53 protein-coding genes and 3 pseudogenes (1 of these 56 cut by a window edge) are annotated in these 57,671 nt (G+C 61.1%); 31 read left to right on the forward strand and 25 right to left on the reverse strand.

All coding sequences use genetic code 11. The annotated features are described in order from the left end of the window. Together MTX19_RS26300 and MTX19_RS26305 are read right to left on the reverse strand one after the other, a co-directional pair. A protein-coding gene (locus tag MTX19_RS26300; RefSeq protein WP_280979988.1) for a WecB/TagA/CpsF family glycosyltransferase crosses the window boundary here: on the reverse strand, window positions 1-329 show its 5' end (the start). Its footprint begins 490 nt before the window's first position; 329 of the gene's 819 nt are visible here — the first part of the coding sequence; its start codon is at window positions 327-329; the stop codon falls past the left edge of the window. Beyond that, on the reverse strand, window positions 326-1,306 hold the full coding sequence (locus MTX19_RS26305) for a UDP-glucuronic acid decarboxylase family protein (protein WP_280979989.1): 981 nt from the start codon (window positions 1,304-1,306) through the stop codon (window positions 326-328). The genes MTX19_RS26300 and MTX19_RS26305 overlap by 4 nt, the downstream gene beginning before the upstream one ends. Before the next feature lie 273 nt (window positions 1,307-1,579). On the opposite strand from MTX19_RS26305, the gene MTX19_RS26310 reads away from it, so the two are divergent. The 5 genes from MTX19_RS26310 (at window position 1,580) to MTX19_RS26330 (ending at window position 7,420) form a co-directional block, all read left to right on the forward strand. Continuing rightward, window positions 1,580-2,929: a polysaccharide biosynthesis/export family protein gene (locus tag MTX19_RS26310; RefSeq protein ID WP_280979990.1), complete on the forward strand. Its 1,350-nt coding sequence runs from the start codon at window positions 1,580-1,582 to the stop codon at window positions 2,927-2,929. A gap of 181 nt (window positions 2,930-3,110) precedes the next feature. Beyond that, window positions 3,111-3,281, forward strand: coding sequence for a hypothetical protein (locus MTX19_RS26315; protein WP_280985538.1), 171 nt, complete (start codon window positions 3,111-3,113; stop codon window positions 3,279-3,281). Continuing rightward, window positions 3,233-4,714, forward strand: coding sequence for a right-handed parallel beta-helix repeat-containing protein (locus MTX19_RS26320; RefSeq protein WP_280985539.1), 1,482 nt, complete (start codon window positions 3,233-3,235; stop codon window positions 4,712-4,714). The genes MTX19_RS26315 and MTX19_RS26320 overlap by 49 nt, the downstream gene beginning before the upstream one ends. 165 nt (window positions 4,715-4,879) lie before the next feature. Beyond that, complete coding sequence (locus MTX19_RS26325) at window positions 4,880-5,872, forward strand: NAD-dependent epimerase/dehydratase family protein (protein WP_280979992.1); 993 nt, start codon at window positions 4,880-4,882, stop codon at window positions 5,870-5,872. 69 nt (window positions 5,873-5,941) lie between these two features. Next, window positions 5,942-7,420 (forward strand): exopolysaccharide biosynthesis polyprenyl glycosylphosphotransferase, encoded by a 1,479-nt coding sequence (locus MTX19_RS26330; RefSeq protein WP_280979993.1) that lies wholly within the window; start codon window positions 5,942-5,944, stop codon window positions 7,418-7,420. Between the two features lie 357 nt (window positions 7,421-7,777). Here MTX19_RS26330 and MTX19_RS26335 read toward each other — a convergent pair whose 3' ends face one another. From MTX19_RS26335 to MTX19_RS26365, 7 genes and pseudogenes are all read right to left on the reverse strand, one after another. Then, the gene (locus MTX19_RS26335; RefSeq protein WP_280985540.1) at window positions 7,778-8,869 is read right to left on the reverse strand and encodes a HupE/UreJ family protein; all 1,092 of its coding nucleotides are present in this window, start codon (window positions 8,867-8,869) and stop codon (window positions 7,778-7,780) included. Beyond that, window positions 8,866-9,930, reverse strand: a complete 1,065-nt coding sequence (locus MTX19_RS26340) for a DUF4340 domain-containing protein (protein WP_280979995.1) — start codon at window positions 9,928-9,930, stop codon at window positions 8,866-8,868. The genes MTX19_RS26335 and MTX19_RS26340 overlap by 4 nt, the downstream gene beginning before the upstream one ends. Further along, entirely contained in the window at window positions 9,927-11,540 is a 1,614-nt protein-coding gene (locus MTX19_RS26345; RefSeq protein WP_280979996.1) for a Gldg family protein, read from the reverse strand. Before MTX19_RS26345 ends, MTX19_RS26340 begins: the two co-directional genes overlap by 4 nt. A gap of 9 nt (window positions 11,541-11,549) precedes the next feature. Beyond that, window positions 11,550-12,251, reverse strand: coding sequence for an ABC transporter permease (locus MTX19_RS26350; RefSeq protein WP_280979997.1), 702 nt, complete (start codon window positions 12,249-12,251; stop codon window positions 11,550-11,552). Then, window positions 12,248-13,192, reverse strand: coding sequence for an ABC transporter ATP-binding protein (locus MTX19_RS26355; protein WP_280979998.1), 945 nt, complete (start codon window positions 13,190-13,192; stop codon window positions 12,248-12,250). The genes MTX19_RS26350 and MTX19_RS26355 overlap by 4 nt, the downstream gene beginning before the upstream one ends. Before the next feature lie 113 nt (window positions 13,193-13,305). After that, entirely contained in the window at window positions 13,306-14,316 is a 1,011-nt protein-coding gene (locus MTX19_RS26360) for an N-acyl homoserine lactonase family protein (protein WP_280985541.1), read from the reverse strand. 387 nt (window positions 14,317-14,703) lie between these two features. Next, a pseudogene (locus MTX19_RS26365) lies at window positions 14,704-15,050 on the reverse strand (hypothetical protein); the annotation flags it as partial. A gap of 503 nt (window positions 15,051-15,553) precedes the next feature. Between MTX19_RS26365 and MTX19_RS26370 the strand changes: the two are divergent. From MTX19_RS26370 to MTX19_RS26395, 6 genes are all read left to right on the forward strand, one after another. Next, entirely contained in the window at window positions 15,554-17,446 is a 1,893-nt protein-coding gene (locus MTX19_RS26370; RefSeq protein WP_280980000.1) for an AMP-binding protein, read from the forward strand. Beyond that, complete coding sequence (locus MTX19_RS26375) at window positions 17,443-18,243, forward strand: ABC transporter ATP-binding protein (RefSeq protein WP_280980001.1); 801 nt, start codon at window positions 17,443-17,445, stop codon at window positions 18,241-18,243. The genes MTX19_RS26370 and MTX19_RS26375 overlap by 4 nt, the downstream gene beginning before the upstream one ends. A gap of 10 nt (window positions 18,244-18,253) precedes the next feature. Next, window positions 18,254-19,210 carry a branched-chain amino acid ABC transporter permease gene (locus tag MTX19_RS26380; protein ID WP_280980002.1) on the forward strand — a complete coding sequence of 319 codons (957 nt, stop codon included), beginning with the start codon at window positions 18,254-18,256 and terminating at the stop codon, window positions 19,208-19,210. Window positions 19,211-19,228: 18 nt separating this feature from the next. Beyond that, the gene (locus MTX19_RS26385; RefSeq protein ID WP_280980003.1) at window positions 19,229-20,302 is read left to right on the forward strand and encodes a branched-chain amino acid ABC transporter permease; all 1,074 of its coding nucleotides are present in this window, start codon (window positions 19,229-19,231) and stop codon (window positions 20,300-20,302) included. A gap of 124 nt (window positions 20,303-20,426) precedes the next feature. After that, on the forward strand, window positions 20,427-21,758 hold the full coding sequence (locus MTX19_RS26390) for an ABC transporter substrate-binding protein (protein WP_280980004.1): 1,332 nt from the start codon (window positions 20,427-20,429) through the stop codon (window positions 21,756-21,758). Between the two features lie 136 nt (window positions 21,759-21,894). Continuing rightward, on the forward strand, window positions 21,895-22,743 hold the full coding sequence (locus tag MTX19_RS26395) for an ABC transporter ATP-binding protein (RefSeq protein ID WP_280976768.1): 849 nt from the start codon (window positions 21,895-21,897) through the stop codon (window positions 22,741-22,743). 199 nt (window positions 22,744-22,942) lie between these two features. Here MTX19_RS26395 and MTX19_RS26400 read toward each other — a convergent pair whose 3' ends face one another. Then, window positions 22,943-26,035 (reverse strand): efflux RND transporter permease subunit, encoded by a 3,093-nt coding sequence (locus MTX19_RS26400; protein ID WP_280980005.1) that lies wholly within the window; start codon window positions 26,033-26,035, stop codon window positions 22,943-22,945. 10 nt (window positions 26,036-26,045) lie between these two features. Beyond that, window positions 26,046-27,164, reverse strand: coding sequence for an efflux RND transporter periplasmic adaptor subunit (locus MTX19_RS26405; protein ID WP_280980006.1), 1,119 nt, complete (start codon window positions 27,162-27,164; stop codon window positions 26,046-26,048). A 597-nt stretch (window positions 27,165-27,761) separates the two neighbouring features. On the opposite strand from MTX19_RS26405, the gene MTX19_RS26410 reads away from it, so the two are divergent. Together MTX19_RS26410 and MTX19_RS26415 are read left to right on the forward strand one after the other, a co-directional pair. After that, window positions 27,762-28,676 (forward strand): SDR family oxidoreductase, encoded by a 915-nt coding sequence (locus tag MTX19_RS26410; protein WP_280985542.1) that lies wholly within the window; start codon window positions 27,762-27,764, stop codon window positions 28,674-28,676. A gap of 279 nt (window positions 28,677-28,955) precedes the next feature. Beyond that, on the forward strand, window positions 28,956-30,152 hold the full coding sequence (locus tag MTX19_RS26415) for a hypothetical protein (RefSeq protein WP_280980008.1): 1,197 nt from the start codon (window positions 28,956-28,958) through the stop codon (window positions 30,150-30,152). A gap of 245 nt (window positions 30,153-30,397) precedes the next feature. Here the strand turns inward: MTX19_RS26415 and MTX19_RS26420 are convergent, their stop codons facing one another. Next, on the reverse strand, window positions 30,398-31,051 hold the full coding sequence (locus MTX19_RS26420) for a glycerophosphodiester phosphodiesterase (protein WP_280985543.1): 654 nt from the start codon (window positions 31,049-31,051) through the stop codon (window positions 30,398-30,400). A 747-nt stretch (window positions 31,052-31,798) separates the two neighbouring features. On the opposite strand from MTX19_RS26420, the gene MTX19_RS26425 reads away from it, so the two are divergent. From MTX19_RS26425 to MTX19_RS26450, 6 genes are all read left to right on the forward strand, one after another. Then, complete coding sequence (locus MTX19_RS26425; RefSeq protein ID WP_280980010.1) at window positions 31,799-32,020, forward strand: hypothetical protein; 222 nt, start codon at window positions 31,799-31,801, stop codon at window positions 32,018-32,020. Between the two features lie 54 nt (window positions 32,021-32,074). Beyond that, a complete protein-coding gene (locus MTX19_RS26430) occupies window positions 32,075-32,455 on the forward strand; it encodes a hypothetical protein (protein ID WP_280984885.1) in 381 nt (126 codons plus the stop codon). A 111-nt stretch (window positions 32,456-32,566) separates the two neighbouring features. Further along, complete coding sequence (locus tag MTX19_RS26435; RefSeq protein WP_280980011.1) at window positions 32,567-33,061, forward strand: molybdopterin-dependent oxidoreductase; 495 nt, start codon at window positions 32,567-32,569, stop codon at window positions 33,059-33,061. Window positions 33,062-34,020: 959 nt separating this feature from the next. Next, window positions 34,021-34,167: a hypothetical protein gene (locus tag MTX19_RS26440; protein ID WP_280980012.1), complete on the forward strand. Its 147-nt coding sequence runs from the start codon at window positions 34,021-34,023 to the stop codon at window positions 34,165-34,167. A gap of 152 nt (window positions 34,168-34,319) precedes the next feature. Continuing rightward, window positions 34,320-34,517, forward strand: coding sequence for a hypothetical protein (locus MTX19_RS26445; protein ID WP_280980013.1), 198 nt, complete (start codon window positions 34,320-34,322; stop codon window positions 34,515-34,517). Window positions 34,518-34,572: 55 nt separating this feature from the next. After that, window positions 34,573-34,827, forward strand: a complete 255-nt coding sequence (locus tag MTX19_RS26450; protein ID WP_280980014.1) for a hypothetical protein — start codon at window positions 34,573-34,575, stop codon at window positions 34,825-34,827. Between the two features lie 180 nt (window positions 34,828-35,007). Here MTX19_RS26450 and MTX19_RS26455 read toward each other — a convergent pair whose 3' ends face one another. Beyond that, window positions 35,008-35,205: a hypothetical protein gene (locus tag MTX19_RS26455; protein WP_280980015.1), complete on the reverse strand. Its 198-nt coding sequence runs from the start codon at window positions 35,203-35,205 to the stop codon at window positions 35,008-35,010. 364 nt (window positions 35,206-35,569) lie between these two features. Between MTX19_RS26455 and MTX19_RS26460 the strand changes: the two genes are divergently transcribed. The 4 genes and pseudogenes from MTX19_RS26460 (at window position 35,570) to MTX19_RS26475 (ending at window position 37,637) form a co-directional block, all read left to right on the forward strand. Further along, on the forward strand, window positions 35,570-35,731 hold the full coding sequence (locus MTX19_RS26460; protein ID WP_280980016.1) for a hypothetical protein: 162 nt from the start codon (window positions 35,570-35,572) through the stop codon (window positions 35,729-35,731). Between the two features lie 21 nt (window positions 35,732-35,752). Further along, window positions 35,753-36,034: pseudogene (locus MTX19_RS26465) on the forward strand (TIM barrel protein); the annotation flags it as partial. 64 nt (window positions 36,035-36,098) lie between these two features. Then, a complete protein-coding gene (locus MTX19_RS26470; protein ID WP_280980017.1) occupies window positions 36,099-36,788 on the forward strand; it encodes a TetR/AcrR family transcriptional regulator in 690 nt (229 codons plus the stop codon). Between the two features lie 36 nt (window positions 36,789-36,824). After that, window positions 36,825-37,637 carry an aldolase gene (locus MTX19_RS26475; protein WP_280980018.1) on the forward strand — a complete coding sequence of 271 codons (813 nt, stop codon included), beginning with the start codon at window positions 36,825-36,827 and terminating at the stop codon, window positions 37,635-37,637. A 722-nt stretch (window positions 37,638-38,359) separates the two neighbouring features. Here MTX19_RS26475 and MTX19_RS26480 read toward each other — a convergent pair. From MTX19_RS26480 to MTX19_RS26515, 8 genes are all read right to left on the reverse strand, one after another. Next, window positions 38,360-40,123: an adenylate/guanylate cyclase domain-containing protein gene (locus MTX19_RS26480; protein ID WP_280985544.1), complete on the reverse strand. Its 1,764-nt coding sequence runs from the start codon at window positions 40,121-40,123 to the stop codon at window positions 38,360-38,362. Between the two features lie 108 nt (window positions 40,124-40,231). Further along, window positions 40,232-40,732, reverse strand: a complete 501-nt coding sequence (locus MTX19_RS26485; RefSeq protein WP_280980021.1) for a helix-turn-helix domain-containing protein — start codon at window positions 40,730-40,732, stop codon at window positions 40,232-40,234. After that, complete coding sequence (locus MTX19_RS26490) at window positions 40,732-41,082, reverse strand: hypothetical protein (RefSeq protein WP_280980022.1); 351 nt, start codon at window positions 41,080-41,082, stop codon at window positions 40,732-40,734. The genes MTX19_RS26485 and MTX19_RS26490 overlap by 1 nt, the downstream gene beginning before the upstream one ends. Before the next feature lie 45 nt (window positions 41,083-41,127). Continuing rightward, window positions 41,128-41,475 (reverse strand): Ig-like domain-containing protein, encoded by a 348-nt coding sequence (locus tag MTX19_RS26495; RefSeq protein ID WP_280984887.1) that lies wholly within the window; start codon window positions 41,473-41,475, stop codon window positions 41,128-41,130. A gap of 214 nt (window positions 41,476-41,689) precedes the next feature. Further along, window positions 41,690-42,874 (reverse strand): aminotransferase, encoded by a 1,185-nt coding sequence (locus MTX19_RS26500; protein WP_280980023.1) that lies wholly within the window; start codon window positions 42,872-42,874, stop codon window positions 41,690-41,692. After that, window positions 42,871-43,938, reverse strand: coding sequence for a tryptophan 2,3-dioxygenase family protein (locus MTX19_RS26505; protein WP_280985545.1), 1,068 nt, complete (start codon window positions 43,936-43,938; stop codon window positions 42,871-42,873). Before MTX19_RS26505 ends, MTX19_RS26500 begins: the two co-directional genes overlap by 4 nt. Before the next feature lie 168 nt (window positions 43,939-44,106). Next, window positions 44,107-45,246 carry a CapA family protein gene (locus MTX19_RS26510; RefSeq protein ID WP_280980025.1) on the reverse strand — a complete coding sequence of 380 codons (1,140 nt, stop codon included), beginning with the start codon at window positions 45,244-45,246 and terminating at the stop codon, window positions 44,107-44,109. A gap of 3 nt (window positions 45,247-45,249) precedes the next feature. Next, a complete protein-coding gene (locus MTX19_RS26515) occupies window positions 45,250-46,257 on the reverse strand; it encodes an MBL fold metallo-hydrolase (protein ID WP_280980026.1) in 1,008 nt (335 codons plus the stop codon). A 205-nt stretch (window positions 46,258-46,462) separates the two neighbouring features. Here MTX19_RS26515 and MTX19_RS26520 point away from each other — a divergent pair, with 205 nt between their 5' ends. Together MTX19_RS26520 and MTX19_RS26525 are read left to right on the forward strand one after the other, a co-directional pair. Then, window positions 46,463-46,912, forward strand: coding sequence for a YbhB/YbcL family Raf kinase inhibitor-like protein (locus MTX19_RS26520; RefSeq protein ID WP_280980027.1), 450 nt, complete (start codon window positions 46,463-46,465; stop codon window positions 46,910-46,912). Window positions 46,913-47,091: 179 nt separating this feature from the next. Then, window positions 47,092-48,429 (forward strand): IS1182 family transposase, encoded by a 1,338-nt coding sequence (locus MTX19_RS26525; protein ID WP_280979491.1) that lies wholly within the window; start codon window positions 47,092-47,094, stop codon window positions 48,427-48,429. Between the two features lie 51 nt (window positions 48,430-48,480). On the opposite strand, the gene MTX19_RS26530 is transcribed toward MTX19_RS26525, so the two are convergent. Together MTX19_RS26530 and MTX19_RS26535 are read right to left on the reverse strand one after the other, a co-directional pair. After that, window positions 48,481-48,636: a hypothetical protein gene (locus MTX19_RS26530; protein WP_280978692.1), complete on the reverse strand. Its 156-nt coding sequence runs from the start codon at window positions 48,634-48,636 to the stop codon at window positions 48,481-48,483. After that, window positions 48,633-49,856 carry an IS701 family transposase gene (locus tag MTX19_RS26535; RefSeq protein WP_280985451.1) on the reverse strand — a complete coding sequence of 408 codons (1,224 nt, stop codon included), beginning with the start codon at window positions 49,854-49,856 and terminating at the stop codon, window positions 48,633-48,635. The genes MTX19_RS26530 and MTX19_RS26535 overlap by 4 nt, the downstream gene beginning before the upstream one ends. A gap of 166 nt (window positions 49,857-50,022) precedes the next feature. On the opposite strand from MTX19_RS26535, the pseudogene MTX19_RS26540 reads away from it, so the two are divergent. Both MTX19_RS26540 and MTX19_RS26545 read left to right on the forward strand, forming a co-directional pair. Then, window positions 50,023-50,662, forward strand: a pseudogene (locus tag MTX19_RS26540) (transposase); the annotation flags it as partial. 670 nt (window positions 50,663-51,332) lie between these two features. Continuing rightward, complete coding sequence (locus MTX19_RS26545; protein ID WP_280985004.1) at window positions 51,333-51,725, forward strand: hypothetical protein; 393 nt, start codon at window positions 51,333-51,335, stop codon at window positions 51,723-51,725. 1,028 nt (window positions 51,726-52,753) lie between these two features. Here the strand turns inward: MTX19_RS26545 and MTX19_RS26550 are convergent. After that, a complete protein-coding gene (locus tag MTX19_RS26550) occupies window positions 52,754-53,635 on the reverse strand; it encodes a hypothetical protein (RefSeq protein WP_280980028.1) in 882 nt (293 codons plus the stop codon). Continuing rightward, the gene (locus MTX19_RS26555; RefSeq protein WP_280980029.1) at window positions 53,632-54,081 is read right to left on the reverse strand and encodes a hypothetical protein; all 450 of its coding nucleotides are present in this window, start codon (window positions 54,079-54,081) and stop codon (window positions 53,632-53,634) included. Before MTX19_RS26555 ends, MTX19_RS26550 begins: the two co-directional genes overlap by 4 nt. Window positions 54,082-54,614: 533 nt before the next feature. Here MTX19_RS26555 and MTX19_RS26560 point away from each other — a divergent pair. The 4 genes from MTX19_RS26560 to MTX19_RS26575 all read left to right on the forward strand — a co-directional run bounded on the left by MTX19_RS26560 (window position 54,615) and on the right by MTX19_RS26575 (window position 57,652). Then, window positions 54,615-54,866, forward strand: a complete 252-nt coding sequence (locus MTX19_RS26560) for a hypothetical protein (RefSeq protein ID WP_280985546.1) — start codon at window positions 54,615-54,617, stop codon at window positions 54,864-54,866. A gap of 303 nt (window positions 54,867-55,169) precedes the next feature. Further along, window positions 55,170-55,373 (forward strand): hypothetical protein, encoded by a 204-nt coding sequence (locus MTX19_RS26565; protein ID WP_280980031.1) that lies wholly within the window; start codon window positions 55,170-55,172, stop codon window positions 55,371-55,373. Between the two features lie 142 nt (window positions 55,374-55,515). Further along, window positions 55,516-57,204, forward strand: coding sequence for a PQQ-dependent dehydrogenase, methanol/ethanol family (locus tag MTX19_RS26570; protein ID WP_280980032.1), 1,689 nt, complete (start codon window positions 55,516-55,518; stop codon window positions 57,202-57,204). A gap of 94 nt (window positions 57,205-57,298) precedes the next feature. After that, the gene (locus MTX19_RS26575; RefSeq protein WP_280980033.1) at window positions 57,299-57,652 is read left to right on the forward strand and encodes a c-type cytochrome; all 354 of its coding nucleotides are present in this window, start codon (window positions 57,299-57,301) and stop codon (window positions 57,650-57,652) included. Window positions 57,653-57,671: the final 19 nt, after the last annotated feature.

The raw sequence follows: 57,671 nt of genomic DNA on the forward strand, positions 1-57,671 counted from the left end.
TAACCTCGCCTTGCGGAAACTGCCGTCATCTCCCGCATCAGGTCCGGCCCATAGACCCGTTGCGTGCGCTCCTTGCCGATGAGGCGCAGGAAATAGACAAGTGGAACGCCATCCGGCGTTACCATGCCGGCGTCATTGTGGATCCTGCGCAGCGACGGATCGCGCCGGCATTCCATCACGCCATGCACCCCGGTGACGCAGACATACTCGCGGCGCCCCTCCTCGATCCAGCCCTCCAGCTTCTTGATCGCGTCGTTCATGGTGATGGCGTTGACGTTGACGCCGAGCACGTCGCCGCGGTCAAGAGCTGGGTCGGCCGCTGGATTCACTGGGGAATCTTCCATACGAGCTTGTCGGCCTCGCGCGGGTCGGCCAGCAAGTTGTCGAAATAAGCGATCGTCCTGCTCAGCCCCTCCACCACGCTCACCACGGGCGACCAATGCAGAACCTCACGCGCGCGGGAGATGTCGGGCCGGCGCTGGCGCGGATCGTCCTTCGGCAACGGGCAGAACTCGAGCCGGGAGCGCGACCCCGTCAGTGAGATGATGAGCTCCGCGAGCTCGCACATCGTCATTTCGGTGGGATTGCCGAGATTGACCGGTCCCTCGATGTCCACGGACGCGTTCATCAACCGCGTCAAGCCGTCGATCAGGTCGTCGACATAGCAGAACGATCGCGTCTGCGTGCCCGTTCCGAAGACCGTGATCGGTTCGCCCCTGAGCGCTTGCACGATGAAGCTGGAGACGACGCGGCCGTCTTGCGGATGCATGTTCGGGCCGTAGGTGTTGAAGATGCGGGCGACGCGGATATCCAGCCGGTGCTGCCGCCGGTAATCGTAGAACAGCGTCTCCGTGCAGCGTTTTCCCTCGTCGTAACAGGCACGCGGTCCCGCGATATTGACGATGCCGCAGTAATCCTCGGTCTGGGGATGGACATCCGGATCGCCGTACACCTCGCTGGTCGACGCCTGAAGGATGCGGGCGCGGAGTCGTTTGGCGAGGCCAAGCATGTTGATCGCGCCGAGCACGCTCGTCTTCGTGGTCTGGATGGGATCGCGCTGGTAATGGATCGGAGATGCCGGACACGCGAGGTTGTAAATCTCGTCGACCTCGACATAGAGCGGGAACGTCACGTCGTGCCGCATGACCTCGAAGGCCGGCTCGCCGAGAAGCGGCTCGATGTTGCGGCGCATGCCGGTGAAGAAGTTGTCGACGCACAGCACCTCGCATTCCTGCCTGAGCAATCGCGCGCACAGATGCGAGCCGAGGAAGCCTGCGCCCCCAGTCACCAGAACACGTTTTTTCACGTTGCGTCTCCGCCCGTTTGCATGTCCGCCGGACGGTCTCCGGCGTTCTTGATCTTGAGGGAAGCAAGACGCCGGCAACAATCGCGCTCATGGATCAGCAACAGCGAATAGGAGCTAACCGACGCGGACCGCGGGTTACCCCCAGCGAAGTACCGCAGACGCGCGCGCCGATAGTCCGTGTTTTTCCGCAGCTTGGCTCACGCAACCACTAGTCTAGAGGCGGCCGGCCGCGGAACCCCTGCGCGTATCCGGTCGGTAACGCATGGAGCCTTCGTGGACCGCGATCGCCAACCAATAGCCTCCGGACGTGCCGGACTCGCCACGCCCATCCTGCGTCTGTTGCGCTTGTTGTCGGCGGTGAGCCTTTCCGTCCTGCTGTGCGCTGCCGCAGCGCCGGCGGGCGAGACGACCTACCGGCTTGCGCCGGGCGACCGCATCACGGTGACTGTCTTCGGCCAGCCGGAACTCTCCGGCGACGTGCAGATCGACGATGCCGGCACCATCAATCTTCCCTTGGCTGCGCCCATCGAAGTCAAGGGCCTTACCGTGTTTGAATGCCAGAAGCGGATCAACGACCGACTGCTTGCCGACGGGATCCTGCGGACACCCTCGGTCGGCGTGCGCATCGCCGAGCTGCGGCCGCTCTACGTGCTGGGCGACGTACGGCTGCCAGGCGCCTACCCCTTCCGCTACGGCAGCACGACGCAGAGTGCGGTGGCGCTCGCCGGAGGATATGGCCCAGGCGACGCGCTACGCAGCACCGCGCTCTCCGATTATCTGACGGCGGAAGAACGTGTCCGCCAGCTGACCCTCCAGAAGCGCACCATGCTCGTCCGCGAAGCGCGCCTCGAAGCGCAGCGCGACGGACAAGACAGCTTCTCGCCACCGGATCTCGGCAACGCGGCCAACGACAAGGACACGCTCCTGATCATCGCAAGCGAGCAGGACATCTTCCGCGTCCAGGCTGCGATCTTGCGGGGCCAAGTCGACCTGCTTCGGTCTCAAAAACCGCTGCTCAAGGAGCAGATCGACGCCAACACCGAGCAGAGCAACGCCGGGAAGAAGCAGCTTGACCTGATCCGTCAGCAAATCGATCGATATGGCGCCCTTCTCAGGCAAGGATTGGGGACACAGAACAACGACTTCAACTACCGCGTCCTCGAGGCGAACCAGGAAGCGGCGGTCTGGCGGTTACTCTCGGACGTCTCTCGGCTGCAGGTCGACGCCGGAAACCTCGACTTCAAGATCAAGGATGTCGAAGCGGCATTCAAGCGTCAGGTCGCGACAGACCTGCAGCAGACCCGCGATCGCCTCAACGACCTCGAGATCACGCTGCCGGCTGCGATCGCGGAGCGTGACGCCAGACTGCAAAATGTCGGCGGCGCGACCGGCAACGGCGTCAGACATTTGATCCGCATCACGCGCATGCGGAACGGTCACGCCGTCGTATCGGACGCGGACGAAACGACCCCCGTCGAGCCCGGTGACGTCATCGATGTCAGAAATGAGATGCCAGCCGGCATCACGTCGAGCGACGAGGCCGCCGCGCACCCGCTGAAATCGCGATCCTCCGGGACCGAACAGGCCAGCGGCCAGGACTCCATCAACCCGATTGCCAGATAGCAGGTTGCGGATACGAGCCGCCTCCATGAAATGAGATTACGCCTTCGGGAGTCATGACCACAGACGCCTCAATCGCGCGTACCTTACCTCCCGGGGACCGCTACGTCCTCCTGCTGTGTTGCGTTCTCATGGGCTATGCGCCGCTCGGCAAGGGCTTCGTCTATTTTGGCTACCGGCGTGCGTGATCAACACCTCGTTCGACGTCGCGCTCGAAGCGCCGATGCAAGGCGTCTGGTTCTGCAGTCTGTTCGGCTTCGGCATCGGCACGACGATGATCTATCGTTACATGGAAGGCCGCGGTCTATGGCGCGCCCCCCCCTCTCGCGAGCCCCTGCCGGCCAGCGCACGCTGAAGCTCACGTTCTGCCTGACGGCGTTGATCTGGCTCGTCTCGGTGGCGCCGGCGCTGTGCGGCGTCGTCGACGAGCCGTGCCCGGCCGATGCCATCCCGGTTCTGCCGGGCGAACCGATCCAGGCCGCCGTCGATCGTGCCGGAGCGGGCGCGGCGTTTTGCCTGAAGAACGGCGTCCACCGCAGTCAGGCCGTCCGGCCACGCGCCAACCAGCGCTTTTATGGAGAAGGTCGAACAATCCTGAACGGCAGCCGCCGGCTCACCGACTTCAGCCGCGAAGGAAGTTATTGGGTTGCCGGTGGTCAGAACCAACAAGGACGGCGGGTCGGATCATGTGTCAGGTCGATGCCGGCCTGCAACGTGCCGGAGGCCGTCTTCGTCGACGACGTTCCGCTCGTTCAAGTGCTGACGAAGAACGAGGTCACTCCGGGACGTTTTTACTTCGACCATTCAATCGGAGAGATCTTCCTCGCCGATGACCCTTCGGCCCACAAGGTCGAAGTCACCGCCGCCGCCTTCGCCTTCGAGAGCACCGGACCCGGCGTCCTGATCAGGAACCTCATCATCGAGAAATATGCCAGTGTCGGCCAGAAGGGTGCAATTCAGGCTCAGGACGCCAACGGCTGGGTGGTCGAGAATTGCGAGCTGCGGCTGAACAGCGCGGCGGGGATCGCGGCGGGGTCGGGCACCCGGATCCGCGACTGCGACATTCACCACAACGGCCAGATCGGGATCACGGGAGCAGGCCACGACGTCGTGATCGAACGCAACCGTGTCTTCGAGAACAACACCCGCGGCTTCAGCTCCAACTGGGAAGCCGGCGGCGTCAAGCTTGCGGTCAGCTCAGACGTCGTCTTGCGCGGCAATCTGGTCTACGACAACCGCGGCCCGGGCCTATGGTGCGACATCGAATGCCGCGACGTTCTCTACGAGGGCAATATCGTCGAGAGAAATCTCGACGCCGGAATATTTCACGAAATCTCTTTTTCGGCCGTGATCCGCAACAACAGGGTTCGGCACAACGGCCTCGGCAAGGGTTGGTTCTGGGGCAACAACATCCTGATTGCCGCGTCGCAAGACGTCGATGTTCATGACAACGCGCTGGCCGTGAGCGCCGGAAAATGCGGGATCATCCTTGTCGATCAGGGCCGCCGCATGAAATCCGGCGATCTCTACAAGACCCGCAACAACAACATCCACGACAACGACATGACATTCGAGGGTGCGGTTTGCGCCGGCGCCGCCTCCGACGTCGGGCCCGACAACGCAAACGCCAACATCATCGAGTCCGGCAACAATCGGTTCGACAGCAACGTCTATCGCGTCTCCCGTGGAAGCGCGCGGGTCAGGTTCGCGTGGGGACATGCCGTCTTCGACTGGGACGAGTTGCGGCGCGCCGGACTCGAGCACAACGGCAGTCTTCTCGTCTATTGAGCGAGCAGACGGCTCAACGCACTTGCGGCGATTCCGGACTACCACCTCGTTCCAATCGGGACTCCGAAACAGTCCGGCTAAGATCGACGCTCGACGTTGCTTAATCCCTTCCGCGACTGATGCAGCTGAGGCAGGACACCACCAGGACAACACGGAGGCGCGAAAATGCGAGGCAGGAAAACGGCGCTCGTCACGGGTGCCGGCGGATTCATCGGCCACCATTTGGTCAAGTATCTGGTCGGGCTCGGATACTCCGTGCGCGGCGCCGACATCAAAAGTCCCGAATACGAGGAAACCGCCGCCGACGAGTTCATGATTGCCGACTTGCGTGACCCTGCGGAATGCCTGCGTGTCACCAATAAGATGGACGAGGTTTATCATCTTGCCGCCGACATGGGCGGCATCGGCTATATCACCGCGCAGCACGCGGAGATCACGATCAACAACACCCTGATCGACGCGCATATGCTGCAGGCCGCTCAGCATCACGGGGTCAAGCGCTTCCTGTTTTCCTCATCGGCCTGCGTCTACCCGCAATATCTGCAGCGAGATCCCAACGTCGTTCCTCTGCGCGAGGACGATGCGTTTCCGGCCGACCCGGAAGAAGGCTATGGCCTCGAAAAGCTCTATACGGAAAAGCTCTGCCAGTACTTCACCGAGGACTGGCACCTGCCGACGCGCGTCGTCCGCTTTCACAACGTCTACGGTCCGCTCGGCACCTATGACGGCGGCCGCGAAAAGGCGCCTGCAGCGCTGTCGCGCAAGATCGCTGTTCTCCACAGCGGAGACGAGCTGCAGATCTGGGGGGACGGCAAGCAGACACGATCGTTCATGTACATCGACGATTGCGTCGAAGGCATTCATCGCATCATGCAGTCCGACTATTCCCGCCCGCTGAATCTCGGCACGGACGAGTTGGTAACGGTCGATGAACTCGTCGACATCATTGCCGCCATCGCCGGCAAGTCGGTGATCAAGCATCACGACACCTCGAAGCCGCAGGGCGTGCGCGGGCGTAACAGCGATAATTCGCGGCTAAGGACTGTGCTCGGTTGGGAGCCGAAGACAATGCTGCGACAAGGACTCGTTCCCACCTACCGCTGGATCGAGGAGCGCGTTCTCGGCAAACCGGATCTCTCCAGCATCGCAGCCGCATAGCAGCGGACGTCCTCCGGCATCGCAGCCGGAGGACGTTGTCTATTGGATCGAACGGAAGCAAGTACCAGCATGGCGGACCAGGGGCTGAACCTGCATCAAGCGAGCCGCCCGAGCCTGCGCTCTGGCAGCGACCGCGGTCTCGGATTGGTCCGGCGACACCGTAAGTCGATCGTCATGTCTTCGCTGGTCAGCGGCGACGTCGCCGCCGCGTTCGCCGCTGGCTACTGCACCGGTTTGCTCGCACGAGCGGCCGGACTGCCGGCGCCCGAGCATCTTGAGGTCACGGTTCTCCTCGTCGTTTTCGCGTTCTTCGTGGTCGGGCTCTACACCGGATCCGGTCCGGGGCCTTACCAGCGCTTCCGGCAGCGCGCGCTTGGCATTGGCGTTGTCGTCGCGGTGTGGAGCATCGCCACGATAGCGCACGACGGCGGGGGAAAAATCGCCGACCTCATCGTTGTACAAGCCGTTTATGCGGCCTGCCTGTTGTTGATCGGCCACTACGTCGAGGCCGCGTCCCGGGCTCTGCTGATGCATGTCGACCTCTGGGGCGCCTCCACCGTCTTGGTGGGTACAAGCAGCCAATGCCGCGACCTTGCACAGTTGCTGACGCGCAAATCCGAGCTCGGCCTGAAGCCGATCGGGCTGATCAGGACCGCCGATGACGACGCCGCGATGGCAGGGTTATTCCCGTTGCCCTTGATCGGGACGACGACCGACCTTGCCAGCATCAGGCCGCGCACCGAAATCGAAGTCGCCATTTTCACGACCGCGATCGGACTCGCCGCGATCCAGCGCGATTGCCATGTGCTCGCGCAGCCTTGCCGCTTCATGTTGCTCGAAGACATCCGCACCGCTCAGAGCCCATGGCTGCGTATGCACGCGCTTGAGACCATGCTGGGCATCGAAACTCCCCGCAACTCTCGCTCCCTGCAGAACTGGCTCCTCAAAAGGATGTTGGATATCCTGCTCGCCGTTCCACTGGCGCTGCTCGCGCTGCCTGTCGTCGCTCTGGCGGCGATGTCGATCAAGCTGATCGACCCGGGTCCGGCCTTCTTTGTCCAGGAACGCATCGGGCATCGGGGACGGCTGGTGAAGATGCACAAGCTGCGCACGATGTATGCCAACAGCAATCACCTGCTGGAAGAACATCTCAACCGCAACCCGCAGGCACGCGCCGAGTGGCGGCAATTCTTCAAGCTGCGGAATGATCCGCGGATTCTACCGGTTATCGGCAACTTCCTGCGCCGCTCCAGCATCGATGAACTGCCGCAGCTCTGGAATGTCATCCGCGGCGACATGAGCCTGGTCGGGCCGCGCCCGCTTCCCGCCTATCATGCCGAACAGCTGGATGAGGAATTCCGGTCGTTGCGCACCAGCGTTCTGCCGGGCATCACCGGGCTGTGGCAGGTCTCGTCGCGCAGCGACGGCGATCTGCAGGTGCTGCGAGAGCAGGATCTCTTCTACATCCGCAATTCGTCGCTCTGGCTCGACGTGTACATCCTGCTGCAAACGCTGCCGGCCGTTCTGGGCGCCAGGGGAGCCCGTTAGTCGCCTGGCCGACGCATCATCTTGAAGCGACGTGAGCACCAATGACGCCAGGAGCGTGACGGTGACGGTTGCCCGGCATCGCTTGAGCGAAGCGGAGCTCAACCGGGCCCGAGCCCATCTTTTCACGATCGTTTCCGCTGGCGGCGACAGAAGGCCGCATTTGTCGCTGGTCCTTCTCCTGGGTCCGCTACATGGCGATACCCACCATCGCTGGAGCCATGTTTGCGTATCGAAGGGGAATAACTCGCGCGAGCGGAGCCTTGAAAATCCGCCAAAAGCCGGCGTTCCTGCGCGTTGCATGATCGATTTCGCCGGCGAACCCCGCGATCCGGTTCTCGATGGAGTTGTAGACGGCTGCTACGCGCTAAGGATGCGCATGAACAACCAGTAGCCGCCGAGCACGGTGATGAGCGCGGAAAATCCATAGACCACGGGCGCTGCCATCGCCGGCTTGCCCCCGGCCCCGGCCAGCAACCGGTCGCCCGCAATCAGCAAGGGAACAACGATCGAGACGATCGCGATCTGACCGATCTCGACGCCGATGTTAAAGGCAGCGAGCGCGGTGGCGATCGCGTTCGGCGGCATTCCGATCTCCTTGAGCGCGCCGGCGACGCCGAAGCCGTGAATGAGGCCGAACGCAAAGGTCACCCGCCAGCGGCGGTCGATATCGCGCGAGAAGAAGTTCTCAAGCGCCACGAATACGATCGATGCGGCGATCGCAGGCTCGATGATCGTCGAAGGGATGATGACGATGCCGAGCGCGGCGAGCGACAGCGTGATCGAATGGGCGATAGTGAAGGCGGTGACAATTTTGATCACCGGGACGAGCCGCCGTGCCCACAGTACGATCGCGATGAGAAAGGCAATGTGATCGTAGCCCAAGAAAATGTGTTCGATGCCGGTGACGAGATAACGCCCGAACGTCCAGAGCCGCGACGGCACCGGCGCCGACAGCGCCACCGTGGTGTTGGCGGCATCGAGTAGCGCCTGCGGCGCAACGTCGCCCTCGCCGATCAGAACCACCTGTCGGGCCGCGGGATCGGTGTCGGTCAGCACCGTCGAGCGGTAGACGATGTCGCCTCCAACATCGCGGCACGAAAAGCTGTTGCGGAAGAGCACACCATCGCCGTCGGGCAAGAGCGCGGCCGAGCCGGGCGCACAAGGTTTGCCATCGCCGCCGGTGACGGCGACATGCGCGCTGACATAGGCGACGATCGGTGCGCCCAATGCCGCGACTAGCTTCGGATCGACCCGATCGAGCCGCGCATCGAAGATCTTCGTGCCGGCAAGACGATCCGCGTCGCTGCCCTTGAGTCCTACTTCGACGCTGACGGTGCGGTCAGCGCTCAGCATCACCCGCGCCGTCGAGAGATTGACCTGGTGCGCCTGCGCCGGGCCCATGACGCCGAGCACGCTCGCGGCAGCAAGCAGCAAGCGCGCCGGAGTCACAAGCCTGCTCCGACCGCCTTGAGGAGCTCGATCAGGCGCCTCGGCTCGAACTCGGCAACCGTAATGACGGCCCCATCGGGCGCGAGCTGCGCATAGCGATCGAGCTTGTCGACGGACGCGCCAAACTCGAGCCGCGCCAACGGGGTCGAGCTATCGCGCGCGTAGAACAACACGATCAGACTCGGCAGAGCGAGCCCGTATTGCGCGAGACGTGCACCGTCGCCCGGCCCGACACGCGTCTCAGCCACGGCCGCGTCGAAGGCACGGAAGGCGGTATCGATGATGGGCGCCTGCACGGGATCGGCGACATGAACGTTGCCGCCGGCTGTGTGGGTATGCTGGCCGAGATGGCGGAACCACGCTCCCGCCGCGTCACGCTCGAAACGAGTGAGCTTACCGCTCGCAACGATCTCGATCGCCCACACTTGCGCCATCGAAACCGGCAGCAGCAGATCCGCGCCACGACTAGGGACGGCGCCGGCAGTGGATTTTCCTCTTAGCCGTCGCGCCATATCGAACACCAGCCGCCATTCTTCCGTTACGTGCCGGGGCATCAGATAAACGGTCGGCGCGCCGCCTAGCCTGACATAGTGCGACGTGCCGGCCGGATTTGGCATGCCGAAGTTTAAGGTCGCCGCGCGCCCGGCATGGGTTTCGAGCACGACCACCTGGTCAGGCGGATCGAGCCCGAAGGCTGCAAAACTGTCGGCGGCAAGCTCGGCTGCGGGAATCTCGCGCGATGGTTCGCTGACATTGACGAACTTCAAGGCCGTATCGACATGCGAAGCGAGCTCGGCCGTCGCAGTAGCATCAGCGCCGTCGATCGCCCAGCCGTCCGAATGGCGCCGCAGCGCGACACCGTCGGCGCCCGCACGAATCTCGATGCGTTCGATTTGGCCTGGCGCGATTGCGACCAGACCCTTTGGCGTGAACGGTGGTTTGCTGCGCAGCCCCGGCCATTGGCCGGATGCTACCAGCACAAGCAGAAGGCCGATCAGCACGGCAGCGGCCGTCGCCGTCTTCCATCGCGCGGGGGCGCGCGCCGTCGTCGCGCAGGTCAACGCCGCCTCCACCACATCGCGACGCCGAACAAGGCGGTGGTGAACGGCAGCAACACTTCAAGCGCGATGAAGGTGTTGCGCATCTGAGCGCTGGTCAGCACGATCTCGGGCACGGTGTAGGTACGTGGCGCCACGTTCGGCGCCGCGTCGTCCTCAGCCAACCAGCGCATGATCGCGACCGACAACTCGCCGTTCGAAACGTAGGAAAAATATTCGTTGGTGGCGAATTTGCTGGTGCCCGCGATTACCAGGCGGAAGTGCTTGTCAGGCGCGGCTCCGGGAAAGGCTCCTTCGAACGCGACGGCGAGCGCTTGCGCGCCGTGGTCGGCTTCGGAAGCCGCCTGGCCGCCGGCTGCGACGGTGATGCTGCCAGCAGCCGACGGCGGCCGCAAAGAGCTGTCCTGACTGCTGGCGGCAAGCACACTGGCTCTCACGGTCGCGGGCGGTTTGGCAAGATGGATCGGCCTTGTCTGCGCAAACACCGTGAGTGCCAGACGCGCGGTGATCGGATGCGGCGGATAATAGGGCACCGCGACTTTATCGGGATCGGTGCGGAAATGATTCAGAGGATCGATGACGATGGCTGCATCGGTCGATACTCCGAGCGGCTCGAGCAACCTGCTTTTCAGCTCAGCCCCGAGGTAGAACTGCGGATCGATCAGCATCACGAGCCGCCCACCGCTTTTAAGATGGTCGGCCAGGAGATCGGCTTCGCCCGCTGCGAGTGCCGCACGTGGACCGATCTCGGCCACGACGGTGCAATCGGATGGTATCGCGCTCGCTGTCGCTGTCACGAGCGGGCGCATGTCGAAGCCGATCTCGTTCAGCGCCAGTTGAAGCCGATCGAGTTGCTCGGGCTCGGCTACCAGCACGTCGCCCGCTCCCGGAATATCGTGACCGCGCAGCGTCTCGACATGACTGAAATGGTAATGGCTTGGCACCGGACGGAACGTCTCGCCATGGCCGGTCACGAAGCAGATCGTTTCGGCGCGCTTGCGGAGCACGCGCAGCGCGGCGTAGCCGAGGCGCGCGGCATCGGTAATGTTCTCCACGAGCACCTTGTGGTCGCCGGCCTGCAGCACCGCCGTATTGTAGGAACGTACGCCGATGTCGCGCGCGAGCCCCGGCTCCTTGTCGAGATCGATGGCGCGGAATGAAAAAAGCGGGTGGTTTCGTGCCGAGATCTCGATCATTTCCTTGGTGGCAAGCGCGTTGGGGTCACTGGCATTGTAGAAATACGTCATCGCGAGCGGAGAGCGCAGTTGGTCAACGACGTCGGTGAGTTGCTGCGGTGGCGTGTTCTGCCCCTCCCTTGTCGCGTCGAAATGCACGTCGTGGCGATACAGTGCCACATTGGCGGAGATGGCCACGCCGATGGCGCCGGCGACAATCAGCGCGTTGGCCGCAAGAGCGGACCAGCGCGAGCCGCGGCCGCGGAGCGGCAGGCGGACCGCGAGCGCAAACAGTGTGAGCAGGGTGATCAACCAGGCTGCGAAGAACAGGCTGTTGGAGAGCTTGTCGCCGGAGACGGCAAAGCCGAGCGCGCCGAACAGAATCGCGGCGGCGATCAGCGCGGCAACGGCCAGGTCGGATAGGACAAACCGCGACATCCGTCTCTCCTATCGCCGCGCCAGCGCCCGCACGGTGAACAGCAGCGTCAGCAGCGTGGCGCTGAGAAAGAATCCGATGTCGGAAAGATAGATTGAGCCTACCGCGAAGGGGCGGAAATGCACCGCGAGCGACAGGTTCACCACCAGCGTATCGGCCGGGGTCGGCAGCAACCAGCCGAAATTGTCGATGATCCACAGTAGCAGGAAGACAGTGAGCGAGATCAGTGCCGCGATCACCTGGTTCGCCGTGAGCGCCGATGCCAGCAGTCCCGTACCGACCAGCGCCGAGCCGAACAGCAACAGACCGAGATAGCCGCTGTAGATCGGACCGAAATCGGGATCGCCGAACCAGGCGAGCGCCGCCGCATAGCAGCCGGACAGCAGCAGCATGACCACGATCAGGCTCATGCTGGCGACATATTTCGCCAGCACGATTGTGACCTCGGAGACCGGAGAGGTGAGCAACACCTCCATCGTCCGCAGCTTTCGCTCTTCCGCCAACAGGCGCATGGTGATCAGCGGCGCGGTCAGCATGAACAGAACGAACATCTGGAAGAAGACGTGGACCATGCTGGGCTGGTGGCTGATGAACAAAGTGAGGGTGAAGCTGTAGCCCATGATGAGCAGGAAGACGGTTATCACCGCGTAGGCGATTGGCGAGGAAAACAGCGCCATCTCCTCCTTGCGCAGCAGCACTGCAAAGCTTCTCATGGGGCCCCCCTCGCCGATCGCCGCGTCAGGTCGAGGAACACGCGCTCGAGGCCGGAGCGGCTCTCGGTCAGCTCAGACACCGCAACGCCGGCCCCGACCAACGCAGCCGCGATCTCTGCGGCGAGTGATGCACGCGGCTCAGCCTTGATCAGATAGCGCATCGCCCCGACGCCCGCATCGGCATCGATGGTGACGTCGCGCACGCCGGAGACGGTCGTGGCGACACTGCGAACAGCAGCCTCGGATGCAGCCGCGACAAGCCGAAGCGTCACGTCTCCGGTCTTCTTCAGAGCGTCGGCGGTGAGCAGCGTGCCGTCGAGCAGGATCATCACCCTTGAGGCAATCTTCTCGATTTCCGGGAGGATGTGAGAGGCGATCAGCACGGTGTGGTTTCCAGAAAGGGACTGGATGAGATCGCGAACGGCGATCACCTGATGCGGATCGAGCCCGCTGGTCGGCTCGTCCAGCACCAGCACCAGCGGATGTCCGAGCAGTGCCTGCGCGATCGAGACGCGCTGGCGGAAGCCGCGAGAGAGCTTTCCAGTCAACAGCATCATGACGCGCGCAAGATCCAGCCGCTCCGCGGCGGCCTCGACCGCGGCCTTTGCCGCAGGCCCCCGTAGGCCCTTGAGGTTGGCCATGAAATTCAGAAATTCGCCGACCCGCATGTGGTCGTAGAGGGGCGCATCCTCGGGCACATAGCTGATCACGCGGCGGACCGCGAGCGAGTCGGTGACGACGTCATGGCCGACGACCTCGATGCGCCCGGAAGTCGGCACGAGATAGCCGGTCAACATGCGGAAAATCGTGCTCTTGCCCGAGCCGTTCGGCCCGAGCAGGCCAACGATCTCGCCTTGCTCGATGGTAAAGCTGACGTCCGTTACGGCGCGCCGCGGCCCGTACCATTTGGTGACATGCTGCGCCAGCACGAGAGGGGACATCTGCTTACAACCCTCAGGCGAGACAAGCGATCGCGTGGAAGCCGCAGCACAAACACGATCCCGGGCACGTGGCCCAGGATTTGAACCTGCTCACGGCGCGACCCTACCGTTCATCACTCATAAAATTCGGGCGAATGCTTGTGTGCCTTGTACACGTCCGGATCGTGCGCGAAGAGGATGTCGCCGCCTTCGGCGTCGTGCACCCGCTTCACCCATGCATAGGCGTCGAGCATCCCGACCGGATCATAAACGCTGCCGACGCTCGGTAGGATGTTCTTGTCGAGATTCTCCTGCAGATAGACGGCGTCGCTGGTAAGCACAACGGTCCCGGTCTTCGGTAGACGCACGACCATGATCTGGCTGCCCGGGGTATGCGATACGGTTCGGTGGATGTAGATACTATTGTCGCCGAATAGGTCGAGATCGCCGTCGAGCTCGATAGTCTTGTATTTGCTGGGCATGGGACCGCCCACGCTGTTGCGTAGCATGGCAAAGTCGTCTGTGATGAAGAAGGTGGCATAGCCCGGCGCCGGCCAGAACGCATTCCTGATCTCGTCGCGCTGATACACGAACGTCGAATCCAGGAACTTGCCAATGTTGCCGGCATGGTCGACATGGAAGTGCCCGAGCACGACGTATTTGATGTCGGAAGGCTTGACGTTGATCTTGCTGAGCTGATTGTCGATCGCGATATCCGGCGAGCGACCCGGATCAAGCGCTTTTACGAACGGTCCCCAATAATCCGGATTGGTGATGATCTTGTCGTTGTTGCCGCAGTCGAACAATACATCCCCCTTGGGATGCCGGATCAGGAAGAAGCCCACGGGAATCTGGACTTTGCCGCTGGCGCCGTTCTGGATGATCGACTTGTCGAGATTGAGCGCCCCGAGCTGAACACGTACAGCTTCATCTCTTTCGGGGCTTCCGCCGCCATCGCCCCGGCGGTCAAAAACAGTCCTACGGTCAACGAGCCCAGGACTTTTGCACAACGTAGCCGCATGCCGTCCTCCCGACTTTAAGTTCATTTTTTGGACTGAAGGCTTATACCACGATTGTGGCAGTTGTGCAGTTCCCGGCGCAGCCGCTCCATAAAATCGCGGTCGTTGCGTGCTGCGCGGCAGCAAGAGGAGAATCGATCGACCGGGCCAAACCATGCCTGTTTTATTGCACAGCCCGAGATATCGGCCGCAAATATCGTCGTTGTCCCGCCTGAACTACATGCCGCTGCTTCGCGAGCAGACGATGACCGTTCTCCCCGTGTGTCATGCAACAAGCCATGGCGGAGCACTCGGCTGGGCGCGCCACCTTGGCAAGGCGCGCCGCCTCGGCAAAGCCTCACGTCGTACGGCTCGCCGCTTTCGGGCCAAGCGCATTGAACCTTTCCGCTTTGAAAGCGGTGTGCGATCCCTCGACATTCCGGACTGTTCTGGATCGCCACGGGTCGCTACCAGCACCCGCTGCTGAGCAAGGAAACCGGCGTCTATAGCTACGATCAGCTCGTCGTGCTGAGAAAGGTCCGGATGTGCGTTCATAAGGGCGTCTCGCACGGCGGTCCAGTGATTGAACCGATGGTCCAGATTGCCGGGTCGTCGCGAAGGCTTAGTGCAGGATCAAGGGCCGCGATCGTTTTTTTATCGCTGCCCATTTCATTCGACCATTTTGATCTTCGGATGGCCCCTTCCCTTGTATTTGTTCGAATTCGCATTCCCTGCGTTTTGATTGCCATCCGTCTCGGTAAAGAAGAGCCCCAGGCTGGTACGGCCTGCCGCGTCGGCGCTCGCCGTATCGAGGCCTTCGCTCGCGCAATGGCAGTTCCTAAATCGACAATGTCCTTCAATGGAGTATCTGAGGTTTGCGCGCTGAAAGCCCCAGATGAGTGTGCTCGCACTTTGGGCTGCGATGGTGGGCTTGAGCACCGTCAGGTCGCCGGGCGTAACGTCCGCTCTCGTCTCACAATCTTAGAAACAACCATGTCGCAGCGACGCGCCAAAGTTGAGGATTCTTATCCACGTAGGGCGCTTAGTCGCGGCAGCGTTCTCGCCGTCGGGCTCGCCGCCCGCCGTCAGCCCAACGGATTCTACGGTGCTCTTCCAAATTGGGCCTCGAAGAGCGGCCATCGGGAGCGATGATATCCGCCGTTATGCTAATTGCGCGCTCGTCCAATCGGTCGGAACCTCGTGGCGGAGTTGATGTTTCCATGTTCGGAGCCGACGAGACCGTCTGAAGGCGGCAAGGGCACGAAGTTCGCGCTGTACTGACGGGGGCGGACGGGAGGAAGCTGTGGCGGAAGCCGCCGCTCAAGCGGACACATTCCCTAAGCTATTGATTCGCAACGACCTTTTGTTCGGCTCCCGACCGAGCATGCGGCACAAGGACCTTGGCATCTGGCAGACTTGGACTTGGAGCCAGGTGGCCGAGCTTGTTCGTGCTTACGCCATCGGTCTGCAGCGGCTCGGCCTCAAGCCCGGCGAGACGATCGCCATCGCCGGTAATAACCGGCCACGGCTTTATTGGACGATGATGGCGGCGCAGATGCTCGGCGCCATTCCGGTACCGGTCTATGCGGATGCGGTGGCCAACGAGCTTGCCTTCGTCCTGGCACACGCCGAAGCACGTTTCGCGGCGGTCGAGGATCAGGAGCAGGTCGACAAGATCATCTCGGTCCAGCAGGGCCTGCCCAAGCTGGAACTTGTCCTCTACGACGAGAAACGAGGACTGCGCGACTACGACCACAGCCGCCTGCACTGCATGGACGAGGTGATCGCCGATGGACAGCAGGCGCTCGCCAAGGATCCGCGCCTCTCCATTTGGCTCGATGCCGAAATCGAGAACGGCAAGGGATTTGATCCCTCCGTCATCCTTTACACCTCCGGCACCACCGGCAACTCGAAAGGCGTGGTGTTTACGAGCGCGCGCGCGATTGCCGCAGCCACCGACACGGTGGCCTTCGACAAGCTGACCGAGAGAGACGTCGCGCTTGCCTACCTGCCGTCGGCCTGGGTCGGCGACCATTACCTTAACTATGTGCAGGGGCTGGTGTCCGGCTTTTGCATGGCCTGTCCGGAGAGCCCCGACACAGCCATGGCCGACCTGCGTGAGATAGGCCCGACCTTCTATTTCGCGCCGCCGCGGACGCTCGAGGCGCTGCTGACCCGCCTGATGATCCGAATGGATGATGCCGGCTATCTCAAGCGCAAGATGTTCCACTATTTCATCGGCGTCGCGCGCGCCTACGGCGAACGCATCCTCAACAGGCAGCCGGTGCCGCCAGCCGGACGGCTGCTCTACGCGCTCGGCAACATCCTAGTCTACGGCCCGCTAAAGAACGTGCTTGGCTTCTCGCGCGTACGCGTCGCCTATACCGCAGGCGAGGCCATCGGGCACGATTTATTCAGCTTCTATCGCGCGATCGGGCTTAATCTGAAGCAACTTTACGGACAGACGGAAGCTTTCCTGTATCTCACCGCCCAGCCCGACGGAGAAATCTACTCCGACACCGTCGGACCCACCTTCCCCAACGTCGATATTCGCATCGCCGAGAACGGCGAGGTGCTGTTCAAGTCGCCGGGCATGTTCACCCGCTATCTCAAGGACGAGGAAAAAACCGCCGAAGCGTTCACAACCGACGGCTATGTGAAAACCGGCGATGCCGGCTACTTCGACGAGCGGACCGGCCACTTGAAGATCATCGACCGCGCCAAGGATGTCGGCAAGCTCAATGACGGCACGCTGTTCTCGCCGAAATACATCGAGAACAAGCTCAAGTACTATCCCAACATCCGTGAGGCGGTCGCCTATGGCAATGGCCGCGACTTCGTCGCCGTCATGATCAATATCGACCTCACGGCGGTCGGAAACTGGGCCGAGCGCAACAATGTGACCTATGCCTCCTATCAAGAGATGGCCGGTCACCCGCAAGTCTACGACATGATCGAGAAGAATGTCGCCGAGGTGAACCGCTCGCTTGCCGCCGACGGCAAAATGGCGAGCGCGCAGATCAAGCGCTTCTTGATCCTTCACAAGGAGCTCGACGCAGACGACGGCGAGCTGACCCGCACACAGAAGGTACGCCGCCGCTTCATCGCGGAGCGCTATGAGCCATTGGTGAAGGCGCTCTACGACGGCTCCAAGGAAGCCAACATCGCGACGGAGGTGACCTTCGAGGACGGCCGCAAGGGCACCATCAAGGCGCTGGTGAAGATCCGCGAGATGGAGATCCAGCCGGCCGCATCCGCGATGGAGAAAGCGGCATGAGAGCCCCCGGCGGAACTGAAGCTGCTGTCGACACCGTACTGCTGTCGATGGAGCAGGTCTCGCTGGCGTTCGGCGGTGTCAAGGCGCTGAGCGGCGTATCGTTCAACATCCACAAAGGGGAAATCTGCGCCATCATTGGCCCCAATGGCGCCGGCAAGACCTCAATGCTCAACGTCATCAACGGCTTCTATCATCCGCAGCACGGCCGCATTACCTTCAAGGGCGAGACGCGCGCCGAGATGCACCCGTACGAAGCTGCGCGCGGTGGCATCGCCCGAACTTTTCAGAACGTGGCGCTGTTTCGCGGCATGACCGCGCTCGACAACATCATGGCCGGACGCTCGCTGAAGATGCACAAGAACTTCTTTTGGCAGCTGCTGCGCCACGGGCCTGCCATGAAGGAGGAGATCGAGCACCGTCTGCGAGTCGAGGAGATCATCGACTTTCTCAAGATCCAGGAAATCCGTCGTGTGCCGGTCGGCCGATTGCCTTACGGCCTCCAGAAGCGCGTCGAACTCGGGCGCGCGCTCGCTATGGAGCCGGACTTGCTGCTGCTCGACGAGCCGATGGCTGGCATGAACCTCGAGGAAAAGGAGGATATGTCGCGCTTCATCCTCGACGTCAATGACGAGTACGGCATCACGATTGCGCTGATCGAGCATGACATGAGCATCGTGATGGATTTGTCCGACCGTGTGGTTGCGCTCGATCACGGCATCAAGATCGCCGACGGCGCGCCCGACGACGTCAGGAGCAATCAGGCCGTGATCGACGCCTATCTCGGCGTCGCGCGCTAGGGGAGATGTCATGGAGCTTCTCCACATGGTCTTCATCGAACCCTTCGTGCAGATGGCGCGGGCGCCCGATCTCTTGGCGCAGACGTTGTGGGAGGGGCTGGTCAGCGGCACGCTCTATGCGCTGATCGCCCTCGGCTTTGTGCTGATCTTCAAGGCATCGGGCGTGTTCAACTTCGCGCAGGGCATCATGGTGGTGTTCGCCGCGCTGACGCTGGTTGGCCTGCACGACGCTGGCGTTCCGGCCTTTCTCGCGCTCGCGCTTGCGGTTGCGGTGATGTTCTGCCTTGCCCTCGCTGTGGAGCGGCTGGTGCTGCGACCGTTGGTGAATCAACCCGACATCATCCTGTTCATGGCCACCTTCGGCATCACCTACTTCCTCATAGGCTTCGGCGAATTGGTGTTCGGCGGCGACCCGAAGGTGATGATTACGGACGAGCTGTACCTGCCGCAGGGACCCATCACCTACCGCACGTTGGGTGGAATCGTCCAGTTGCAGAAGCTCGACATCGCTTCCGCCGTTGTCGCCTCGTTGATGGTGGCAGGGCTCGGCCTGTTCTTCTCCATGACGCGCATCGGACGCGCGCTGCGGGCGGTTGCGGACAGTCACGCGGCAGCACTTTCGGTCGGCATCTCGCTCGAGCAGATCTGGGTAATCGTCTGGTTCGCTGCCGGGCTGGTGGCTTTGGTTACCGGCATCTTCTGGGGCGCGCGCTCGGATGTCTCGTTCGCACTCGACGTGATCGCACTCAAGGCACTGCCGGTGCTAATCCTCGGCGGACTCACCTCGATTCCGGGAGCCATTGTCGGCGGTCTCATCATCGGGGTCGGCGAGAAGCTCGCCGAGTTCTACTGGGGGCCATTAGTCGGCGGCGGCACCGATGCTTGGTTCGCATATGTGATTGCGCTGATCTTCCTGCTGTTCCGCCCGCAAGGGTTGTTCGGCGAGCGGATCATCGAGCGGATATGAGCTGTAGCGGGTAGTTCGATGCTTTATCGCGAAACCGGACAATTCAAGACCGACTACGCCAGCGATCAGGCGATCTTTCCGATCCTGCAGGACCGCATCGGCATCGCGGTCATCCTGGCAATCGCGATCGCCATTCCATTCACCGGGCACGACTTTCTCGTCAACGCTGTGCTGATCCCGTTTCTTATCTTCGCACTCGCGTCGATCGGGCTCAACCTGCTCACCGGCTATACCGGACTGTTGTCGCTAGGCACAGGCGCCTTCATGGGGGTTGGCGCCTATTCGTGTTACCGGCTGACGTCGTCGTTCCCGGACGTGAACATCCTTGTCTGGATCATCGCTTCGGGATTCATCACCGCAGCGGTGGGCGCGGTGTTCGGCATACCTTCGCTGCGCATAAAGGGTTTCTATCTCGCCGTCGCGACATTGGCAGCACAGTTCTTTCTGGAATGGTGCTTCATCCGCATCCCCTGGCTCTACAACTACAACATCTCGGGCGCCATCGAGGTGCCGCAGCGCGAATTGTTCGGCGTCATCATCACCGGGCCGCGCGCCACGTCGGAGACTCGTTACTACGTCGTGCTGGCCTTCGTGATGGTCATGACCTGGCTCGCCTCTAACCTTGTCCACGGTCGCATCGGCCGCATGTGGATGGCGGTGCGCGACATGGACATCGCCGCAGAGTTGATGGGCATCCGCCTGCTGCCGACCAAGCTTCTCGCCTTCGCGGTGTCCTCCTTCTATTGCGGCGTGGCCGGCGCGTTGATGGTGTTCCTCTGGTACGGCGGAGCGGAAGCTTCTGCTTTCAACATCAACCAGAGCTTCACTGTCCTGTTCATGATCATCATTGGCGGTCTGGGCAGCCTGCTGGGCTCCTTCATGGGTGCCGCGCTGATCTACATTCTTCCGATCGTCGTGCGCCTGCTGCCGGAATCGCTCGGCCTGCCGCTGCAGGCGGACACGGTGGAACACATTACCTACATGACAGTCGGCGTGCTGATCATCGTCTTCCTGGTTGGTGAGCCGGCCGGGCTGGCGCGTCTGTGGCAGATAGGAAAGCAGAAACTGAGGGTGTGGCCATTTCCTTATTGATATAGCGAGAGGAGCCAATTTTCGACCGCAGCCGGTTTGAGGCCGCGGCTCCCAAATTGTCGCCTTGCAAAGCGGGGGCGAAGCTAGACGCGCCGGCTGTCGGCGCGGTTGATGGGAGGATGTCATGAATACAAGACCACTGCTTATCGTCATAGCCTGTGCCGGGTTGCTGGGAACCACAGCGCTGACCAGCCCAGCTCTGGCGCAGGACTCGATCTACGTGCCACTGTTTACCTACCGTACCGGTCCCTATGCCAATTCCGGCATCCCGATCGCCAACGGCATGCACGACTATCTCACCATGCTTAACGAGCGGGACGGCGGAATCGGCGGCGTCAAGCTCAAGGTGGAGGAATGCGAAACCGGCTATGACGTCAAACGGGGCGTGGAATGCTGGGAGTCGGTGAAGGACAAGAACCCGACAGTCGTCAACCCGTTCTCGACCGGCATTACGCTGCAGGTGATTCCGAAGGCCGCGGTCGACAAGATCCCGGTCCTGTCGATGGCCTATGGATTATCGGCTTCGGCGATCGGCGAGGACTTCCCCTGGGTGTTCAATCCGCCCGCCACTTATTGGGACGGCATGTCAATGATCATCCGCTACATCGGCGACAAGGAAGGCGGCCTGGCAAAGCTCAAGGGCAAGACGATCGGCTTCATCTATCTCGACGCCGGCTATGGCCGCGAGCCGATTCCGCTGCTTGAGCAGCTGGGCAAAGACTACGGCTTTACGGTGAAGCTCTACCCGGTGGCCGGCAAGGAGATGTCGGATCAGTCCGGACAATGGCTGTCGGTTCGCCGCGACCGTCCGAACTGGATGATCATGTGGGGCTGGGGCGCCATGAATCCGACTGCGGTCAAGCGTGCCGCCGAGAATGGCTATCCGATGGACCACTTCGTCGGCATCTGGTGGTCGGGAGCCGACAGTGACGCGAGCGCCGCGGGTCAGGAGGCCAAAGGCTATCTCGCGCTCAATATCAGCGGCTTGGGCTCGAACTATCCCGCGATCCAGGACATCAAGAAATACGTTGTGGACAAAGGCAAGAGCCAGGTCGCAAGCGATCAGTTCGCCAGCACCTTCTACGATCGGGGCGTCTACAACAGCGTGCTGATCGCGGAAGCGATCCGCAACGCACAAAAGATCACCGGCAAGAAAGTCGTGACTGGCCCGGATGTCCGGCGCGGCCTCGAAACGCTGGACATTTCGGAGGCGCACTGGAAGGAGCTCGGCCTCCCGAACTTCGGAACAGTTGTCCACTCCACTTGCGCCGACCATAACGGCCACAGCCCAGCCTACATGCAGCAATGGGATGGCACCAAATGGGTCAAGGTATCCGACTGGATCGAGCCGATGAAGGACAAGGTGCAGCCGTTGCTGGAGAAGGCTGCTGCCGACTACGTCGAGAAGAACACCGGCTGGCCGAAGCGCACCGAGGCTTGCGACAAGCCAGCGTAACTGAGAAGACCCTCATCCTTCCGAGCGCGGTGGGGCGCGTCTCGCGAAAGGAGAGACGATAAATAGGCCAGTTGCCCTCATCCTTCGAGGCGTGCGCACCTCGTCGGGATGAGGGCGCTTCAAGGGAAAGACCGGCATGCCCACCGCCGAACTCGCCGCTTCTAAGCCAGTGACCACGCCCGCCGCCCTCTTGCTGTCGGTCAACAATATCGAGGTCATCTACGACCGCGTCATCCTGGTGCTCAAGGGCGTATCGCTCGGCGTGCCCAAAGGCGGCATCGTGGCATTGCTCGGCGCCAACGGCGCAGGCAAGACCACCACGCTAAAAGCGATCTCCAATCTGCTGCACGCCGAACGCGGCGACGTCACCAAGGGCATCATCCAGTTCGACGGCGCCGAGGTGCAACATCTCTCGCCCAATGAGCTGGTGCGGCGCGGCTGCATACAAGTGATGGAAGGCCGTCATTGTTTCGGCCACCTCACCATCGAAGAGAATTTGCTCACTGGCGCCTTCACCCGGCGCGACGGCAAGGCCGCGATAAGCCGCGATCTGGATCTGGTGTATAACTATTTCCCCCTCCTCGCCGAGCGGAAGAATGCGTTGTCCGGCTACACCTCCGGCGGCGAGCAGCAGATGTGCGCCTTGGGGCGCGCGTTGATGTCGCGCCCGAAGATGATATTGCTCGACGAGCCCTCTATGGGGCTGGCGCCACAGATCGTCGAGGAGATCTTCCGCATCGTCAAAGACCTGAACGAGAAGGAAGGCGTGTCGTTTTTACTCGCCGAGCAGAACACCCATATGGCGCTGCAATTCGCGCGTTACGGCTACATCCTAGAGAACGGTCGCGTGGTGATGGACGGCGAGGCCAGGGCGCTCGCCGCCAACGAGGATGTGAAGGAATTCTACCTCGGCATTTCCGAAGATCGCCGCAAGAGTTTCCGTGACAGCAAGCACTACCGCCGCCGCAAACGGTGGCTCGCCTAGCTAACTCGTCAGTCCGGGAGGACTTTTTTTGGCGAAGAATTTATCTTGAAAGACGGACGAGTTTCAATGTTGTTCCGTTGAAACGGAGCGGCACGGTATTGGTCTGACAAACGCAAATGGGTTGCCTGTACCGTTCGAGCGCACATGGTGAAGCCGACTGCAGACTCTGCGGGCCGCGCAGGCGAGACCGATTGCCGGGTCAGACTGTCCTCGGCTCATCACCTGGCGGCGCAAGCTGTGATGCGTCCTGCGATACTTGGTGGGAATGCTCGGTCGCGATCAGGAAATAAATGGCCGGCACCACGAAGAGCGTGAACAGTGTACCGATCGAGATTCCGCTTGCGATGACGAGTCCCATGTTGAAGCGCGAGACCGCGCCAGCGCCGCTTGCGAGGATCAGCGGAACCACGCCAAAGACCATTGCCGCGGTGGTCATGAGGATCGGCCGCAATCTGATTCCGGCCGCCTGCTCGATTGCTTCGCGCTTGGCGACGCCGCCGCGCTGCAGCTCGTTTGCGAATTCGACAATCAGAATGCCGTGCTTGCTGATCAGGCCCATCAACGTCACCAGGCCGACATCGGTGTATATGTTCAGCGATGCGCCGCCGATGCCAAGGCTCACGAAGATCAACGCACCGGCGATCGACATCGGCACCGATACCAATATGATGCATGGATCGCGGAAGCTTTCGAACAGCGCCGCGAGCGACAGGAAGATGATCACCAGCGCAAATCCGAACGTGGCGACAAAGCCGGAGGATTCCTGGATATATTGCCGGGACAAGCCGCTGTAATCGACGGTGTAGCCTCGCGGTAACGTCTTGGCAGCAAGATTCCTGAGGAGGTCCAGTGCGTCGGACTGCGCGACGCCGGGCGCCGCAACTCCCTGAATGGTGGCGCTGTTAAGCTGCTGGAAATGATTGAGCGTCTCCGGGACCGTTTTGGTTGCGATGTGCGCGATCGTCGACAGCGGCACGGGAATGCCCGATACGTTGGCCACGTAGTAGTTGAGCAGCTGATCAGTATTCAGGCGAAACCGTCGATGGACTTGCGGGATTACCTTGTAGGAACGCTGGTCAAGGCTAAAATAGTTCACATAACCACCGCCCAGCATCGCCCCCATCGCGTTGCCGACATCGCTCATCTTGAGCCCAAGTTGCGCAGCCTTGTCGCGATTGATCTCGACGACTGCTTCGGGATTGTCGATCTTCAGATCTGTGTCGAGGAAGATGAACATTCCGCTGTCGATCGCAGCTTTCAGGAACTGCTTGGCGGCATTGTCGAGCTTGTCGAACGAATCGGTCGTCTTGATCACGAACTGTATCGGCAGCCCCTGGCTGCCCGGCAGCGGAGCCAACTGAAAGGCGGCGATCCGCGCCCCGGCAACCTGGTCGAGTTGGTGCTGAACGATCGGCTGCAGCTGGTTGCTCGTCCTTGTGCGCTCGTCCCACGGCGTCAGCACCATGCCCGAGACCACGCGCGCAGGCGAGTTGATCTGGAAGACGTGATCGGTCTCAGGATATTTCTTCATGATCTGGAAGACCTGCCGCGCATACAGCACCTTTTGCTGTAAGGTCGCGTCCGGCGCCAACGTGGACGTCGCAATCACCACACCTTGGTCTTCCTGGGGAGCAAGTTCGCTCTTGGCGCCTGCATAAAGGAAATATATGCTGGACAGCACAAGCAGTGCGAAGACGCCTGTTACAGGTATATAGTCGAGGCTGCCGTGCAGCCAGCTCAGATAAAGACGACGTAGCGCCTCAAAACGGCGTTCAATGAGGGCAGTGAATCGTGCCTGCCAACCGCGCGTTGCGCCATGCGGCTTGAGCAGACGGGAGCTCATCATCGGCGACAGCGTCAGCGCGGCAACGGCCGATATTGTCACCGTGCCGACCAGGGTGAATGCGAATTCCGTGAACAGCGCCCCGGTCAGACCGCCCTGGAACGCGATCGGGACATAGACCGCGACAAGGACAACCGTCATGGCGATGATCGGGCGGCCGAGTTCTCGCGCAGCCTCGATCGCCGCAACGACTGGCGCCTTGCCGGCCTCAAGGTGACGATTGACGTTTTCGACGACGATGATGGCATCATCGACCACGAGCCCGATCGCAAGCACCAGCGCCAGCAGCGTCAAGAGATTGATCGAGAAACCGACCGCCAGCATCATGGTGAAGGCGCCCACCAGCGACAGCGGGATCGCGACCATCGGGATCAGGACGGAACGCCCCGACCCCAGGAACAGGAACACGACGAGATTGACGATCAGCAGAGCCTCGACGAGCGTCTGCACGACGTCATAGATCGCCGCGCGCACGAATTTGGTGGAATCGTAAACGATCTGGCCGTGCAGTCCGTTGGGCAGCTGTTGTTGAATGCCCGGGAATATCCGGTGCACGCCCGCGATCACGTCGAGCAGGTTGGCAGTCGGCGCCACCTGGATGCCGATGTAGACCGCCGGCTTGCCGTCGAATGCGACCTGTGTGTCATAGTCGTCCGCGCCGAGCGAGACGTTTGCGACATCCTTCAACCGCACGATCGCGCCACCCGCCTGCTTGACAATCAGGTTGGCAAATTCGCTCTCCGAATGTAGGCCGGTCGATGCTGTGAGATTCACCTCCACCATCTGCCCCTTGGTGGTGCCGAGCCCGGAGATAAAATTGTTCTGCGTCAACGCAGCCGCTATATCTGCGGCGCTGAGGCCATAAGCAGCCAGCTTTTTCGGGTCGAGCCACGCCCGCAGGGCAAAGTTCTGTCCGCCCAGAATTTCCGCAGTCTGAACGCCCGGTACGGCCTGCAGCTTCGGCTGAACGGCGCGGGTGAGATAATCGGTGATTTGATTCCGTCCCAGCACGTCGCTGTCGAAGCCGAGATACATGGCGTCGATCGTCTGACCGATCTGCACCTTCAGCACCGGTTGCTGCGCCCCCGAGGGAAGCTGGTTGAGCACCGAGCTGACCTTGGTGTTAATTTCCGTCAGTGCCTTGTCGGCATCGTAGTTGAGGCGGAGGTTGATGGTGATCGTGCTGACGCCGCTTGCGCTATTCGAACTCATGTAATCGATGCCGTTCGCCTGGGCGATCGCGTTCTCGAGCGGCGTTGTAATGAAGCCGGCGATCACATCGGGGGCAGCGCCGTAATAGGTGGTAGTAACGGTGACGACCGCATTCTGCGTGCGCGGATATTGCAGCACAGGCAGCAAACTCATGGCGCGCAGGCCGAGCGCGAGGATCATCAGATTGACCACGGTGGCAAGAACGGGCCGGCGAATGAAGAGGTCGGTGAAGTTCATGGCAGGCCTCTCATTGTTCGGAGACCTGAGGGTTCGCGCTGAAAGGCGTGGTGACTTCGTTATTGATCCGGACCGGAGATCCGTTGTGCAGCTTGTTCTGCCCGGCCGTGACCACGACATCGCCAGGCTTGATTCCATCCAGCACCGCGACTTGGTCGCCGCGGGTCTGGCCGGTTTTCACGAAGACCTGGTGCGCAATCTTTTGCCCCTGCCCGCTCTCGTCCCCGCCGGCATCTTTGATCAGATAGGCAATATCTCCATACGCGTTGTAATAGATCGCCGTCTTCGGCAGTGTCACGTAATCCTTCTGCGTCCCCACATCGATATCGACGGTCGCAAACATTCCCGGCAGCAGCTTCTCGTCGGGATTCTTGAGTGTCGCCCGGACCTGGACATTCCGGGTCGCCGCATTGACGAGGGAGTTGATCGCCATGATCGTGCCGGTGAATGTCTCATCAGGATAGGTGTCGACCTTCGCAATGACGGGTTGGCCGACCCTGATCTTTGCCAGGTCCTGCTGCGGCAGGTAGAAATCCACGAAGATCGGATCGAGCTTCTGCAGCGTTACGATCGGCGTCCCCGGCGCGATATACTGGCCGAGATCGACCTGACGGATGCCCATTCGGCCGGAGAAAGGTGCCCGGATCGACTTGTAGCCGACAAGCGCCTGTTGTTGCGCAACCTGCGCCTGGTTGTTCTTGAGCGTTGCCAGGTCCGTATCAGCAGTCTGCTGGCTCACGGACTGGCTCTTGAGCAACCTGACGTCGCGATCGTAGTTGAGCTGCGCCAGCGCCGTCGTCGCCTCCAGAGCGTGCAAGTGCGCGACGTCATCGGCGTCTTCCAGCTGGACGAGCAATGTTCCCTGCTCGACTTCTTCGCCGGACTGGAAATGGATCGCTTTGACGATACCGGCGACCTGCGGACTGAGGTCGGCCCCCTTTTCCGCCCGGGTGCTGCCCACGGCCTCCAGGCGGTCCTGCCACCGCTGCGTGCCGGCCGTGATCGTGGAAACCGTCTGCGGCGGGTTGCGCAGTCCGGCGATCGACTTCTGGACCATCCTGGCCCGAAAAGCTTCAAACCCGAACACCGACCCCAAAACCAGTCCGACAGCGACCAGCATGATGGCCATGCGTCGAAGCATCCGGGAGTTCTGGCTTTTGGAAGAAACGGCGCTTTTCATTGCCGTTGACCATCAGTTATGGCGCCCGCGGCGCGCTTCGTCCCGTTTGGATGGCCCCACCGACTTCCGAGATGCAGTTCCCGGACTGATCTCGAAACGACTATTGAATGCGACGGTTCCCGACACCTGCTTCCCGGCGGGAACAAATCGTCGCGATCCGCGGCCAGAGTTCGTAGCCCGGAGGCTATTGATGACCGTGGGCTGGTTGGGCATCAGGAACGCCCGGGGCGCCCCACCCGCCCGTGCATCGACCGAATGGTGAGCGGCAGGGAGAGTGCACGGCAGCCGGTATCTTGCCTGAGCCGCTCGCGCCGTTCTCAGTTCCGCTCAGGGTCCCAAGTCTGACATCAGTCGCTCACTCGATCAACTCGTCGGCGATCGCGAGGAGGTTGTCCGGGCCGAGCGCCCCGACGCACGCCAGGCAGCGTCCCAATTCCGGCGACAGGAGCCTTGGACACGACTACCATCGTAGTCGAAAGGAAACGGGCACAGAAACGGGCACACATGGCTGAGCACAAGGAGGCCGTAGTCGTCGGAGCGCTCGGAGTGATCGGACGCTACATAGTCGAGCGGCTGCTCAGGCAGGATGACTGGTCCGTCATCGGTCTGTCGCGCCGCGCGGCCGGCGCCGTGCCTCGCTACCGCCACATCAGTGTCGATCTATTAGACCGTGAGGACGCGGCGGCGAAGCTCGCCGGCCTGACGGAAGCCACGCACGTCTTCTACGCGGCGTTTCAGCCTGCGGCGGGCGCCGCCGCGGGCTATGCATCGAACATCGCTCCAAACCGCGACATGCTGGTTAACGCCGTGACCGCGATCGACAGCGTGTCGTCCGCGCTGCGCCGCGTGGTGCTGGTCACCGGCACAAAATATTATGGCTCACACCTCGGGCCATTCAAAACACCGGCACGAGAGAGCGACCCGCGCCACATGGGTCCCAACTATTATTTCGAGCAGATCGACTGGCTCGCCGCCTTCCAGCGCGGCAAGCGCTGGGACTGGGTGGAGCTGCGACCACAGACCTTGTGCGGCTTTGCGCCGGGCACGCCGATGAGTCTGGCGCCGGCGATCGCGGTCTACGCCGCGATCAGCAAGGAGCTTGGGTTGCCGCTGCGTTTCCCGGGAAAGCCTGGCGCCTATACATCGATCTACCAGGTCACTGAATCCGCGCACTTCGCCAACGCTGCGCTTTGGGCGGCGAGCACGCCTCGGTGCGGGCTCGAAGCTTTCAACATCACCAACGGTGACTATTTCCGCTGGAAGAATCTGTGGCCGAAGCTCGCGGCCGCTTTCGATATGCCAGCCGGCGACGTGCAGACGATAAGCCTTACCGCACACATGATAGACAACGCACCACTCTGGCGCGTCATGACAAAGAAACATGGGCTGAAGCCCTACGCCTACGATGAGCTCGTGGCCTGGCCCTTTGCGATTACGTCTTCAGTTGCGACTGGGACGTGATGTCGGACGTTACTAAATCCCGCCGCTTCGGCTTCCACGATGTGATTGATAGCGAAGAGATGTTTGTGCGGCTCATGCGCGAGTTCCGCGCCGAGCGGATCGTTCCCTGAGACGCATCGGTCACGTTCCCTGAGACAACGGTCATCTGTGTCGATTTGGCCAAGCTTCGGCGATTTCCGATCTACCTCCAACATCTGACACGCGGATTTCGTCGATATGTATCATTTCCAGCGTAGCGCAAAATGCTTTACGATTGCGTTCGCGTTTTGAGGCGGGCAGATGATAGCTGAACAGCACCGTATTCGCTTTGCCTGCGCCGTTGTAGCGGCGACCTTGACGATTGGGTCTACGGTCTGGAGCGCCGCGGCCGCACTTCCCGCTGCATCAACGAGCAGCACGTCAACGGACAGCCCAGTGCTTGTCACACACGAACCGCGCACCGGGCGGTTCCTCTACGCAATCAATCAAGCGGCGGCCATACGGGGTTCCATATCGGTCTACGACATGGATACCGAGCATCGTCTAGTTAAGACCATCGAGACCGTTCGTGAGGTGGACGACGTGAAGGGGATCGCCGCTAGCGCGGCGACCGGCCGGCTCTACGTGGCCTACCGCACCCGCTCAGGAATCGGGATGATCTATTGCCTTAATCTCTACGATGACGTGGTGCTCTGGAATCGCGCCATCGATCCCGATGTCGATCGGCTGGCGGTTCATCCGGGCGGGCAGCTCTTGTACGTTCCGACCTGGGAAGGCCGCTCGGCCGACTTTCTCAACGTTGTCGATGCCAGCACGGGCGATGTCATCCGCAAGGTGCATTTCTCTAGTCGATTGCACGATACCCTGTTCCCGCTGTCTGGGCCGCTCTTTCAGGAGACCAAGGCCGATGACGGAAGCGGGAAATACCTCTATTTGATCGATCCGCAGAGCTACACGGTCTCCCGCGTCGGCCCTTACGCTGGCATTCTCGGGCCCTACGCGGTCGATGGCATGAGCCGCTACGTGGTGAACAACGTGACCGGCCTGTGGGGGATGCAGGTTGCGGAGCTCAAGAGCGGCCGCATCGTCACCGCCAGCCTTGCGGAGCATCCAGCCGGCGAAGCTGGGCTGCTGCACGGGATTGGATGGACACCCGACGAGCGCGAGGTGTGGCAGAGTAGCAGTGCGGACGATCCGCACATCTATGTGTGGAGCATGCGCGATCCGATGGCCCCGGTATTGACCGAGCGGGTCAGGATGAAAAGTCGCCACGGGGCGCATTGGGTGACCTTCGACATCGAAGGCGACTACGCCTATGTCGCGCCCAACAAGAATAGCGATGACGCCACCGAAATATTCGACGCTCACACCCACAAGTCCGTGGGCCTGATCGGCTCGTCGGAGGACATGATCGAGATCGATTTTGGCCACGGCAAGGTCAGCCGCGTCGGCGATCAATTTGGCATCGGACGGGTCGTCCGTGCCTCGACGAACTGATCGATACGGGATATCGCCCAGCGATCATCTCGGTAGCACCCAGCCAAAATGTCGTCATAGCCGGAAACAAAGCTCTTCCGCGTCACGTCCGGTCTACCCTGTGCCGGCATGTGGACGAAACGCTAGATCCCGCCGCTGTGGGCCAAAAGGCGACGTCACCGAAACAGCCGATTCCCCACGCCAGATAGGGCCGACTGCCAGTTGGCTTTCGAATACTTCACGGGCGACGAACGGGTTTGCGCGGCCTAATCAGGTCTGGCGCTGCGGCCAATAGTGCGGTCGACGTCGGCAACCGCCCCGTAGAGGTGCTGCCGCGAGAGCCAATGAAGGTCGTCCATGCGTTGTACGACTCCTACCACAACCGGCACCTGGTGGCGTCGCGCAAGCTGCTCAAGTGAGAAAACGGACCACCAGGCGCGAAAAGCGACTCGCGTCCAAGCGCGCGCGTCCCAGCCGAGCAGGAGGACATCCGGCGCATACCTGCGCACCGCACGATTCAGGTTCCACGGGTACGTGACGATGATGCCCAGGCGCACCGGTCGCGCACCCTCCCACGGAAAGGATCTTGCGACGGCGGCAAAGGCAAATACGACCGAGCGACGGGCCACGTTGCTGGCAACCAGCCTCTCGATGACTTTAGAGACAAGTCCCGTCTCCTTCACCTCCACAAACAGTTCAAGGTCAGTCGGCGAAAGAAGCGACAGTGCCGCATCGAGGGTAAGCGCATTCTCGACATGACGCGGCGGCTCGTGTGACACCACCAATGTGTCGGAATCCGCTGCAAGGCAGACGTCGAATTCGACACCAGATATTCTGCCGTCACGGGCGGCACGTGCGAACGCGGCGAGCGAGTTTTCACCCCGACCCGCAGACCATCCACGATGCGCAATAAGCTTCATGACGAGGTCCGTAAAGCCAAGCTGCGCACGCTATGCAATCTCCCCGTAGAGAGAGTATGACTAACCCGGCGTTCGGCGATCACACAGGAGTCCGTTTTGAGTAGGTCGCTTTCAAGGATTCGAATGACCTTGAGGACGCGTATCGAAAGCGGCGTTGATACCGGCATCGGCGGGACACCAACTGGACACCGCCTGACCACATCCGACCAAATTATTGAAATAATGGCGCGCCACTCAGAATAAAACTGCGAACTCTTACGTGATTGAAGTTACTATAGCATTCCAATCACTTCCATCGGCTCAGATATCTCGCCTTCGTAAATCCGGGCGAAGGACAGGATTTGCGCATGTGTGATTAGGTGCGCATGATCAACATCACTCGTGAAGAGTAAGCCCTGTGGCAGCCTCGAAATCATGTGATTGCTGAAGCCACGTCGCGCGTGACAGCTCCTCCGGCTGGACTTCAATTCGAGCCGTGTAGAATTGTCCTTTGGAGGTGTCGCGCGATCACCGCCCGGGTCGCATAGGCACGATCCGCTACTTGTAGGCAACCAGTCTGACTTACGCATGGTTGTGAGATCGCGTAGTGCCTCGCTTCGGTAGGGATGCCCTCAAGTGTCGCCGCGGTGCCGCGCAAGTCATTACGCGGAGCGGCGTGTTCCGATCGAATGTTCTTCTCTTGAAAGTCAGTGAGGTCGGTCGGATACTGGATCAAGTCATTGCCACGGGCAACGGAGGAGAAGGATCATGGCGACCCAGATCGTGATGGACCGTACCGGCGATAGCCGGCACCTCTTCAATCCGGATGACGCACAAGAACTGGCGAGGGCGGAGCAGCGGTTCTACGAGCTCACCAATGCCGGCTTTACCGCGGCGGTCCGGACGGGTCCGGGTCAGACGTCGCACCTCCGGTCGTTCGACCCTGCTGCGGAAGAAACTGTCTTCTTCCCCCGACTGATCGGCGGGTAACCGGCCTTGGCCATGTTCGGCTTTCGGCGATCACCGCCCGCAGGCCGCTCCCGTATGAGAGCGGCGCGAGCCCTCTTCATCAGGCACGGCGCCGAGAGCACGCCGGAGGGGCGGTCCCTGCGACTGCTGCGGGAATGGCTTTCGCCAGCGCAGCAAGAGCAATTCGCCAGAAGGGGATACTTCGATGTGGTCGGAAGCGACAGCGGAAGGCGGTACACGATTCACGCCGGGACCTCGGTTAACGTGTGCGAGATCGACGAAAGCGGCCGCCGACAGGAGGGGTTGTGTTTCCTGCCCATTGGCGCTCTGCCGATCGGAGACGTCATGCTCGCCCAGAAGATTGCACTCGAAACATGCGAAGCCCACGTGCGCGCCGTAGCTCAAAAATTCACTCCCAACGGATTTCATTTCAGGCAAGCCCGACCTCTCGGCTGACGGCGCGGGCGGCGTCGTGCTGCGCTACGCCGACTTAAACTAGCTGGCGAGCTTCTTCTCGACCATTTCCTTTGCCGGCGTCAGGCGGACTCCTTCGCGGCTCATCAGCGTGTGAGAACCGATCGCGTCGTCACCAGTCGAGTCCGATCGCACGAGCGTCGAACAGGCTCACGAGGATCCGTCAACGTCCACGGCGATCCGCTTCGCGGACGCGCTGCGCTGGCCGCGCTCGATTTCTACGCCCACGCCGATCTGTTCATGACGCCGCCGGCGGCGCTTGCGGATATCGTGCTGCCTGTGGCGTCCTGCTTCGAACGCGAATCTCTCAAGATCGGATTCGAAATCAGCGCAGAAGCGCAATCGCACGTTCAGCTTAGGCAGGCCATCGTCGCCCCACCCAGCGAGGTACGGTCCGATACCGATGTCGTCTTGGGCCTTGCCGCGCGAGCATTCTCACCGGATGCGTGGATGCATGTCGCAACCGAAAGTCCCTCCTCCAATGGCGGCCGCGGCTTGTCGGTCGCCCATGTCCACGATCGCGACGGGACAATGCTTGCGACCTCGATCCAGGAAACTCTGATGGTTCATCCCGACGCCAGAGCATGATGCTTTTATACGGAAACGTAACCTGAGTTTTTGAAGTAGTTGGTGCACTCCTCCTTGGAGAAGAGATCGAGGAGTTCACCGGCCTTTCGCCAGGTTGTCTCCACACGAGGCTCTGCAGCTCGCATGATCAAGGTGTGGTTTCCCGGGATGCCACCATGAACAAATCCTAGCGGCTTCTCTCCCAGCGGATTCCGGCGCGAGAAGCACGGCTGGAAGCCGACGCGGTAGCCTGCCAGGCATGGAATGCGCGCATGCTGGCGTTCTCCAGGGGCACGGGCGCGTGGCCAGTCTTGCTCGCTATGTAGAATGGGCACGGCCCCAGCCTTGGAGGAACTGGGGCCGTGGGGGGCATCGTGGTGTCTGGGTTTGGGGGACTTCGACACCTCGCGTGGAATGGAATTGAGAACCCGCCCGGTCGCCCTGGTCAATAACTCAAACGGGTCACCTCGTTCGGTGCAGCGCTTGCACGCAGTTCGGTGGAAAGCGGAGCAACTAGATGCGGGCGCAGAAGAAGCGGTAAGGGCGCCCCGCAAAACCACGGTACCCCTTCTTTGCTGTGCCTTCCATCAGCGCGACTAGGACACCCCCGAACAGGCCTGTGCTAGCCATGGAACTTCGAGGCGATGGGCCTCGACATAGGAAAAACTCGGCCCCGGCCTTGCGCTGGGGCCGCCTCTTTTCCTGGTCCCAGATTCGCAAAGAGCTGCCACGCACATATCTTCCGGGGCTCAAACGGAAGCGCATCGAAATCCCGCCGGTGGCCAAGCAGTTTGCCGCTAATATGCGGTCATTCCACAAGGAACATAACGCCATTAAGCGCGATGAGATCGCGGCGGACACGCGCACCTGCTTCTGCAGCATATGTCGAAGGGATCAAAGCTCCGGCTTTCCGAAGTCCTTAAACTGTTCGAGTTTGATGCGATGATCCGAGCGCTGGGCGCAACCCGAAGAGAGATCAAATGACCGTCTGGATCTACGTCAACACAAGCAAGCAAGTTGGTGACAAGGATCACCTCAAGGTCTTCGCCAACGAGGACGCCACGGAAAAATGGTTCGAAGAGAACGACCCCGAAGGCGTGGCGTTCGAGTACGAGGTTCTTGAGTGACCCGCATCGGTCGGAGGAGCGACGCGGGCGGCAATGGCTGCGATAAGCCTTCACAGCAGCCGATCGCGATTATCTATGAGCGGTCCAGGGCCGATAGGATCGGAAGCCCTCTCCGCGCGTTGGATTATTAGGCCCCAGCGGGAGGTCAACAAATGATCAGCGACCGAGAGCGGCGGGCAACGACAACTGCGGAACGCGAAGCCCAGAAGGTATTCAAAGCGGTCGGGGCGAAGGAAGCTATGACCGATTATGCCAAGGCGCAAAAAGCGTTCCACGATAATCGAGAGCGCCTAAAGGCAGAACGGCTGGCGCGCGAGGCTGAAGCGGCCAACCGGACAAAAGCAGGTTGAGCGTCGATCTGGATGACTGCGGGGGACCAAGTTCGGCCTCCCGGTGGAGGGTGAAATGGCCCTGCACTTCAGCCGCGTTCTGGGCGATCTGGAAATTTGGATCGCAAGCAGCTACGGCTATTCATTCGTTATAAGTAACGAGAGCCGAACTGGGCCCGGCTTGCACGGAGAGCCGGGCTTTGTTGCATCATGGCGTCCCGACTTTCTGAATAAGCCCGCGGTTGAGGTGGGCGGCTCGCCTTTCGGTACGTTCACTGAAGCCGAGCAGGCCTGCAATGCGTTCCTGAGTTACCTTACTATTACGGAATGAGGTAACCCCGCTCGACGCCTTGCCCCAAGATCAGCCCTGGTCGCGCGTTGGCTGGCGCCTGGTTTGCACGGTCTGGGCGCGGCCGGTTCTGTGAACATCGTCCCGAACTGGCATGACAGGATTGGCCACGCCGTGCCATTTTAGCAAAGGCTGGAAGCCGTAATTTCCCGCCGATGAAACTCAGCGCCACATCGTAGGCGTGTTCAGAGCGTTGTGACCTGCCGCCTTCAAGTCATCTATTGAGAGCTGTCCGCTTGCCGCGGCTTCGAGGATCTTGGAGGCAACGTGCGCTCTGGCGCCGGTCTCATACACGGAAATATTCTCGCACACTTCCTCGAGCACTGCTCTAAGTAGCGCAGTCGTTTCCGCGTCGAACATGCGTTTCCCTCCAGTTGGAGATAGATGCTGAATGCCGCGCGAGCGGAGTATGTTCGCTCGGCGGCACCGCCACGCATTCCAGTCTGGGCCCTGAAATCCCAGCACGGGGAGATTGGCACTCGTCCGCCAAGGTTTTGTGACGCGCGTGAGCCGACAGGTCGTCGCCGGCTCATGGAGCACGCTAACAAATTCCCGTCGGAGGGCGGCGACAGCGCTAGGCGCTGCCGCACCACATATGGGTTTGGGCGCCCGGCTCGGGAGACCCAGCCCGCGCAAGCCAGAGGCGCGATCGCACTCCTTGATCTGGGCTTCGCGGCGCATAAATGCGCTGTGAACCAAACCGATCCGGACCTATCTGCTGGGCATGCCGATCACCCGAAAGCCGATCGAGATCCCTCCGGAAGTCGCGCGTCAGTTCGCCGACGAAGACACAGCCGACGCTTGGTTCAAAGAGCATGATCCAGAGGGCGTGGCATTCGCCCTGGGCGCCGGCACCGGCATCGTCGCGGACGTCTATCATTGCTGATGGGACCCGAACTTTGCGGCCGGCCTGCGCCGCGCCGGGCCCGACCGTATCCTGACGTTTCATCTGTGCGACTGGCTCGTGCCGACCCGCGACGTCTATCAGGATCGCGGCATGGTCGGAGACGGCGTGATCGATATCGGCTTCTACCGGCGCCTGCTGGACGACATCGGCTACGACGGGCCATTCGAAATCGAGATTTTCTCGAAACTGGACTGGTGGCTACGCGACCCCGAGGAGACGACCCGGGTTTGCGTGGAGCGCTGCGCCCCTTTCGTGGGGCCTCGCCCGACTTGTGCACTATGAGGTTGACGCGCGATGCTTCGCCAGCAGTTATGTCCTACGGACCTGTTCGGAATTTGTATCAACCGTGAACGAAAAGCCCCGCAAGCGCGATTCAATCCAGACCCAGGAGCGGATCCTCGCTGCCGCCAAGACGGAGTTCGCCCGCAAGGGGTATGACGGTGCGCGCGTGGACGCCATCATCGCGCGCGCCAAGATCAGCAAGAACCTGCTCTATCACCACTTCCACTCGAAGGAAGAACTCTATGTGCGCGTGCTGGAGCGCACCTACGAGACCCTGCGCCGGCGTCAGGGCGACGTACCGCTGACCGGGCTCGACCCTGTGGAGGCGATGCGGCGGCTGTGCGAGAGCACGTTCCAGACCTTCATCGACGAGCCCGACGTGATCGTCATCCTCAACACCGAAAACCTGCACCGCGGCAAGCACATCGCGAAATCGCCGATCATTCGCTCGCTGTACAACCGTCTGTCGAATTCGATCCAGACCATCCTCGCGGAAGGCCAAGGTCGCGGCGTGTTCAGGTCCGGCATTGACCCGGTAGAGCTTTACATTTCGATTTCCGCGCTCGGCTATTTCTATCTTTCCAACCGCTATACGCTATCGATGATCTTCGATCGTGATCTGAAACAGCCCGACGACCTGAAACGGCGGAAGGCGCACATCGTCGAGGTGATCCTCGCCTATCTGACCACCGGCGTCGGGCCCTCGCCCGCGGCGCCCTTGACAGACGAACGATCTGCTCAGAAGACGACCTAGCTGCCCGACGGGAGGCAGACACACAGGGAACCGACCATGGCTCACGTTTTGAACCACGACTCCGATCCGGGGACACCTGCCGACACAGGATCAGTCGCACCGAACCGTCCGGACTTCGACAGCGAATCAGTGTGGAACGCGCGGGTCGATCTCGCCGCCTGCTTTCGTTTCGCCGCGCGACTTGGCATGCATGAGGGAATCTGCAACCACTTCTCAGCGGTTGTGCCTGGCTATGATGATCTATTCCTGGTCAATCCCTATGGCTACGCCTTCAGCGAACTCTCGGCCTCACAGCTCCTGATCTGCGACTTCCACGGCGACGTGCTGTCGGGTCAAGGAGTACCGGAGGCGACCGCCTTCTATATCCACGCGCGGTTGCACCTCAAGGTGCCTCGGGCCAAGGTTGCCTTCCATACCCACATGCCGCACGCGACGGCGCTCTGCATGACCGAGGGAGAACCGCTGCTGTTTGCAGGCCAGACCGCGCTGAAATTCTATGGCCGCACCGCGGTGGATTGGGACTACAACGGCCTCGCCCTCGACAGCACAGAAGGCGATCGCATCGCCGCTTCCGTTGGTAGCGCCGACATCATCTTCATGAAGCATCACGGGGTCATGGTGCTGGGTAACAACATCGCCGAAGCGTGGGACGACCTGTACTATCTGGAACGGGCCGCCGAAGTGCAGTGCATCGCCATGTCGACGGGACGTCCTCTTATTCCCGTTGCACCGGACATTGCTGCGGCGACCGCCAAGCAGATGCGCGACGGCGATGCTGCTTCGGCCCTACAGCACCTCGAAAGCCTGAAGCGGATACTCGATCGAGAAGAGCCGTCCTATCGCAGTTGATTCCGCTCCACGAACTCGCCGGCCCAACCGTCGCGACTAGAGCGTTAACGTCGAGCGTACGAAATCGCAGGATATCGTAGGTAGGCGTGTGAGACCGTAGAATTGGTAGCGGCGGAGCGCTACCTACGTTCCCCCCGACAGGATTTGCCTGAGTTCTTGGTATCGGTGGCGTAACCGTTCGCGTTCGCAGGCGTGTATCCTTGCTTCTCCCCTTGTGGGAGAGGTGAAAGCCTAATATTCCCTGTTATTTCAATAAGTTGGATGGATCGTGTCCCGATAGTGTCCTTAGTAGCTTCGGCTGGGGATAGCCTGATCCATCAGTCCAAACCTGAAGCTGGATGGTGTTAGGTTCGATGCATGCAACTAGAGCGATGCTAAAGAAACCAGCTAGCCTTGTCCAAAGCCTGCTGAGCAGCCGCGCGCATGGCGGCGAGCTGATCGCCGCGCTTAGTCAGCGCGGCGATCTCGGTTTCGGCTTTCTGCATCTGTGTTTTCCGAAAAGGATTTCTCATAGAGCCGGTTTACGCCGCAGCCGCGGATTTGCGCAGACCGGACACTTGGGCCGCTCCAAATTCGGTGTAGTTGCTCTTGGCGCGCTCCATATTTCGGAGCATTTTTAGCGCTGGCGAAGTGGTGAGACGGATTTCCACTCCACTGCCGAGAACTAAAAAGAACCGCAAGCATAATGCATACGATAGCAAGCGAGAGGAGGTCGCTTAGCGCTAGGGCGGAAGCCCCGCAGCCTGAAATGCCTCAAATATTCTCTCCCGAGTGGCGAGCGATCGCACCGGGTAATTTTCGTAGGAATGAGACGCCCGAAAGTCTGGCTTGAGCCTCAAAAGATGTGCTGCGGCCTTTCTGGCATCATCGCTTCGATCAGCACCAATACTGTTGATTATCAAAGCCCCCAAAGAATGAGCATCAGCGCGAAATTGGACCGCCTTCTCGGCCCATTTGCACCCTTCGACGTAGTGCCCCAGGCAAAAGAGAGCGAATGCCTTTCCATTCCATGTCCACTTTCTGTGTGGGTCAAGTGGGCTTATTCTCAGCAGCCGATCGAAGCACTGAACAGCTTTATCAGGTTCATCGCACATCAACGCGACCCAGCCGTATGAATGCCATGCTGTAGCAAGGTTGGCATTGAGAGCCACAGCTTCAGCAGTCATCGAAAATCCGCGATCATAGCTGCGTCCAATATACGTGAGAACGTGTCCGGCTACTGCCAACGAAAATGCGTCATCAGCCGCGAGCTTTGCGGCAGAGTTGGCAAACTGAATTGCTTCCGTGCGCTCTTCGGCAGTGAGAGGTGATCCGCTAACCGCCTGTTGGACTTGGTATGTCAAGGCCAGATTGGCATAGGCTGGCCCGCACTCCCCATCCTGTTCAATAGCTTTTTTGAGAAAGGCACGCGCCTCATTAAGGGAGCCGTTTTGTACAAGCGCTACTCCCCGCAAATAGAGATCATAACTATCCAGTCTATCTGTGGGTTTCCGTTTCGCCCGTTCGATTTCGGCCCGCACAACAGCGGGAGCTATTAAAGTAACGACTGCCTCGGTAACCTCATCTTGTAGGCTGAATATGTCTTCGATCAATCCGTCGAATTTGTCGGCCCAGAGATGGTTGTTCGTTGCTGCTTCAATCAGCTGGCCGGTAATCCGAACTCGGTTACCTGCCTTTCGCACACTACCTTCCAGCACGTACCTTACACCAAGTTGCTGACCCACCTGTTTGATATCGACGGCCTTGCCCTTGTAGGTAAAGCTCGAATTGCGTGCGATGACGAACAGCGACTTAAATCTAGACAGCGCTGTGATTATATCTTCGACGACTCCGTCAGCGAAATATTCCTGTTCGGGATCGCCGCTCATGTTCTGGAATGGTAGGACAGCTATCGACGGCTTGTCCGGCAGTGGCAGCGTTTTGTAAGGCTCGGCAGGCGAATTTGAGCTCTTAGATGGTGTCGCGCTTCCGGACCGCGCGTCGTACAGTCGCACAGGTCGGTCAATGTTTTTAAGCGCTCTTTCCCCGAGATCGTCAAATAAAAAGCTGGTCTTACCACGAACCTGCTCAAAGGCGCTGCCGGATAGGCAAACACTGCCGGGCTCGCACTCATTCTCGACGCGGGCCGCCACATTAACACCGTCACCGAAGATGTCGTCGCCATCGATTATGATATCTCCGACGTTGATACCGATGCGGAACGTGATCTTCGGCGATGCGCCACCATTGCGCTTCGCCATCCTGCCTTGGACCTCCATCGCGCAGTTCACCGCATCTACAGCACTGGCGAACTCCACCAACATGCCATCGCCAGTCGTCTTCACGATCCGGCCATGATGTTCTGCGATTGCGGGATCAACGACCTCGCGCCGATGCGACTTCAACGCTGCCAAGGTGCCGACCTCGTCGGTCCCCATCAGGCGCGAGTAGCCCGCGACATCCGCCGCCAATACCGCTGCCAGCCGGCGTTCGACACGCTCCGCCATAAAGGCCCCAAGTGCCCGCTAAGCTACCTCGATATTAAGAGCACGAGAGGTTAGTCCTCGGCTAGAGGAAACTTCTGGTTGGGGTGAACGGTGCCTATTTTGAGGTACCTAGCCAGTGACTTCCCATAAGCAGTCCAGAACCAAACCGGGCTCGCCCTTATGTCCTGCCAACCAAGTCCTCGGCGCACTGCGCAACGCGCCACTCTCACCCCATTTCACGCTCCATCTAACGCGGCCGCAGCTCCTGCGGCTCCGACCACTTCGGTGAAAATTCCCGTAATCGGTTCTGTGCCTTGACACGCGCGGTAAGCCGCCGCGATGCTTCTCGATGTACGCGAGCAGATCCGCTGTAACAATGATCCAGACGCCTGCACGCTTTTCCGCGATCGGGCGACGCATCCGCGCGGCATGCGCAATCCAGTAGTAAATCGTTTGGTCGGTAACGTCGCAAACTTTGGCCGCCTCGACCACGGTCAGGAACAGTCGCCCGCGAAGGTCGCCCACCGCGGCACCTGCCCCGCCTAGCCGACGTACGCTATCTGCAAGGCGCGCGGCGTCGGCGGACAGCTGATCAAGCTCGGCGGCGAGCGTCTTCTGGTCGTCGGTCATTATTGGTCTCCCTCTGCCAACACGGCCCAGCACTCATCCAGCGTCCACCCGCACGGCCCCTCAAGGTTGCGCATCGCAAGTCGGAAGTGCTGGTCGCAACGCAAGGCGGCCCGCAGTTCGTCCTCACGGCGCGCGCGTGCATCGGCGCGCATGGCCGTGTCCAGCTCGATCAGCACGGCCATCAACCGGCGTGCTTCACGACGCCGAGCTTCGAGGTCCGGCAGGCGGTCGAGACCCTTGCAGCCATTGTCGAACTGCTCAAAGAGAGCATCCAGGGCAGTCTGAGCAGGCCCAGAGGGACCAGTATTGCGACCGAGGTGCCGATCAACGGCCTCGATGATCGTCTTCATGCGCCAACGAGGCTGCTTCTTCTCGTACCCGCGCACGCTGCTCCGTCATAGACTGAGACTACGCCACTTGGGATCGAGGTTCCGGACCTTCCCACTTCCTCCCGAGCTTATCTCGCTCGTGATCACCGGGGCAACTGTATCCAATGTGAAGGTCAGCGATGCGGTGCCAGTGTTGCCGGCGAGGTCGGTCTCGCTGGCAACGATGGTATGCGAGCCGTCCGCCAGCCCGGTCGACGTAAAACTCCACGCCCCCGTCGAACTCGCCGTGGCCGTCGCCGCAATCGCAACGCCGTCCACCGTGAAATGCACCACCGCGTTCGGATCGCCCATGCCGCTGAGCGCGTCATTCGATGTGATCTTGTCCGTCGACGACGAACCGGTGTCACTGGTCAGGGCCTCGGCGGCGAATGGGGCGGCGCGGTGCTAATGGCGGTGAGCGCGCCCGGTCGCCTTAGCACCGGGCGTTCCATCATTGATGTCACGGCGGCATATCGACGAGTCGGCCTGCTCGCAACGAAGCCGTTCAAGCCCCCCGCGGACGCGGGTGCTTCTGGCTGTTAAGAACGCGCAGAACCGCAGACTGTCACCATTGAGCGCTGGACGGGCTTTAGTTGCCAATCACACGCCGGATTCGCGCCAGTGCCTGATCGAGGTCCGCTGCATTCGTGCAAATTCCGAAACCGAAGCGAAGGCGGTCGCCGCGGTGATCACAGTGCACGTGGACTTCGGCAAGTTTTGCCTCAATCTCGCCTGCACGCCGCGTCCGGAAGGTCAGAAAATTGCCGTGCTGGGCCTTAGCGCCCCATGGCGTAATCAAATCTGCAAACCGCAATCCCTCAATGTGCTGAAGCGCAAGCCCCTCGATGAATAACGTCATCAATGCCTGCGCGTGACGGTGGATTTGTGTGGCAGTCAAGCTCTCACGGGCAAGCCAATCGAATACGGCGACAAGCCGGTAGAGACCCGAGGGATCGAAGGTCGCACCCACGAAACGGCCGGCATCTTGAGGATACCCGACTGATTTCCCCGGAGGCGCTGCAAGCGAGCCGAAATCGGCGAACCAGCCTGTGTCCCGGGGTCTTGGCCCGTAGCCAGGCGGGCAATGCAGGAAGCAGCATCCCTCCCCTGCCATCGCATATTTGTAACCGCCAGCGAGATAAAAGGCGCGGCCCGCGATCTCAGACAGATCGGTCGGACGGGCCATAAAGCCGTGATAGCCGTCGATTACGATGAAAGTATCGCGCGAAGGTACCGCCTCGACCAGGGCCTTGAGATTTCCCGACGTTGCTGATGAGGTAAAAAACACCTGGCTTACAAAGATAAGGTCATGTTCGCTGCTCCCGCATGCCGCATGAAAGCGTTCAGCGAAGGTCTCGAATGGCTCGGCGGATATGTGCGTGACGGCGACCAATCCATCCTCCTCCAGGCGGTCGAGCTGACGCCGTGCGGTATGGAACTCGGCGTCGCTCGTCAGGATACGAATGGGCCGATCCGACGGAAAGCAAGACAACAACCTGCGCAGGAATTCGTGCGTGTTGGGCGCAACGGCGATGGTCGATGGGTCGGGTAGTTGGAGGTGCTTGGCGATCCCGGCCTGGACCCGCGGGATCAGCTCACCGAACACCAAGCCCCATTTTTCGCCGGCGAGCCGCGCCGCATCGTGCCAGCACTGCACTTGCGCGGCGAGTGTCACGTCGGGCCAGTCGTGGTGGCTGTGCGCCGCGAGGTTGATCCGCTCAGGCGCCGCGGCGCGAAACTTCGCAAAATGAGCGGTAAGATCGAGCATGGTCATGACGCGTAAACGAACCTCATCTGCTTTTGGATCGGGGCCGGGAGCTCAGGCACAGCTGAACGCGGAATGAGGAAAGTGGACAGTCGAAACAGGTCAGAGAAAATGCGATGTCGCTCGGCCGTCATCTGAAGATAGGCGTGACCCGAGGAGCCGCCAGTACCTATCTTCAAACCGATCATGCGCTCCACCATGAGTGCATGCCGATATCGCCACAGAGTTAGGGTTTCGTCGATGTCCATGAGCACAGTCAAAAGACGGAACGCCGGTTGCACGGCAGGCTTGTCACGATAGAGAGTGATGAAAAGAGCAGCCTGAACTGATTGCGGCAACAGCCGCCAACTACCCCCCTCATCTGTTTCCGAGAAAATTTCCGAGAACGACGCAATCGCCCGCTCGATATTCTTCAGTTCGCGATCGCGCTTTTCCGGCGGGATCGCAGGATCCGCGCGCACCAGCTCAGCATCGCGAGCTAGATGTTTTTCCACCGCAGCGCGATAGGCCTCGCGGAATGTCTCCCCTCCCCAGTCGAGAAATGGCGTTCGCGCAAGCCAACGATTGAGCAAGTCAAATAACGATGGCCGAGCGCCTGCGGCTCGAAGAGCGTCCCGGTCCGATTGGGAAAGACGCTCGTCGATTGCCTTTTCATCAAATGGAATGCGCGTTTCAGGGGGCAAGCCGAGCCGCGTCTCGATCAGCCGGAACTGCAGGGACTGGAAACCCGAAGCCGGCATCAGCAGGTCGCGAAAGTCCAGGAAGTCAAATGGCGTCATGGTTTCCAGCACGTCAAGCTGGGCCACGACAAGCTTAAGGATTTCATGGACACGATTGAGCCCATGTACGATACGGGCCATGGCATCATCAGTGACTGGGATCGCGCCAAAGTCTGTCTCAACCCGATCGAGCTCATGCAGGATCTGCTTGAACCACAGCTCGTAGGCCTGGTGGACGATGATGAATAACATCTCGTCATGGGCGTTGATGCCGATTCTGGCACTTTCGGGCTCTTGCGATGACAGGAGGCGGTCGAGCCGCAGGTAATCGCCATAGTAGACCGGTACGCGCATCGCTGATCTCCATCGAAATGACGGACGACACCAACTCTTGCGCAGCATCATCCTCTCAATGCGGGTCCGCAGCAAGTGCACACCGAGCGTCTCCGATCTACGCTTGAAAACGAGCCCGGTACTGCATGGCCATCCCGATCATTGGCCCGGACCCAAATGGCTGTACGTTCAGCCAGGCCCGGCAACTGCAAGCTGTCCTTCTGAACCAAGGATGACTCTAGCTTCGAACTTTCGACACTCCCGATCCAGTGTCTGCTGGATCCATTCGATATCCCGCCGCGCCGGAATGGAGAGACGGAAGTTCCTGATCTGGAGCGGAATCAAGTTGAGCGCGTGAAGACAGCCGTCGGTCGCATCCAGGTCGGCCAAATACATCAACACCAGGTCGTCCCGGTAGCGCTCGTAACCTCGAATCCCCTCATAGTCGTTCAGAAAATCACCGCAGCCATACAGAATGAGACGATCCCGATAGATTTCGATCGCTCTCGGATGGTGCGACGAATGCCCATGAACGATCGACACGTTCGCCTGGTCGATGAGTATTCGGGCAAAAATCATCTGTTCGTCCGGAATGTTATATCCCCAATTGGATCCCCAATGGATCGAAACGACGATCAGGTCACCCGGCCTCTTGAGCGCCACGATTCGATCGGCAACCTCTGAGGCGCTCGCTTCGGACAGGTCAGGCAGCAGGTTGACGCCTGGAGCGCCCTCGGTTGCGGCCCATTCCATGGGGATGCCGCTCGATGTCGAACCGAACGAAAAGATCAGAAGCCGGGCATAGGCAAGATTGAGCACGACCGGAGCGCTGGCTTCGCGAACGTTGCGCCCCGCGCCAGTCGCCCTGATGTCGAGCTTTTGTAAGGTCGTCAGCGTTTCCTCTAGGCCTGGGCGCCCATAATCGAGCACATGGTTGTTGGCCAGCACACAGCAGTCGATCTTGGCGGCCGCCAGACAATCTGCATTCTCGGGGCTCATGCGGTAGTTGACGCCCTTGCACGCGCGGTCCTTGCTGCGGGTCACAGCCGTTTCGAGGTTGATGATCCGCGCGTCCGGCCGCATGCGCGCCAACTGGTCCCGTGCTGCGCCCCAAACGTAGGACGGCCCATTACGCCGTGGTATCGGCCCGTTTTCCTGCTCGGCGAGCAGCACATATCCCTCCGCCGATCGCACGGATTGTTCGTGAATTTCGGGGCTGCACGGATGCGCCAACACTTGGTCGATGCCACGACCGCACATGACGTCTCCGCATAGAAAGAGACGGAGCGATTTTCGATGTCCAGCGGGCAAATATATTTCCTCGCGCATGGTCTAGCAGTGAGTTCCCCTGAACGCCGCCATCACTTCAGCAAGCATCCGCTGCTGCTCCCCCACATAACGTGGAGAGAAGTGAAACGGCTCGACGCGGCGCACATTGGCTTCTCGAGCAATTTCTCCAGCAGCTGTGGTCGTTAGATGAGCCCGGTGCCTCGCCAGCGCATCGTCCGCTCCTGCAAACGCCGCTTCGATGAAGAGGATATCCGCGTTCTGCACGAGCGTTACGATGGCGCCACGATTGGCCGGCGTATCGGCGACGTCGGTGACATAGCCAACTTTCTGTCCGGCCGTGACGGTGAGGAGATCACGCAAGGCCCCAAGTGGAACGAGCCGATTGCCCGAAGCCGCCGATCCATCGATCTTGATCAAATGATCGTCCGCGCGCCGTTCGACCACGGCCTGCTTGAGTGAGCGCAACCACGGACCGACGGGCAGCCCGCGCTCCAACAACCGGTTCTTCCAGACATTGACATGCGCCGCCTCCTGCAGCGCAAAGGCAAGGCAGGGCGTACCGTGTTCAAGGATCACGGCTGACACGCGATGGGTCGGTTCGTCGCAGATTACCCCGGCAAGGGTTTTGCGAGAGACTGATGCCTCTGCGACAAAAGCCCTCCTCAGCCTGAACCGCGTGCTCAAGATGGAATTCGCCGCTGCGAGTTCGCTCACGACGAAGACAAGATCGCTAGAATAGGTTTCGACCAGATTCCAGCGATAGGCCTGAAGCTTGTGAAAGACCCGCTCAGTAAAGCCGGATGGACCAAAGAGCTGCACGGACTTCTCGTGTCCGACAAGCAAGCGAAGCAGGTGGTCGAATCCAACGAAGTGATCGATATGCTCGTGCGAGACGAAGACCTGGTCGATGCGTCGTATCTTCCGCGGCGACAGCGAAAAAATCTCTCCGATATCGAACAGCAGGCTGCGCTTCTCGAACAGCGTCTCCACATATACCGTTGGGTCGCCGTAACGGCCATTGACCAGGTTCGGATGAAAAAGCGGTCGCATAGCAAGCCAATCTGCCGCAGCTGCACGACGGACTTCCTGATCTAAGCAGACTTTATGGATTTCGCACTCGCCAAAATCGAGCTATACGGCCGCAATCTGGTCACGCTCGTCCGCCGATCCGGCGAGGTCGCGCCGGCTCCGTAGGAACTCTCAAACCCGAGCCCAGGTCCGAGCCTATGTCCCCTGCAAGCTGATGGAGGGAGCCATGAAACTCGTTTCAAGCGCCTTCGCCGACGGAGCGCAAATTCCGAGACGGTTCACCTGCGACGGAGAAGACCTCTCACCGCCTCTGCAATGGTCTGATGCGCCGGCGGGAACCAAAAGTTTTGTCTTGCTCTGCGACGACCCAGATGCGCCCGCCGGCACGTGGCACCATTGGGCGGCTTACGATGTTCCGGCAGTCCTAACGGAGCTTGCGGAAGGCGCCGCGCGGAACAAAAATGTGAAACAGGCGGTCAATGATTTCCGCAAAGTGGGCTATGGCGGCCCGTGTCCGCCCCATGGCCATGGGCCTCATCATTATCACTTCCGGCTGATTGCCATCTCGACCGACCAGCTTCGGGCAAAGGCCAACGCGTCCTGCCGCGACATCGAACGAGAGGCGCGCAAGTCCTTAATCGCGGAGGCAACCCTCGTCGGCTGGTATGAGAGATAGTGACAATGGGGGGGCGCTCGGGCCACTTTCCAAGGCTTCAGTTGGTCATCAGTACAACCTGACCATTTGCCGTCTTTCCATATACCACCGTCGCAGCACGGCGGCAGCCAATGGAATGCTAGGAGCCTGTCTGAGTAGTGACTGGTCAAGAGGGTGCGAGTCTGATTCCTTACATAGCGATGAGCAAGGAATTTCGCCCCTGGAAGATCGATGAGGCCCAGCTTCTGCCGCCGCGCGTGCAGGATTATGTGCCGCAAGATCACGTTTCGCGGTTGATCGTGTCGCTGGTCAGGGAAAGCCTTGATCTATCGGCGCTCCTCGGCAGCTACCGGAGTGGGCTGGGTCAGCCGCCGTTTGATCCGCGGATGATGACGGCGCTGCTTCTGCACGGCTATGCGAGCGGCATCTACTCGTCGCGGCGGATCGCCAAGGCGACGGTGGAGCGGGCGGATTTCATGATGATCGTGGCCGGCGACCCGCCGGACTTCCGCACGATCTCGGAGTTCCGGCGGCGGCACCTTAAGGCGCTGGCCGACCTGTTTGTGCAGGTGCTGAAGCTCGCCGAGAAGGCCGGGTTGGTGAAGCTCGGGCACGTTGCGCTCGACGGCACCAAGATCAAGGCGAACGCGTCCAAGCACAAGGCGATGAGCTACGATCGCATGAAGAAGCGGGAAGCGGAGCTTGAAGCGGAGGTCGATCGCTGGCTCAAGGCCGCCGAGGCCGCCGATGCGGAGGAGGACCAGCGCTACGGCGACCAGCGCGGCGACGAAATGCCCGATTGGGTGGCCGACAAGCAGAAGCGGCTTGAGAAGATACGCGAGGCCAAGGCCGCGCTGGAGGCCGAAGCCAAGGCTGCAGCCGAGGCGGAGAGCAAGGCGCGGGCCGAGGCCGAGGAGCGTCGCGTCGCCGAAGGCCGCAAGAAGAGCGGCAAGACGCCGACGAAAACCGAGCCCGACGGCAAGGCGCAACGCAATTTCACCGACCCGGAGAGCCGCATCCTGAAGACCAAGGACGGTTACATCCAGGGCTACAACGCCCAGGCCGCGGTCGATGGTGCCCATCAGATCATCGTGGCGCAGACGCTGACCGGTTCCTCCAGCGATCAGGCGCAACTGGCGCCGTTGCTCGACGGGATCAGGGCCAATTTGGGGACCAATCCCGACGAAGTGTCGGCCGACGCCGGCTACTGCTCCGCCGCCAATCTTCGCACGATCAAGCGGCGGCGCATCGAGGGCTACATCGCCACCGGGAGGCAGAAGCACGGCACCCCGTCCGCCACTGCGAAAACGGCTTCAAGAGCCGGATCGCTGATCGCCAGGATGAGCACCAAGCTCAAGCGCGCCGGCTACCGAAGTCGCTACCGCTTGCGTAAGCAGATCGTCGAACCCGTCTTCGGACAGATCAAACAGGCAAGAGGGTTCAGGCAATTCCTGCTGCGCGGCATCGACAAAGTGAAGGCCGAATGGGCCCTGATCTGCACCGCTCACAACCTCGTCAAGCTGGCGAGGGTCGCATGAGCCGCTATCATTAGCCCGCCTTCCCGGAGCTAACTGGACAGGCTCCTAGCATTACAGTTGTAATTTTTGCTTGAGATGCGCTTTGCGCGCGTTGGCTTGATGAGCCCTGCGCCAGGATGACCATGCGAGGATGTGGGCATGCGGGATGCGCCGCTGGGCGAGCTTCATGGCGATGCGGCGGATTTCCTGGATCGACCAGCGGATCAAGAACGATGCTTCGGTCGGGGCCGCGGTCGCGTTTTTTTAAGCAATGCTCCGGTGTTGGCCCGATGACGGATGACGGCCATCGTGGCGAAGGCAAGCATGACCAGTGAGACATGGCGATGCCAGCCATGCCAGGAGCGGGTTTCGTTGTGATCAAGACCGAGCTCGTTCTTGGCGGTTTCGAAGCTGTCTTCGATGGCCCAGCGATGGCCTTCCACGGATACCAGCTTCTGCATGGACGTGCCCTTGGGGCACCATGTGGAGAAGAAGGCTAAGCTGTTGTCGGCAATATTGCGGCGGATCAGAAGACCTCGGGTCCATTCCCCGGCAAGGTCGTCGTTGTATTCGCCGGCGTCGAGATCGGCCAGCTCAAGATAGGCCCAGTCGTGCCAGCGCGGACCTTTGGTTCCTTCGCCGGACGGCAGGCGGCGCCAGGCCTTCTTGGGAAGGCTCTGCGCGATCGTAGAGGCAGTGCCGGCGACAGGCTGCTGCTTGCCCCAGGAATAGAACACGTGATTGGAAGCAACCCCCAGAACATAGCCTTTGCCCGCCTTGCGCAGCAGGGTTTCGATCGCTCCCGTGCCATACACGCTGTCCGCTGCTACGAACGAGAACGGCACCTTTGCGGCGATCGCGCGAGCGATCATTTGATGCGCGATCCGGGGCTTCGTCGCAAAGCTCACATCGCTCGGGACATGTGCGGCCTTCAGGCGAGCGGGTTCGTCCGTCCATTCCTTTGGCAGGTAGAGCGCCCGATCGATGAAGGCATGGCCATGCCGCGACACATAGGAGGCAAACACTCCGATCTGGCAATTGGTGATCTTGCCCGCCGAGCCAGTGTACTGGCGCGCGACCCCACACGAGGCCTTGCCCTGTTTCAAAAAGCCGGTCTCATCGATGACCAGAACCGCGTCCTCGTCACCCAGCGTTTCCAGCGCGTACTCACGTACAATATCGCGCAGCGCGTCGGCATCCCACTGCCCCCGACCCAGAATCGCCTGCTGGCGCCACGGGCCTGGATCGCCAGCCGCTTCCGCCCGCATCCAACCCGTCTTGCGCGGCTCGTTGCCCAACAGTCCGTCGAGAAATTGCCCCGCCGAGGCCGCGACCCGCTCTTGCGTAAACAGCGGACGGATGCGTTGCTTGGCATCTCGCAACGACGAAGCCCACAGCGTCAGCGTATCCTCAACCGACGCGCCACCAATCATCAGATCCCGAATCATGGTCGCCCATAGATTCAGAACCTTCAGGAAGATGCAACTGTAATGCTAGGCCGGAATGCTAGGCCATTTTCTTGTTCTGCAGCGAGTCATGTGGGTGACGATGACCTTGGCCCCACGGGCTTAATCCAGTTTGAAGTTCGTTCTGGCCCACGACAAGGACCAGAGCATGAAGCGCAGCCGCTTTTCGGAAGAGCAGATCATCGGGATTTTGAAGGAGCATGAGGCCGGCGTTTCGGTCGCCGATTTGTGCCGCAAGCACGGCGTCAGCGACGGCAGCATCTACAAATGGAAGGCCAAGTTCGGCGGGATGGAGGTCTCGGAGGCCAAGCGGCTGAAGACGCTGGAGGACGATAGCACGCGGCTGAAGCGGCTGCTGGCAGACGCTATGCTGGACAATGCGGCGCTGAAGGATCTGTTGGGAAAGAAATGGTGACGCCCGCGGGAAAGCGGAAAGCTGTCGCCCATCTGCGGAAAGCATTCGGGATGAGCGAACGGCGGGCGCGTAAAGCCATCGGCTGTTGCCACATGACCATGAGATACTGGACGACCTGGGCGGGCGATGCCGGCCTTCGCCAGCGCATGAAGGCGATCGCCAGGAACGCCGCCGCTTCGGCTATCGTCGCCTGCACGTGCTGCTCAAGCGGGAGGGCTATCTGATCAACCACAAGAAGCTGTTCCGGCTTTACCGGGAGGAGAAGCTTGCAGTGCGCCGCCGTGGCGGCCGCAAGCGGGCAATCGGGACCCGAGCCCCGATGACGGTGCCGATGGCGCCGAACGACCGCTGGTCGCTCGACTTCGTATCGGATCTGCGCAGCACATACCCGTACTCCGGTGCCGGCACCGAAGGGCCGTATTCGGTCGCATCTACCAGAGTCTCGAGTTCGGCCGGGAGGACAAAGCCTTCGATCCGTTGCGCGACCTGGTCGGCAATTTCATCCGGACCCGTTTCCCCGTCGGGCCCGGCAACGTCGTGTTCGGCCAGCCCGTCGAACGGCTGTCCTGCATTCGATCCGGACGCTCTCGATCGAGACCAGGCTTCATCCGGAGCGGCTCCGGAAGCTCCTGGAGGCGGCAGGAGTGCTTCCCGAGGGCGGCGTAGACGGAAAAATTGCCTGTGCGATGCTGTACGTGGCTCCCTCGTCGCGTCAGAGGCCTCGGCGGCCACGCGCTCCGTCCGCCAAGCCGGCGAATACCTGAATGCACCCCGGGTTCAGCGGGACCGGCTCTACCGGGCCGGCATCATCATCCCCCGCCTGCGGGGCCATGGGGCGGCCGACCAGTTCGCCCCCGAGGACCCGGATGCATTCATGGCCAGGCTGCTCGACGGGGCGGCGCCGATCGACACCGCGTCCGATGGCCAGGTCACCGTCCCCGAGGCGGCGCGGCTTCAGCTTCTGCATGAGCGAGGACATCGTTCGGCTGATCCTCGACGGCAAGCTCCAGCGCAAATAGCAGATCGCCTCCGAGCGCGGTTACATGTCCCTGCTGCTCGATCTCAACGAGGTCCGGACGCTGGTCCGCGGGCCCGGCCATGGCGGCCTGACCGGGCTCCAGATCAAGGACAAGCTGTCCACGACAGCCAAGGTCGCGTCCGCTCTCATCAAGCACGGCCACCTCAAGTCGATCACCGTGATCAACCCCATCAATCGCTGTCCAACCGTCGTTGTGCCCGCCCAGGAGGTCGAGCGGTTCGACCGCAAATTCGTGTCCCTGTTCGCGATCGCCAGGCAGCGGCGACGGCATTTCCTGGTGGTCAAGAAGGAGCTCCAGGCCGCCGGCGTGGAGCCGGTGTTCGATCCCAGGAAGATCGGAGCGACGTTCTATCGGAGGGCAGACCTTGGGGGTGCAAGCCAATCGTTGGTCCAGTGATGACGCGCCGCAGTGCGGCGCCGTCTGCATCCAAACGCGGATCGGGTGCCTGAATGGCTGCTTGTCACCCAACAGCAGGCGTCAAGCGTCTATGTCCGCGAGTTCGGCTCGGGGCCAAACCCGGACCTACTCACTCAGGAGCGTTCCCGGTCGGGATGGTACCAGCTGAGTCGGGCTCGCCGACATCGCCGCTCTGGGTCTGCGGACGTTGGTCTACAGCGGCCCGCAGCGCGCCCGCACTAAGCCGCGCGCTGCGCGAGATCGAACCGCACACTCGCTAAGAAGCATCGAGCAAGAACGGCACGATTTTCGACTCGAGAAACGGGCCTGATGCGTGGCGAAGATCGCCCCCGTCAGGATTATAAGCGAAGGCGGGTGCTTCGCCGGAACATGGAAGGAACCACTGGAAGGCTGACCGCGTTTTTCGCAGTGTCCCCTCAAGGAGGTTGCAACATGAACAGGCCAATATATGCATTGGCAGGTTTGGCCATTGCCCTCGCCGCGACGTCAGCAATAGCTCAGGATGTTGCCCGCGCGCGGGTAGGCACCCTTACCTGCTCCATGTCCCCGACTGTAGGCTTCGTCATCGGGTCGCAAGCACAACTAAGCTGCATCTATGCTTCCATGCGGCGTGGGCCGCGCCAGGCCTATGTCGGCACCGTGGACACGGCTGGCCTTAGTATCGGGGCCACGTCGGGCGGCCGCATGAGCTGGGCCGTCTATGCGCCCCCTGGAGGGCGTCGCAGCATGCTGGCCGGCGACTATTCAGGCGCCGCCGCGGGGGTGACCGTCGGTGCCGGACCGGGAACTAATACGTTGGCCCGCGGACCGGATCGGGCAGTTGTCTTGCAACCGCTGGCCATCCAGGGGCAGTCCGGTGTCAATCTTGCCCTCGGCATCTCGCACATGACGCTCCGTCCGGCAGCTCGATAGCGCGTCCGCGGCGACGAATGCTCAGCGCCTCCGGCCGGGCGACATCGGCAGGAGATCGGAGCAAACGAGGGACAGATATAAAACCGGCGGCGCTGTCAGGAACGCGCCTGATCGTGCCATCGTCGAGCGCGCGTTGAAAATTTGGCGGGTTTACTGGATAGGCCCATGCTGGTGGGCCGTCCGGGCTTTGCGCACGCGCTCCTGCCGCAGCGAGCGAAGCGATCATGAAAGCCTTTGCGCCCCGGCTCTCCGCGCACCTGATCAGGGCGTGCTGCCGCGCATCGAGACGGGACGGCCGGGAAGCTTGAGTGGCAAGCCCACTGGCACCAGCTTGTTACCGGCGAGCCGGTAAGTGGCCAGCTCCTGTTCGCCCAAATTGGCAATATATACAGGAACCGTTCGTCGGGACTGAAGGCGATTCCTTCGGCCAGGGTGCCGACCTCGGTCTCGCCCAGCTTGCGCACCTTCTTGCCGTCGGTCTGGAGAATCACCGCAACCGCATGGTCGTGACGGAAAAAGGCGTTGTTTGGCACGGAGCCGCCCGAGCCATTGGTCAGGAGCGTCACGGCATAGGCGTCGGTCGGGCTTACTGCCAAACCTTCCGGCCCGTCCCCCACCACTTGGTCGACTTCACGCGGCGGATCGAGCGTCATGTCGATGACCGCCACCGTGCCCACCTGACCGTCGGCGACCCCGGCATTGCCGTCGTGATTAACCAGGCCGCGCCTGCCGTCTGCGGTAATCTGGACGTTGTACGGAAACACGCCAGTTAGCATGTCATAACCTTTGTAGGTCACCGTAGTACCATCGATATCGAGAAGGGCGACCTTGTTCGCCATCGCCTTGGCCACCAGCGCGCGCTTGCCGTCGGGCGTGATGGCCACGGCAGATGGTTGCTGGCTCGGCGCGTCGGCAGGCGCGTGCGCCACCGTGCCGACGACGGCGACGGTCTTTCCGGAAATCGACAAGACGCTCACGCTGTTGTCCGCACGATTGGCAACCAGGGCCAAATTTCCGCACGACTGATCGCCATGCGTGAAGATTGCTTGCCGGTTTGGATCGTGGCGATGACCGCTGGCGGCGAGGTCGTCAGATCGATGACGAAGAGTTTGTTGTCCGGCACACTTTTCAAAGTGTCGCCATCCTTGACCACGTCGATCGAATTCGCCACCAGCGCCAGTTTGCCGTCCGGCGTGATCGCAAGGTTGATCGGCGGCCCGAAGACCGAGTTCTCGAGCGACAGATTGACGACGATGCGTGGCTTGGCGCGATCGCGGATATCGATGGCCGACACGGTGTCCTTGCCCGGCGGGCTCAACACCGGCTTGCCGTCGGTGAAAGCGACCTTCTCACCGTTGCCGACAATAAGATACAATAAGATATTGGGCCTACGCCGCAGCGACGAAGCCCATCGCGGCGACAAGCGTGGCCGCAGCTAAAGTCCTTGGCATGGTTTTCCTCCATGGACCGGTCTGCGCTGATGGGAAACTTTTCCTCGTATCCTGCCGCAAGCGTCAAGCGCAAACGCAACACAGTGACGCTGCCCAAGCCGCAGACGTCGAATGCCAAGGCGGACGGACGCTTCGGTAAACAAGTCGTTCAGACCGTCCTGGCGATCACTTCCGGTCTACCCCGATCAGCGGACAATTTCTGCGTTCGTCGACATGTCTCAAAGGGGTCAACGCTGAAGTCCACGTTGCTCGTGAGTCAGTCTCTTCAAGCGCTCCCATCGTCCTTGCGTCCAGGATGACCAATCTCGTCCATTCCTAATGCGGCGGGCCTGCCGTCATTTCTCGCTAGGACGAGATTTCCCGCTGCGCCCGCTCTTGAGTTCCAGTCGGCGCCATCTAGGGCTACGGTCTCGCTGCCGTGTCGCAGCGGATGGCCCGATGTTTAGCATCGCTGTCGGAACCGAATGCCATTCGCAGACTTCAACGTACATAAGCGAAGGCGGACATGAAGAAGGCGGACATCATGGCTACATGTGAAACCTGCGGCAATGACTATGACAAGACCTTTCAGGTCACAATGAACGGCAAGGCGCACACCTTCGATAGTTTTGAGTGCGCCATTCATGCACTCGCGCCGACCTGCGGTCATTGCGGCATCCGAATCGTCGGGCACGGCTTGGAGAAGACGGGTACCTTTTTTTGTTGCGAGCATTGCGCCCAAGGCGAAGGCGTTAAAGGGCTACGTGATCGAATCTAGTCCAGGCAATTGATGCGTCCCGGCATCTGTCCGCGAAGGACGATGCTTCGTTTGCAACGAGCGCCTCGCAAGGTCGACAGGCGTTTCACGGCATTGCCGCCGTCGAAAATAACGCCCCCTGTCGAAAAATCGCTATCAGCCGCCGCAATATGCGCTCTGGGTTCAAAAGGCGTCGTTCAGACCGTCTGGCAATCACTTCCGGTCTACCCCGATAAGCGGACAATTTCTGCGTTCGTCGACATGTCTCAAAGGGGGCAACTCCAGACATTTCGAGCGTACCGCCAGGCTACGAGGCATTCGGAAATGTGGTTTGCAGCAATACCGGTGCCGCCGGCGGCAGTGGCATCGACAACACTTCACTCGACAATTGGTGAGTGGGTGCTCGTCAACCTTATGGGAGTCCGTTACGGCATTCGTACCTTGCTGCCGCACATCCGTGCCCACCGCGAAGGCGGCCACATCGTCAACGCCGCGATGCAGCACACCGCGCCAATCGCGGCAATTTAGCCCTGTGAGCATCGTGGAACCGGGGGGTGACCTTTGCCCAGCGGCCTCTCAAAGGACTATGATCCGTCCGCTCACCGGGCATGTGCAAAAAACGCCGAAGCGTCGTGCCGTGGAAAAAGAAGCAAACAGGGAGGATATCGCAATGTCGCAACTGAGCGGAATGCTTGCAGGTTCGCTGCTGGCGCTGCTGGCGCTTCCCGTAGGGGCTGCCGCCGAAAGCGGAAAATCGTGGACGATCTATGGCGGCGACACTGCGAATACGCGCTTTAGCGCGCTCACGCAAATCGACAGGGACAATGTCGCCAAGCTGAGGGTGGCATGGGTGGCTCAGCTTGGTTCGTTGGAGGCCCAGGAATCGACGCCTCTGCTCGTGGGCGATACTCTATTCGTCACGACTTCCGCAGGGCCCCGCTACGTCTACGCGCTCAATCCGAAGGATGGTACGCCGAAATGGAAGTATGCGCCCGAGATCCCCGCAGACGTGCAGCCGACGACTTGCTGCGGGCTCGACAACCGGGGCGTCGCCTATGCGCGCGGCAAGCTGTTTCTTGGGCGGCTCGACGCCTACCTCGTCGCGCTCGATGCGAACACGGGCAAGGAGCTTTGGAAGACCCAGGTCGTCGACTACCACGAGGGCGCCGCGATCACCTCGCCGCCGATCCTTGTCAAGAACCTCGTGATCACCGGTTATGCCGGCGGCGAATACGGCGTTCGCGGCGCCATCACGGCCTACGATCAGGATACCGGCAGGCAGGTGTGGCGTACTTATACGGTCCCTGTCGCCGGCGAGCCTGCCGCGGAAACCTGGAAGAACGACTCGTGGAAGTTCGGCGGCGGTGCCGCATGGCTCGTCGGCTCCTACGACCCGGAGCTCAACCTCGTCTATTATGGGGCCAGCAACCCTTCGCCGTGGGGAGCCTCAGCGCGCGGCCCCGATACGAGCGACTACGGCAAGTTCACCAACCTCTACACCGCCAGCACGCTGGCGCTCGACGCGGACACCGGCAAGATCGTCTGGCACTATCAGACGACGCCGTACGACACCTGGGACTATGACGGCGTGAACGAATTCGTGCTCGCCGACCTCGACATCAACGGGCAGAAGACGCCTGTCGGGCTCAAGGCCGATCGCAACGGCTTCTTCTACGTGCTCAATCGCAAGACCGGGGCGCTGATATCGGCCCAGCCCTTCGTCCTGGTCAACTGGGCAAAAGAGATCGACCTCAAGACCGGGCGGCCGGTCGAAGTCCCGGAAAAGCGCCCTCGGCTCGACGTTTGGGCAAAGGACATCTGCCCGAACCTGTTCGGGGGCAAAAACTGGGAGCCGATGGCCTATAACCCGCAGACCGGTCTGGTCTACATCCCGACCTTCAACCTCTGCATGGATCTCGTCGGCAAGAAGGAGGAAAGGAAGAAGGGCGCGTTCTATCTCGCCGAGGAGTTCGATCTCGACAAGCCCGGTCCAGGCGGCTTCATGAGCGAAATGGTGGCATGGGATCCGATCAGTCAGAAGCGGGTCTGGGGCAGCAAAGAGGAGCTACCTTTCATGGGCGGCGCCCTGACGACAGCCGGCGGGCTCGTCTTCCACGGCAACATCCAGGGCTGGTTCAAGGCGCTCGATGCCAAGACCGGCGAGGAATTGTGGAAGTTCAACGCCGGGTCCGGGATCAGCCAGGGTGCGATCACGTACGAGCTTGACGGCAAGCAGTATGTCGCCGTTGTCTCGGGCCGGCTCAAGACCCCACCAAGCTTCCTCGGGCATACCGGCGAACGGATATTCGCCTCGAGCCCCGAGGGCGGCGCGCTGTTCGTCTTCGCGTTGCCAGACTGAACCGGTCGACTGTGCCGTCGTGAGCATGGGGAAACCTAGCGGCGTGCAAGGACTCCCTGCGAGGATCGCCGCCGCGATCTTCGCGGGAGCGACCATGCTCGCCGTCTTCTTTGGTCTGCCCGGCGCGACGCGATATGCGCGCGTGGACGATCCTGCGGTCGCGGCCAAAAACCCTTACGAGGGCGATGCCAGCCGGGCCGCCGCGGGGCGCGGTCTATTCAACCAATATTGCGCGCATTGCCACGGGCCGAATGCGGTCAGCCCTGATCCGCCCCGAGATCTCCGCCGGCTCAAGCGTCGCTACGGCGAGAACATGGCCAATCTGTTCCACGCCACGGTCACGCATGGCCGACCTGACAAAGGCATGCCCAACTGGACGGGGCGGCTGGATGATGACACGATATGGACCATCTTCACCTTTCTCCAGACCGTGCAGGCAGAGCCATGAAGTGAGGTGGCGGTGTAAT

It is taken from the genome of Bradyrhizobium sp. ISRA464, assembly GCF_029910095.1.
Taxonomy (GTDB): domain Bacteria; phylum Pseudomonadota; class Alphaproteobacteria; order Rhizobiales; family Xanthobacteraceae; genus Bradyrhizobium.

Coding starts and splice junctions, on each gene's coding strand:
- MTX19_RS26525 (WP_280979491.1), top strand. CDS start 47,092: ATGAGCAAGGAATTTCGCCCCTGGAAGATCGATGAGGCCCAGCTTCTG.
- MTX19_RS26455 (WP_280980015.1), bottom strand. CDS start 35,205: ATGTTCGACGCGGAAACGACTGCGCTACTTAGAGCAGTGCTCGAGGAA.
- MTX19_RS26485 (WP_280980021.1), bottom strand. CDS start 40,732: ATGACCGACGACCAGAAGACGCTCGCCGCCGAGCTTGATCAGCTGTCC.
- MTX19_RS26510 (WP_280980025.1), bottom strand. CDS start 45,246: ATGCGCGAGGAAATATATTTGCCCGCTGGACATCGAAAATCGCTCCGT.
- MTX19_RS26325 (WP_280979992.1), top strand. CDS start 4,880: ATGCGAGGCAGGAAAACGGCGCTCGTCACGGGTGCCGGCGGATTCATC.
- MTX19_RS26355 (WP_280979998.1), bottom strand. CDS start 13,192: ATGTCCCCTCTCGTGCTGGCGCAGCATGTCACCAAATGGTACGGGCCG.
- MTX19_RS26475 (WP_280980018.1), top strand. CDS start 36,825: ATGGCTCACGTTTTGAACCACGACTCCGATCCGGGGACACCTGCCGAC.
- MTX19_RS26520 (WP_280980027.1), top strand. CDS start 46,463: ATGAAACTCGTTTCAAGCGCCTTCGCCGACGGAGCGCAAATTCCGAGA.
- MTX19_RS26440 (WP_280980012.1), top strand. CDS start 34,021: ATGACCGTCTGGATCTACGTCAACACAAGCAAGCAAGTTGGTGACAAG.
- MTX19_RS26395 (WP_280976768.1), top strand. CDS start 21,895: ATGCCCACCGCCGAACTCGCCGCTTCTAAGCCAGTGACCACGCCCGCC.
- MTX19_RS26405 (WP_280980006.1), bottom strand. CDS start 27,164: ATGGCCATCATGCTGGTCGCTGTCGGACTGGTTTTGGGGTCGGTGTTC.
- MTX19_RS26345 (WP_280979996.1), bottom strand. CDS start 11,540: ATGTCGCGGTTTGTCCTATCCGACCTGGCCGTTGCCGCGCTGATCGCC.
- MTX19_RS26480 (WP_280985544.1), bottom strand. CDS start 40,123: ATGGCGGAGCGTGTCGAACGCCGGCTGGCAGCGGTATTGGCGGCGGAT.
- MTX19_RS26430 (WP_280984885.1), top strand. CDS start 32,075: ATGAGAGCGGCGCGAGCCCTCTTCATCAGGCACGGCGCCGAGAGCACG.
- MTX19_RS26575 (WP_280980033.1), top strand. CDS start 57,299: ATGCTCGCCGTCTTCTTTGGTCTGCCCGGCGCGACGCGATATGCGCGC.
- MTX19_RS26385 (WP_280980003.1), top strand. CDS start 19,229: ATGCTTTATCGCGAAACCGGACAATTCAAGACCGACTACGCCAGCGAT.
- MTX19_RS26490 (WP_280980022.1), bottom strand. CDS start 41,082: ATGAAGACGATCATCGAGGCCGTTGATCGGCACCTCGGTCGCAATACT.
- MTX19_RS26545 (WP_280985004.1), top strand. CDS start 51,333: ATGTCCCTGCTGCTCGATCTCAACGAGGTCCGGACGCTGGTCCGCGGG.
- MTX19_RS26350 (WP_280979997.1), bottom strand. CDS start 12,251: ATGAGAAGCTTTGCAGTGCTGCTGCGCAAGGAGGAGATGGCGCTGTTT.
- MTX19_RS26450 (WP_280980014.1), top strand. CDS start 34,573: ATGGCCCTGCACTTCAGCCGCGTTCTGGGCGATCTGGAAATTTGGATC.
- MTX19_RS26500 (WP_280980023.1), bottom strand. CDS start 42,874: ATGACCATGCTCGATCTTACCGCTCATTTTGCGAAGTTTCGCGCCGCG.
- MTX19_RS26535 (WP_280985451.1), bottom strand. CDS start 49,856: ATGATTCGGGATCTGATGATTGGTGGCGCGTCGGTTGAGGATACGCTG.
- MTX19_RS26445 (WP_280980013.1), top strand. CDS start 34,320: ATGATCAGCGACCGAGAGCGGCGGGCAACGACAACTGCGGAACGCGAA.
- MTX19_RS26425 (WP_280980010.1), top strand. CDS start 31,799: ATGGCGACCCAGATCGTGATGGACCGTACCGGCGATAGCCGGCACCTC.
- MTX19_RS26380 (WP_280980002.1), top strand. CDS start 18,254: ATGGAGCTTCTCCACATGGTCTTCATCGAACCCTTCGTGCAGATGGCG.
- MTX19_RS26400 (WP_280980005.1), bottom strand. CDS start 26,035: ATGAACTTCACCGACCTCTTCATTCGCCGGCCCGTTCTTGCCACCGTG.
- MTX19_RS26420 (WP_280985543.1), bottom strand. CDS start 31,051: ATGAAGCTTATTGCGCATCGTGGATGGTCTGCGGGTCGGGGTGAAAAC.
- MTX19_RS26460 (WP_280980016.1), top strand. CDS start 35,570: ATGCCGATCACCCGAAAGCCGATCGAGATCCCTCCGGAAGTCGCGCGT.
- MTX19_RS26515 (WP_280980026.1), bottom strand. CDS start 46,257: ATGCGACCGCTTTTTCATCCGAACCTGGTCAATGGCCGTTACGGCGAC.
- MTX19_RS26375 (WP_280980001.1), top strand. CDS start 17,443: ATGAGAGCCCCCGGCGGAACTGAAGCTGCTGTCGACACCGTACTGCTG.
- MTX19_RS26320 (WP_280985539.1), top strand. CDS start 3,233: ATGGCGCGCCCCCCCCTCTCGCGAGCCCCTGCCGGCCAGCGCACGCTG.
- MTX19_RS26560 (WP_280985546.1), top strand. CDS start 54,615: ATGAAGAAGGCGGACATCATGGCTACATGTGAAACCTGCGGCAATGAC.
- MTX19_RS26370 (WP_280980000.1), top strand. CDS start 15,554: ATGCGGCACAAGGACCTTGGCATCTGGCAGACTTGGACTTGGAGCCAG.
- MTX19_RS26330 (WP_280979993.1), top strand. CDS start 5,942: ATGGCGGACCAGGGGCTGAACCTGCATCAAGCGAGCCGCCCGAGCCTG.
- MTX19_RS26565 (WP_280980031.1), top strand. CDS start 55,170: ATGTGGTTTGCAGCAATACCGGTGCCGCCGGCGGCAGTGGCATCGACA.
- MTX19_RS26505 (WP_280985545.1), bottom strand. CDS start 43,938: ATGCGCGTACCGGTCTACTATGGCGATTACCTGCGGCTCGACCGCCTC.
- MTX19_RS26570 (WP_280980032.1), top strand. CDS start 55,516: ATGTCGCAACTGAGCGGAATGCTTGCAGGTTCGCTGCTGGCGCTGCTG.
- MTX19_RS26390 (WP_280980004.1), top strand. CDS start 20,427: ATGAATACAAGACCACTGCTTATCGTCATAGCCTGTGCCGGGTTGCTG.
- MTX19_RS26415 (WP_280980008.1), top strand. CDS start 28,956: ATGATAGCTGAACAGCACCGTATTCGCTTTGCCTGCGCCGTTGTAGCG.